This is a genomic window from Kitasatospora sp. MAA19, from assembly GCF_029894125.1.
Classification (GTDB): domain Bacteria; phylum Actinomycetota; class Actinomycetes; order Streptomycetales; family Streptomycetaceae; genus Kitasatospora.
In genome coordinates this window covers 1-56,254 of the sequence record NZ_JARXYZ010000040.1, presented here as the reverse complement: position 1 = coordinate 56,254, position 56,254 = coordinate 1, and the positions used below count along the sequence as shown (strand labels likewise).

Sequence of the window (56,254 nt, the reverse complement as noted above, 5' to 3'; positions counted from 1 at the left end):
GGTCGAAGGTGGTGGTGAGGACGTCCTCGGGCTCCTGCCAGAGGCCCGCGAATATCTCCTTGTAGGCGCGCGCGACCCGGGCCGGGGTCTCCAGCAGACCCTCGCGGTCCGGGTCCTCACCCACGGCGAGCAGCAGCTCGCGGATGGCGTTCTCGGCCCGCTTCTGGTCGAAGGTCCCGACGGCGGGCGGACCGTCGAGCGTCACCGGGTCGATCATGCGGGCCTCGCTTACTTGGGACGACTTTGCTGTACAGCACGGATGCCGCGCCTCCAGGGTACAAACCCCGGTGACGCGGCATCCATTCCGTACGGTGCGGCGGGCTCAGCCCTCCGCGGGCGGCTCCGCGGTCGGCAGCGGCGGGAGCTTCACGATGTCCACCGGGGCGGTGTCGACCGTGGCGGCGCCGTTGGTGAGCGCCAGCTCCTTCGGGGACTGCACCGGGGGCCGGGTGGACGGCGTGCGACGGGAGGAACCCGTCCAGGCCGGCCGGGCCGGGCGCTTGACGATCGGCTTGAAGATCTCGGCGATCTGCTCCTTGTTCAGGGTCTCCTTCTCCAGGAGCTCCAGAACCAGGTTGTCGAGCACGTCGCGGTTCTCGACCAGGATCTCCCAGGCCTCGTTGTGCGCGTTCTCGATGAGCTTCTTGACCTCTTCGTCGACCAGCCCGGCGACCTCTTCCGAGTAGTCGCGCTGGTGGCCCATCTCACGGCCCAGGAACGGCTCCGAGTTGTCCGAGCCGAACTTGATCGCACCGAGGCGCTCGGTCATGCCGTACTGGGTGACCATGGCCCGCGCCGTGGCGGTGGCCTTCTCGATGTCGTTCGAGGCGCCGGTGGTCGGGTCGTGGAAGACCAGCTCCTCCGCCGCGCGCCCGCCCAGCATGTAGGCCAGCTGGTCGAGCATCTCGTTGCGGGTGGTGGAGTACTTGTCCTCGTCCGGCAGCACCATGGTGTAGCCGAGGGCCCGGCCGCGGGACAGGATGGTGATCTTGTGCACCGGGTCGCTGTTGGGGCACGCCGCCGCCACCAGGGCGTGGCCGCCCTCGTGGTACGCGGTGATCTTCTTTTCCTTCTCCGACATGATCCGGGTCCGCTTCTGCGGACCGGCCACGACGCGGTCGATCGCCTCGTCCAGGATGCCGTTGTCGATCAGCTTCTTGTCCGAGCGGGCGGTCAGCAGCGCGGCCTCGTTGAGGACGTTCGACAGGTCCGCGCCGGTGAAGCCGGGGGTGCGCTTGGCGACGGCCGAGAGGTCGACGTCGGGCGCGATCGGCTTGCCCTTCTGGTGCACCTTGAGGATGTCCAGCCGGCCCTGGAGGTCGGGGCGCTCCACCGCGATCTGGCGGTCGAAGCGGCCCGGGCGCAGCAGCGCCGGGTCCAGGATGTCGGGGCGGTTGGTGGCCGCGATCAGGATCACGCCACCCTTGACGTCGAAGCCGTCCATCTCGACCAGCAGCTGGTTGAGGGTCTGCTCGCGCTCGTCGTGGCCGCCGCCCAGACCCGCACCGCGGTGCCGGCCGACGGCGTCGATCTCGTCGACGAAGACGATCGCCGGGGCGTTCGCCTTGGCCTGCTCGAAGAGGTCGCGGACGCGGCTGGCGCCGACACCCACGAACATCTCGACGAAGTCCGAGCCGGAGATCGAGTAGAACGGCACCCCGGCCTCACCCGCGACGGCACGCGCCAGCAGGGTCTTGCCGGTACCGGGCGGGCCGTAGAGCAGCACACCCTTGGGGATCTTGGCGCCGACGGCCTGGAACTTGGCCGGCTCCTGCAGGAACTCCTTGATCTCGTGGAGCTCCTCGACCGCCTCGTCGGCACCCGCGACGTCCGCGAAGGTCGTCTTCGGGGTGTCCTTGGTGAGCAGCTTGGCCTTGGACTTGCCGAACTGCATGACCCGGGAGCCGCCGCCCTGCATCTGATTCATCAGGAACAGGAAGACCAGGACGATGATGACGATCGGGAGCATCGACAGCAGCAGGCTGACGAAGGTGCTCTGCTTCTCGGGGCTGATGGTGTAGCCCTCGGCGAGCGTGCTCGAGTCGTTGTCGTTGATCTGGGCCTGGAGCTTGTCGGCGATCGCAACACCCTGGTCGCCGATGTACGAGGCCTGGAACTTGCTGCCGGACGGCTGCTTGCCGGTCCCGGCGTTGGACAGCGTGGCGCCGTCCTTCAGCTGGATCTTGATCGTGTTCGAGTCACCAGTGGTGATCTGCGCCGACTTGACCTGCTTGGCATCGATCGCTGCGACGACCTGCCCGGTGTCCACCGTCTTGTAGCCGTTCGAATCCGAAACGACCTGCATCAGCACGATGACAGCGAGGACGGCCAGCACGATCCACATGATCGGCGCACGGAAGTATCGCTTGACGTCCATCCATGCGGGGCGTTGCCGCCCCGTCCCTCCTGCCACTCAACGGCGCCGGGGGGCTGGGGGGCCGCGGCGCATCGGGTCGGTGCTCATGTGAAGAGCGGTTTTAATGGACCGTACCGCAGTCGCACCCGCCCGTGGCGGGAGCGCAGCGACACGGCTGTCGTTCTTTGTCCCCCCGGTCCAACGGGCGGGAACCGACTCCTGTTCCCACCCGTAGCCCGAACGGGCGCTCAGCCCCCGTAGACGTGCGGGGCGAGCGTCCCGATGAAGGGCAGGTTACGCAGCTTCTCCGCGTAGTCCAGCCCGTAGCCGACCACGAACTCGTTCGGAATGTCGAAACCGACGTACTTCACGTCGATCTCGACCTTGGCCGCGTCCGGCTTGCGCAGCAGGGTGCAGACCTCCAGCGAGGCCGGACCGCGCGAACCCAGGTTGCCCAGCAGCCAGGACAGGGTCAGACCGGAGTCGATGATGTCCTCGACGATCAGGACGTCCCGGCCGGCGATGTCGGTGTCCAGGTCCTTCAGGATGCGGACGACCCCGGAGGACTTGGTGCCCATGCCGTAGGAGGACACCGCCATCCAGTCCATGGTGACCTGCGAGTGCAGGGTACGGGCCAGGTCGGCCATGACCATCACGGCCCCCTTGAGGACGCCGACGATCAGCAGATCCTTGCCTGCGTAGTCCCGGTCGATGCGCTCGGCCAGCTCCAGGAGCTTGGCGTCGATCTCGTCCTTGCTGATGAGCACCTTCGCGAGGTCAGCGCCCATGTCGTTCTGGTCCACCGGGGATACGTCCTCAAACGTTCGGGGTCTGTGTGGCCGGCGGCCGGCTACCCCGGGACATGCCCGCCCGTCAGTCGCCCTGCCGCCGAAAGACCAGCGTGCCACACCTGCGGGTGGCCTCGACGCCCCCGGGTAGGTGCAGCGGCCCCTGACCGCGCCATCCGGTGACCAGCAGGTCGATCGTCTCCAGGTGCCGCGCGAACAGGTCCCCGGCCGGGCAGCCCGCCCGCAGCGCGGCCCGGCGCAGCACCCGGCGGCGGACCGCGGGGGGGAGTTCGGCGAGTTTCACGGCGTCCAGGGCCCCGTCGCCGGTCCGGAGGTCGCGTTCGGCCAAAGAGGCCCACTGGTCGAGGGCGTCGGCGTCGTCCCGGAACAGCCGGGCGGTCCGGGCCAGCGCCTCCACCACGCCGCCGCCCAGGTGCTTCTCCAGCACCGGCAGCACCTCGTGCCGGACCCGGGAGCGGGTGTAGGCAGGGTCACAGTTGTGCGGGTCGTCCCAGACCGGGATCGCCTGGGCGGAGCAGGCCTGCCGGGTGGCGGCCCGGTCCAGCTCCAGCAGCGGGCGGCGGTAACGGCCCTTCTGCGCAGGCATCCCGGCCAGCGAGCGGGAGCCGGAGCCGCGGGCCAGGCCCAGCAGCACCGTCTCGGCCTGGTCGTCCCGGGTGTGGCCGAGCAGCACGGCGACCGCGCCGAGCCGCTCGGCGGCCTCGTCCAGGGCCGCGTAGCGGGCGTCCCGGGCGGCGGCCTCCGGGCCGCCGGACCGGCCGACGTGCACCGGGATCGCCTCGACCGGGTCCAGGCCGAGCGAGCGCAGTCGTTCGGCCACCTGGGCGGCCCGGTCGGCGGAGCCGGGCTGCAGGCCGTGGTCCACGGTGACGGCGCCGACCCGCAGGCCGATCTTGGGGGCCTCGAAGGCGGCGGCGATGGCCAGCGCCATCGAATCGGCGCCGCCGCTGACGGCGACCAGCACCAGCGGCGAGCCGGGGGCGGCCGGGGTCCGGGGCAGCCCGGACGGGTGGCGCGCGGCGTTGCCGATCAGGGTGGTGCCGACGGCGGCACCCACCAGCGGCACCCCGGCCGGGCGCTCGCGGGGCTCGCGCACGGGCGCGGTGAAGGTGGTACCGGCCTCGGCGGCGAGGTCGGTGAGCGTGCGGCGAACGGCCAGACGTATCGCGGCGACGGCGGGGTGAGGGCCCACGGCGGACGACTCCTCGACGGAGGGGACAGGACTGCGGTTCGCGCGGCCGGGCCGCGCACCTCGCATGAGCGCCCTGTTACCGGGCGCTCACAGATGGTGGCAGAAAGCAGCGACCCGCTACGCCACCCGCGCCACCGGTACGACCACCGTCCCACGTTCGGGTGAATGGAGAAACGTATCTTCACCGTCGGTCTGCCCGATTGGACCACTCGTACGAGCGGGTTTGACCACCGCCGACCACCGCGCGTCCAGCGGCGGCCGGACGCCGTCAGCGGGCGACGCGGGCGACCCAGGCGGCCGGGTCGTGGATCTCCTCCTTGGTCGGCAGCGTGTTCGGGGAGGTCCACACCCGGTTGAAGCCCTCCATGCCGACCTGCTCCACCACCCCGCGCACGAACACCGCGCCGTCCTGGTACTGGCGCAGCTTGGCGTCCATGCCGAGCAGCCGGCGCAACAGCAGGTCCAGCCGGTTCGCGCCGCGGTCCCGGCGCTGCTGGAACTTCTCCCGGATCTCCGCCACCGTCGGCACCACCGCCGGGCCGACCCCGTCCATCACCACGTCCGCGTGGCCCTCCAGCAGCGACATCACCGCCGTCAGCCGGCTCAGGATCTCGCGCTGGGCGGGCGACTGGACGATCTCCATCAGCCCCGCCGAGGGCAGGCCCTCCCGGCCCCCGACACCCGGCAGCCCGCCGCCGAGCGAGCCCGCCGCGTCCCGCAGCCGGTCCAGCAGGGCGCCCGGATCCACGTCCGTCTCCGCCAGGAACGCCTGCACCTCGGACTGGATGTGATCCCGCAGCCACGGCACCGCGGTGAACTGCGTGCGGTGCGTCTCCTCGTGCAGGCACACCCAGAGCCGGAAGTCGGACGGGTCGACGTCCAGCTCCCGCTCGACGTGCACGATGTTCGGCGCCACCAGCAGCAGCCGGCCGGGGCCGGGCCCCTCCGGCCCCAGCCGCGGCTTGTCGAACAGCGCCGCCGGGCTGTCCGGGGCCTCCAGCGAAGGCTCCGCCGGGGCGAAGGTCTCGTACTGGCCGAGCACCTTGCCGGCGAGGAACGCCAGCAGCGCGCCCACCTCGATCCCGGTGGCCTTCTCCCCCACCGCGCCGAACACCCCCGCCGTCGGACTGCTCGCCCGGCGCGCCTGGAGCTTCTCCACCAGCGGCTGGACCACCGTACGGAAGCCGGCCACGTTCGCCCGCACCCAGCCCGGACGGTCCACCACCAGCACCGGCGTCGCGGCGGCCGCCGCCAGACTGCTCGACCGCATCCCCGTGAACGCCCGGACGTGCTCCTCGGCCTCCAGCGCGTGCCGGCGCAGTTCGGCGACCACCGCCGCCGCCTCCGCCCGGCTCACCTCCGGCCCCGGCCGCACCAACCTGGTCGCGGTTGCGACCGCGAGATTCCAGTCGACCATGCCAGCACCGCCACTCGCGCTCGTCATGCCCTCACCGTACGTGCTCCCACCCGCCGACGGCAGCCACCCGTCCCGAACACCCTCAGCCCGCACGTCCACCCCCCATGCCCCCGGCGGATGCCCCCACCCGGGCCGCACCCTGCACCGGCCGCCCGCGCGGCCGTCGTGGCCACCTGGCGAGGCTCGCCGGCAGGGCGAGGAAGCAGCCGGTGGGGCGGGGTGCAACGGAAGCGCAGCAAGGTCGGCGGCGCCAGGGCCTTCGGGGTCCCGATCCTTTCCGACGCCCGCTGACGGTGCGGGTGGGTCAGTGGCAGCCGCAGGTGGTGAGGCGGGCGGCGATGCGGTCCATGGCGGCGCGGGCGGTGTCGGCGGGGGCGGTGGTGCGGGTCATGACGGCGAAGGTGAGGAGGCGGCCGTCGGCGTCGACGACGGTGCCGGCGAGGGTGTTGACGCCTCTGAGGGTGCCGGTCTTGGCGCGGATCAGGCCGGCCGCGTCGGCGGCGCCCGAGCCGGAGCCGTAGCGCTTGCCGAGGGTGCCGGTGAAGCCGGCGATGGGCAGGCCGGTGAGGATCGGGCGCAGGGTCGGGTGCTGGTCGGAGGCGGCCAGGGCGAGGAGTCGGACCAGGACGGCCGGCGGTATCGCGTTGTCCGGGTTCAGGCCGCTGCCGTCGTTGAGGACCACGCCGGCCATCGGGACACCGAGCTTGGCGAGTTCCTGGGTGACGGCGGTGGCGGCGCCCTCGAAGCCGGCCGGTTGGTGGGCGGCGAGGGCGACTTGGCGGGCCATCGCCTCGGCGAGCTGGTTGTCGGAGGTGGTGAGCAGGCGCTCGACCAGCCGGGCGACGGTCGGCGAGTCCACCCGGCCGAGGACGGCGGCGCCGGGTGCGGCCGGGGCGGCGGCGGGCTTGGCCTTGCCGTCGACGGTGACCCCCTGGGCCCTGAGCAGGGCGGCGAAGCTCTCGGCGGCGCTCCCGGCCGGGTCGGCGACCCGGGCCGGCGCCTCGTCGCGGCTCTTGGGGTCGACCTTGCCCTCGTCGATCATCAGCGGGACGACCAGGGCGATGTTCTGCGCGTCGTGGTTCTTGTGCTGCGGGTTGCCCGCGTACATCGACAGGTCGTAGTCGAGCTTGACGGTGGTGGTGCCGGCGGCCTTGAGGGCGGCGGCGGTCTGCCGGGCCAGGGCGTCGAGCGAGGCGGGGGCGGTGTCGGCGTCGGCGGCCTGCCCGCCGATCTGCACCTGGTCGGCGGGCAGCGCGGTGAGCGTCGGGTCACCGCCACCGACCAGGGTGATCGTGCCGGGCTCCGCCCCCTGGACCACCCGGGTGGTCAGCCGGGTGTCGCCGGGGATCAGCGCCAGGGCCGCGATCGAGGTGGCCAGTTTGGTGGTGGAGGCGGGCGTGGCCGGGGTGTTCTCGCCGGAGCCGTACAGGAGTTGGCCGTCGACGGCGTCCGCGACGGCGAAGGTGACGGTGCCGAGGCTCTTGTCGGCGAGGATGGTCGCGAGCGCCTGCTGGAGGCCCTGGGCGGTGGGTGCGGCGGCGGCGCCACCGGCCTCGACGGTGGCCAGGACGGCGCCGGGGGCGGGGGCCGGGCGGGCGCTGCCGCTCGGGGCGGGGGCGGAGCCCGTAGGGCCCGGGGCGGTGGGGGTGGATCCGGCGGCGGTACCGGGCCCGGCGGGCTGTTCGGCCGGGCGGGTGGTCACGGTGTCGCCCGCCTTGGGCTTGCCGTCGCCCTTCCCGGGCTCGCCCTTCCGGTCGTCCCGGCCGTCCCGGTCGTCGCCCTCGCCGTGCTCGGTGCTGTGGCCGCTCGGGTTCGGGGAGGGCTGTGCGTACGCTCCGCCCGAGGTCAGGACCGTTCCGGCGACCAGCAGCGCCGCCCCGAACAGTCCGGCGGTCGTCCCCCTGCGGCGGCGCGCCGCCCCGACCCCTGCTCCCACCGACCGGCCCCTTTCCTGAGCACTCACTCCCGTAGGAGACACTTGGATTCTGTCAGTCCCTACCTTGGAGGAACCGTTGGAGTTCGACGTCCTTATCGAAATCCCGAAGGGCTCTCGTAACAAGTACGAGGTCGACCACGAGACCGGCCGTCTGCGGCTCGACCGGATGCTCTTCACCTCGACTCGCTACCCGGCCGACTACGGCTACGTCGAGGGCACGCTCGGCGAGGACGGCGACCCGCTGGACGCGCTGGTGATCCTGGACGAGCCGACCTTCCCGGGTTGCCTCATCAAGTGCCGCGCCATCGGCATGTTCCAGATGACCGACGAGGCCGGCGGCGACGACAAGCTGCTGTGCGTCCCGGCGACCGACCCGCGCTGGGAGCACCTGCGGGACATCCACCACGTGTCGGAGTTCGACCGCCTGGAGATCCAGCACTTCTTCGAGGTCTACAAGGACCTGGAGCCGGGCAAGTCCGTCGAGGGCGCCAACTGGGTCGGCCGCGCCGAGGCCGAGGCCGAGGTCACCGCTTCGATCAAGCGTCTGGCGGAGCAGGGCGGCCACTGAGCCGTCGTTCCGATCTCGTTCGACCAGGAAGTTCGAGGTAGGTCGGGGCAGCCGAAGGCCGGGGTTCGCGGATTCGTCCGCGGGCCCCGGCCTTTGCCGTATCCCGGGGCCGGTGCGACCGTTTTACCGACAGGCTGTCGGCATGACGCCTGATTAGGTTAGGCTAACCATAACTGTCGGGGGCGGATCCGATCCCTGGAGGCCACACATGCCCACGCCCGAGCCCGTCCCGTTCTCCACCGCGCTCCGCACCGCCAGCAGCCAGGAACACGAGGCCGCGGAGCAGTCCTCGTTCATGAGCCACCTGCTGGGTGGACGGCTCGGAATCGAGGCGTACGCCGACCTCACCGGCCAGCTCTGGTACGTCTACCAAGCCCTGGAGAGCCGAGCCGGACAACTGGCGCGGCACCCGCTCGCCGGGCCCTTCATCGACCGGGCACTGCTGCGCACCGCCGCCATCGAGCGCGACCTGGCGCACCTGCGCGGGCCGCACTGGCGGGACGGGCTGGAGCCGCTGCCGGCCACCGCCGCGTACGTCGCACGGGTGGAGGAACTGGCCGAGACGTGGCCGGCCGGGTACATCGCGCACCACTACACCCGCTACCTGGGCGACCTGTCCGGCGGCCAGATCATCCGCGGGGTGGCCGAGAAGACCTGGGGCTTCGAGCGCAAGGGCGACGGCGTGCGGTTCTACGTCTTCGAGGAGGTCGACAACCCGGCCGCCTTCAAGCGTGAGTACCGGGCCCGGCTGGACGCGGCCGGGCTGGCGATGGACGAGGTCGAGCGCCGCCGGGTGGTCGAGGAGTGCAAGCGGGCCTTCGTGCTCAACGGCGCCGTCTTCCGGGACCTGGACGCGCGCTACCCGCTGAGTGCCTGAACGTTTCTCCCCGTCACGCCAAGGGATCGGCGGCACGAACGGATCGGCCCCGGCGAGCAGTTGCTCGCCGGGGCCGTCGCGCGCCCCGGGGGTGCGTCAGGAGCGCGCGCCGCGCCGGTTGCGCACCAGAACGGTGGCGCTGCCGCCGACCAGCAGCAGACCGGCCGCGGTGGCCAGCAGCGGGACCACCGGGGTGTCCGAGCCGGTGGCGGCCAGCACGCCGCCCGCGCCGCCCGTACCGCTCAGGCCGCTGCCGGTCGTCAGCGAGGCGCCGCCGACCGTGCCGGTGCCCGAACCCTGGCCTCCGGCCACCTGGTTGGCGCCGGTGCCGGACCCGCCGGCCGACGGGGCGGCCGGGCGCTTGGCGTCCTTGTCGAACGCCAGGGTGGCGCTGACCGGGTCCAGGGCCGTGCCCGCCGGGTAGTTGGAGAACACCGGGACGCCCTCGGCGGTGAGCGTGGCCGGGACGCCGGAGAGCGTCACCACGCCGTTGACCGGCTGCAGGGCGGCGGCGGGCACCTCCAGCTTGGCGATCCGCGCGCCGCTCAGCGACGTCGCCTTGCCGTCGGGGGACTTGCCGTTCACGTCGGCGGTCAGGAAGGCGCCGCCCTGGTCGATCGTCAGGCCCAGCTTGGAGAGCGTGGTGTCGAGCGCCCAGCCGTCCTTGCCGGGGTGGCCGAGGAAGCGCACCGAGCCGTTGAACGCGGCGGTCAGCGAGTGGTCGGCGGTGTTGTAGCCGCCGGTGGCGCCGCCGAAGCGGTAGTCGGCCGCGCCGCCGCCGAACTCGACCTTGCCGCTCGCCATCGGGGTGGCCAGGTACGCGCGGAAGCTCTCCTTGACCGTCCAGTCGAGGGTGCCGTTCACCACGGGCAGCCGGCCCGGCGCGGTGGTGGGCGCGGGGCTCCCGGTCGCGGGCGGGGTGGCGCTCGTGGACGGGGTGGCGCTCGCGGGCGGGGTGGCGCTCGTGGACGGGGTCGCGCTCGTGGACGGGGTCGCGCTCGTGGACGGGGTCGCGCTCGTGGACGGGGTCGTGCTCGCGGACGGCGAGGAGGTGCCGCTCGGCGACTGCGTCGCGGACGGCGAGGAGGTGGCCGTGGCGGTCGGCGACGGCGTCGCCGGGCTCTGCTTCAGCAGCAGCGACAGCGGGTCCATGTCCGCCCCGGCCGCATAGAAGCCCGCGAAGGCCTTGGCACCCTGCTCGCTCAGTTTGGCCGCGGCCGGCACCCCGGTGGTGGTGTCCCGCACGACGGTGAACGTCACCAGCGGCACGTCCTCCCGCCGGGTGATCTCGGTGGCACCCATCGCCTCCTTGGACGCGGTGTCGGCGGTGAGCGTGCCGGTCGTCCCGGCGGTGGTGATCTTGAGATCGCTGATCGCGACGTCCAGTGCGCCGTGGTGGGCGGTGAAGTGGACCCCGCCGGTGAAGGAGGAGCTGAGCGCGTGGGTGGCGAGGTCGTACGTGGCGTTCGCCAGGCCGAAGTGGAAGGTGCCGTCGGCGTTGGTGGTGGCGCCGCCGGTCAGTTCGATCGCACCGCCCTGGGAGGCCGGACCGCCGATGTAGGTGCGGAAGCTGGCCTTCACGCCCCAGTCCAGCGCGCCGGTGTCGTACGTGACGCTGCCGGGGCCGCCCGCGCCGAACGCCAGCGCGGGGGCGCCGAGGGCGGTCAGGCCGAGGCCGACGGTGGCAGCCGCGAGGGCGGCCAGCCGGGTGCGGTTGCGGGACATGGTGGTTACTCCGTTCGGGTGGGGCGGGGGGAGGGAACGCGGGGGGAGACGCTCCGGAGGGGATCAGGCCACGCTGTCGGGGCCCGGCGCGGCACCGGGGCCGGAGCCGGTGCCGGTGCCGGTGCCGGCCTCGGCGCCCGCGACCGGCGCGGCGGCCGCGCGGCGGCGCCGGACGAGCAGGCCACTGGTCGCGGCGAGCACGGCCACCAGCACCGCGCCACCGACCACGGCCGCCACCGGGAAGCCGTCCGAGGAGGACGCGGCGACGGGCCCGGTGGCGGGGCTCGCGGCGGGGCTCGCGGTGGCGCTCGGCGCGGTGGCCGGGGCACTGCCGAGATCGGGCAGCGGGGGCAGCGCGGCCGCCGGGTCGAGCGCGACGGCGAAGCTCAGCGGGTCCATCTCGGTGCCGGCCGGGTAGAGGCCGCCGAAGGCCTTGGCGCCGCCCTCGGTGAGCTTCAGCGGCACCTCGACGGCCTTCAGCAGGCCGCCCTCGGGCTTGAGCCCGGCCGGGTCGAAGGCCGCCAGCTCGACGCCGGTGAGCTGCTGGGTGGCACCGTCCGGGGTGCGGCCGGAGACGTCCGCGACCAGTCGGCCCTGACCGCCGGACACGGTGACACCCGGGTTGGCGAGGGTGAGGTCCAGGCCGTAGGTGTCGCCGCTGCGCAGGCCGGTGAAGCGCACGGTGCCGGCGAAGGCGGCGGTGAGGTCGCCGTTCGCGGGGTCGTACCGGCCCTTGGCCGGGGTCCAGCGGAAGAAGGCGCCGCCGTCCGCCGCACCGGCGCCGAGTTCCCAACGGCCGTGGGCGATCGCGCCGGTGACGTAGTCGCGGAAGGTACGGCGCACGCCCCAGTCGAGGGCGCCGCCGGCGAACTCGGTCCGGGCCGGGGCCCGGGTGCCGGGCGTACCGGCCGGTGCGGCCGGAGCAGAGGACGCGGCCGGGGGCTCGGCGGCCGCCGAGGGCGACGGCACGGCGGTCGGCGACGGAGCGGACGGGGCGGAGGACGTGGCCTGCGCGGCGGGCAGGTTGACCGACAGGGTGAGCGGGTCGAGGGCCGTCCCGGCGGGGTAGAAGTCGCCGAAGGCCTTCGCCCCCGCGTCGGTGAGGGTGCCCGGCACGTTGCTGAGCGTCAGGGTCCCGGCCGCGCCCCGCAGGTCGACGCCGGCCAGCGAGAGGTCGGCCAGCTTGGCCTGGCTCGCGCTGCTGACCTGCCCGGTGTCCTTGGACTTGCTGCTGACGTCGGCGTACAGCCCGGCCGCGCCGCCCTGGACGGCCCGGAAGCCGAGCCGGCTGACGCTCAGATCGAGCGCGTTGGCGCCGTTCTCCTGGTGCCCGGTGAACCGGACGCCGCCGGAGAAGGAGGCGGTCAGTGCGCCGGTCGCCGGGTCGTAGCCACCGGTCGCGGAGTGGAACCGGAAGGTGCTGCCGCCGACCGTGGCGGCGCCGCCGGTGAGCGTCCAACTTCCCTTGGCGATGGGCCCGGTGATGTACGTCAGGAAGGACTGCTTGATCCCCCAGTCCAGCCGTCCGCCGGCGACCTTGCCCTCCGCCGCCACCGCCTGGCCGGGTGACAGGCCCACCACCAGCAGGGCGGCGAGGGCGGCCACCAGGGTGGCGGCCAGACGGCGGAGCCGGCTGGGCAGGGGCACGGCGGATCACTCCTCGGCAGGGTGCGGGGGCGCGGCAAGGGAAGGGTCCGGTGTGCTGCCGACCCCCTTGCGGAACTCAGGTAAGGCTAACCTAATATATGAGTCAAGAGTCCCGCCGCGACCCCCCGACCAGGACCGAAGCGGCGACAACTCCCGGCGAAGGGAAGCACGTTGAGCAGCAGTACGATCCGACCCCGGGTGGCCCGCGGGCCCGCCCTCCTGCTGCTCGCCCTCGGCCTCCTGCTCGCCCTCACCGCCTGCGGCCCGTCCGGCACGGCCGCCAAGGCGACCGCGGCGGGCTCCTCCCGGGCCCCCGACGCGGTCGAGCCGCTGCCCGTGGAGCCCGTCCCGCAGCTCCCGGCCACCACCGCCTCCGTCGACGGCCGCCAGGTCACCGTCACCAGCGCCGAGCGGATCATCCCGCTCAACGGCAGCCTCGCCGAGCTGGTGTTCAGCCTCGGCCTCGGCCCCAAGGTCGTCGCCCGGGACGTTTCCACCACCTTCCAGCAGGCCGCCGCCCTGCCGGTGATCACCCAGGCCCACGACGTCTCGGCCGAGGGCGTGCTCTCGTTGCACCCCACCGTCGTCCTCGCCGACCGCTCCACCGGTCCGGCCGAGGCCATCGCGCAGATCCGCGCGGCCGGCGTCCCGCTGCTCGTCCTGGACGACGCCAAGCGGCTCGCCGACGTCGGTCCGCGCATCGACACCGTCGCCGCCGCCCTCGGGGTCCCGGACGCCGGCCGGCAGTTGACGGAGCGCACCGGACAGCGGATCGATGAGGCCAAGGCCGCCGTCCCGACCGCGGGCCGCCGCCCCAAGGTCGCCTTCCTCTACCTGCGCGGCAGCGCCTCCGTCTACCTGCTCGGCGGGCCCGCCTCCGGCGCCGGCTCGCTGATCGAGGCGGTCGGCGGCGAGGACGCCGGCACCGCCGCCGGCCTCAGCGGCGACTTCACCCCGCTGACCAGCGAGGCCCTGGTCAAGGCCGCGCCCGACGTGATCCTGGTGATGAGCAAGGGCCTGGATTCGGTCGGCGGCGTCGACGGCCTGCTCAAACTGCCCGGCGTCGCCCAGACCCCGGCCGGCCTCGACCGCCGGATCGTCTCGATCGAGGACGGCCAACTGCTCAGCTACGGCCCGCGCACCCCCCAGGTGCTGCGCGAGATCGCCGCCCAGCTCTACCCGGCGGACGCCAAGTGACCACCGCCGTACGGTCGAAGGCCGCACCCACCGTCAGCAGGACCACCCTGATCACCGCCGTGCTCGCCGCCGCCCTGGTGCTCTGCGCCCTGCTCGCGGCCGGCGTCGGCGCCTACCGCATCCCGCTCGGCGACATCCTGGCCTCCGCCGCCCACCGGCTCGGCCTCGGCGGGCACGCCCTGGACCGGGTGCCCGAGTCCGTGCTGTGGAACGTCCGGCTGCCCCGGGTGGTGCTCGCCCTGCTGGTCGGCGGCTCGCTCGGCTGCGCCGGGGCGCTGATGCAGGGCGTGTTCGGCAACCCGCTGGCCGAGCCCGCCGTGATCGGCGTCTCCTCGGGCGGCGCGGTCGGCGCGGTGGCCTGCATCGTGCTCGGCCTGGACGCCCTCGGCAGCTGGACGGTCACCGCCTTCGCCTTCGCCAGCGGCCTGCTGACGGTCTTCGCGGTGTACCTGATGGCCCGCTCCGGCGGGCGCACCGAGGTGGTCACGCTGATCCTCACCGGGGTCGCCGTGAACGCCTTCTGCGGCGCGCTGATCGGGATCTTCCTGTTCACCGCCGACTCCGCCGCGATCAGCCAGGTCACCTTCTGGCAGCTCGGCTCGCTCTCCCAGGCCACCTGGGGCAAGGTGCTCGCCGTCCTGCCGTTCGCCCTCGTCGGCCTGGCCGTCGCCCCGCTGTACGCCCGCAAGCTGGACCTGCTGGCCCTCGGCGAGCGCCCGGCCCGCCACCTCGGGGTGGACGTCGAGCGGATGCGGCTGGTGCTGATCACCGTCGTCGCGCTGCTGACCGCCGCGGCCGTCGCGGTCAGCGGCATCATCGGCTTCGTCGGACTGGTCGTCCCGCACCTGCTGCGGATGCTGGCCGGGCCCGGCCACCGCTTCCTGCTGCCCGCCTCGGCGCTCGGCGGCGCGCTGGTCCTGGTGGCCGCCGACCTCGCCGCCCGGACCGTCGCCGAGCCGGCCGAGCTGCCGCTCGGGGTGCTCACCGCGTTGATCGGCAGCCCGTTCTTCTTCTGGCTGCTGCGCCGGACCAGGACCAGGCAGGGAGGCTGGGCATGAGACTGCGGACCCCTCGGGAGGTGCCCGAACGGCCGTCCCCCGGCACGGAGTTGCTGACGGCCGAGGCCGTCCGGCTGGCCGTCGGCGGGCGTGCCCTGCTGGACGGCGCGTCGGTACGGGTCGCCGCCGGCGAGGTGGTCGCGCTGCTCGGGCCGAACGGCGCCGGCAAGTCCACCCTGCTGTCCGTGCTGGCCGGCGACGTCCGGCCGGACGGCGGCGAGGTCCGGCTGCGCGGCCGCCCGCTGGCCGGCTACGGCGCCGCCGAGCTCGCCCTGCACCGCGCGCTGCTGCCGCAGTCCGCCGCGCTGTCCTTTCCGTTCCCGGCCGACGAGGTGGTCCGGATGGGCCGCGCCCCCTGGGCCGGCACCGCCGCCGCCACCGAGGACGAGGCCGTGGTCGCCGAGGCGATGGCCGCCACCGAGTCCGCCGCCTTCGCCGGGCGCCCGTTCACCGCCCTGTCCGGCGGCGAGCGGGCCCGGGTGGCGCTGGCCCGGGTGCTGGCCCAGCGCGCCCCGCTGCTGCTCCTGGACGAGCCGACCGCCGCCCTCGACCTGCGCCACCAGGAGTTGGTGCTGCGGGTCGCCCGGGCGCGCGCCGCCGCCGGGGACGGCGTGGTCGTGGTGCTGCACGACCTGTCCCTGGCGGCGGCGTACGCGGACCGCGTGGTGCTGCTGACGGCCGGGGCGACGGTCGCGGACGGGCCGGTCGCCGAGGTGCTGCGCGCCCCGCTGCTCAGCGAGGTGTACGGCCACCCGGTCGAGGTGCTGCCGCACCCGCGCACCGGGGTGCCGCTGGTGCTGCCCGAGCGGGGCTGAGCGGGGCTGAGCGGGCTCAGTCCTCCAGCCGGAAGCCGAGCTTCAGGCCGACCTGGTAGTGCTTCACCTGCCCGTCCTCCAGGTGGCCCCGGACCTGCGTCACCTCGAACCAGTCGAGGTTGCGCAGCGTCCGGGAGGCCCGCTCCACCGCGTTGCGGATCGCGGCGTCGACACTCTCGGTCGAGGATCCGACGATCTCGGTCACCCGGTACACGTGGTCAGTCATGACGGACTCCCTCAGCTGTGCGACGGCCCCAGGTCCACCGTGCACCGCCGCCGGTCCGCCCGCACGCCGACGGGAGGTCCCAGCGCTTGTCCGGCAAGCGCTAGAACGCCGCCCGCACCTGTCCGACGGGCGCGCCGCCGCCCAGCAGCGGGGCCGCGCCGATCCGCTCGACGGTGTCGTCCGCACCGGTCACCCCGAGTCGACGCAGCGCGGCCGCCAGCACCGGGCCGCGGGCCCGCTCGCCGCCGTCGTCGATCTTGAAGGCGAGCGCCCGCCCGTCCGGCAGCGCCACCACCTGGACGGCCTCGGCGCCCATCTTGGACAGCGCGCCCGGGACGGCCCGCATCAGCCAGGTGTCGGCCCGGCGGGTGCCGGCCACGTACTCGGGGTGGGCGCGCATCGCGTCGGCCACCCGGCGCGGCGCGGTGCCCTCGGCGGCCAGCAGCAGGCCGCGGTAGCCGCGGGCCAGGCCGGTCAGCGTGACGGCCAGCAGCGGCGCGCCGCAGCCGTCCACCCCGACGTGCGCGGCGGTCTCGCCGGTGCCCTCCTCCAGGGCCTCGTGGGCCAGCCGCTGGATCGGGTGCTCCGGGTCCAGGTAGCCCTCGGTGTCCCAGCCGTTGGCGACGCAGGCGGCCAGCCAGCCGGCGTGCTTGCCGGAGCAGTCCATCAGGATGGGGGTGCGACGGCCGCCGGAGCCGAGCAGCAGTTCCGCCTCGGTCTCGTCCAGTGGCAGGTCGGCCGGGGTGCGCAGGGCGGACTCGTCGAGCCCGGCGGAGCTCAGGATCGTCCGGACGCCGTCGAGGTGAAACGATTCCGCAGAGTGACTGGAGGCGGCCAGCGCCAGCAGCTCGCCCCCGATCGCCAGTCCGGCCCGCAGCGTGGCCACCGCCTGGAACGGCTTGGCGGTCGACCGGGGGAAGACCGGCGCGTCGGGGTCACCGAGCGCGAAGTCGACCGAGCCGTCGGCGGCGAGCAGCACCAGCGAGCCGTGGTGCCGGCCCTCGGTGAAACCCGAGCGTATGACCTCGGCCAGGACGGACGGGGTGACGGACTGGGACATGGCGAGGCCTTCCGGGGTGAGGGTGGACCGGGGAGAGCCGGGCGCACCCGCCCATGGTGCCTCACCCGGTCAGAGCGGCCCCCCTGCGAGCAGGTCGTCGACCCGTGCTTCCCCATCACGGTACCTGCGGGTGATCTCGGCATTGCAACCGTCGGCCGTCCGCAGCAGCCGCTGCCGCCGCCCGGACACCTCGCGCTCGTGCGCGCGCAGCCGCTCCAGCGCGGCCAGCAGTTCCTCGGCCGGGTGCGCGGCCAGGTCGGCGAGCTGGACGTCCCCCATCAGCGTGTCCGCCTCCAGCTGGGACTCGTGGCCGCGCGGCGGCCCGAGCGTGACGTGCCGAGCCGAGCGCCGCACGCTGGAGGGCGCGTCGGTCAGGATGGCCGGGAGGCGGTCCAGCAGGTCGCCGGGGAGCCCGTCGGTGCCGCCCGCCCCGGCCGCGCGGACCGGGCCGCCGGGCCTGCGGTCGAGTTCGGCGCGCAGGATGTCCATCCGCCCGTGCAGCAGCCGCCGCAGGTAGGAGAGGTCGGCCTCCTGCTCCAAGGTCTCCCGGCGCAGGATCCGCAGCTGGTCCAGGCCCAGCCGCTCCAGATCGGGCTCTATCGCCGTTCCCAGGGCCTCGGCGCCCTCGGCGACCTCCGCCACGTGCCCGGACCGGTCCCACGCCGCGCTGCTCGCGTCCATCAACCAACCACCTGCCGTCGTCCGATCCCGCCCGCTCGCGGCACTCCGTCCCTGCCGCCGGTCCCGCCCGTCCCCCGACGGGCTCACACGTCCCGTCCGTTGGCACGCCCGGCCGCCCCCGGTGGTTCCGGTTCCCGGCCGGAACCACCCCTCGGGGCGACACCGCGGGAACGTCTGACCTACCGGCTCGACCGCCCGGCCGAACCCGGCCCGGTGCGGCGGACCCCATGGCGCCCCGAGCCCTTCGTACGGTCCACCAGCGTGCCACCCCGCCCGGCGCGTGCGCACGGCCCGTGCACCCGAACGGCCCCCTGGCGAACGGGGGTGGCTGATATGACCGGGTCTTTCCGCAGGAAGAGCGGCGCCCGACTCCGCGCAGGCGCGCAATACACGGCGTGCGACACCAACGTACGCGCCCCTTGTGTGCGCACCGGGTACCGTCGGACGGCCCGGCGGGCTCCGGCACAATGGCGGCATGCGAGCAGTGGTGCAGCGAGTGACCGAGGCCAGGGTGACCGTGGCCGGCGAGACCGTCGGCGCGATCGAGGGACCGGGGCTCTGCGTCCTGGTCGGCGCCACCCACGACGACACCCCGGCCAAGGCCGCGCAGCTGGCCCGCAAGCTGTGGACGCTGCGGCTGCTGCCCGCCGACGACGCGGGCGTGGAGCAGTCCTGCTCCGACCTCGGCGCCCCGCTGCTGGTGATCAGCCAGTTCACCCTCTACGGCGACGCCCGCAAGGGCCGCCGCCCCACCTGGAACGCCGCTGCCCCCGGCCCGGTCGCCGAGCCGCTGGTGGACGAGGTGGTCGCCCGGCTGCGCGAGCTCGGCGCCAAGGTGGAGACGGGCCGGTTCGGCGCCGACATGCAGGTGGCGCTGGTGAACGACGGCCCGTTCACCGTCCTCGTCGAGGTCTGACCCCAGGGCTTGTCCGGCCGGCAGGCCCTCGGCGAAGGCCCTACTGAGGGACGATCACGTCCTGGGTGCCCGGCACCGTCCCGGCCAGCAGCACCGCGTCCACCGGGACGTTCCGCTTGACGATCGCCAGCGCGATCGGCCCCAGCTCGTGGTGGCGGGCGGAGGACGTGACGAAGCCGAGCGGGCGCCCGTCCGGCTCGGCGGCCAGCCGCACCTCCGTCCCGTGCGGGGGCAGCGTCTCCTCGGTGCCGTCCAGGTGCAGGAAGACCAGCCGGCGCGGCGGGCGGCCCAGGTTGTGCACCCGGGCGACGGTCTCCTGCCCGCGGTAGCAGCCCTTCTGCAGGTGGACGGCGGTGCGCAGCCAGTCCACCTCGTGCGGGATGGTCCGGTGATCGGTCTCGAAGCCCAGCCGCGGCCGGTGGCCCTCGATCCGCAGCGCCTCGTACGCCCAGACCCCCGCCGCCGGGCCGTAGCCGGCGGTCAGCTCCTCCAGCCCGGCGCGCGGCACGAACAGGTCCCGCCCGTACGGGAGTTCGCGCACCGCGGCGACGCCCTCGACGGAGACGACGGAGCCCGCTGGCAGGTGCACCACGGCGTACTCGGCGGTCGCGTCGGCGACCTCCACCCGGTAGAAGAACTTCATGCTCTCCAGGTAGCCCAGCAGCGCCTCCTGGGTGCCCGGCTCGACGTGCGCCCAGGTGGTGGTGCCGTCGTCGACCAGGTAGAGCGCGTGCTCGACGTGCCCGTGCGGGGAGAGCACCAGCGCCTCGGTGGCCTCCTGCGGCTCCAGCGAGCTGACGTGCTGGGTGAGCAGCAGGTGCAGCCAGGCGAGGCGGTCCTGGCCGGTGACGGTGATCACGCCGCGGTGCGAGAGGTCGACGAAGCCCGTGCCCTGCGCGAGGTTGCGTTGCTCGCGGAAGATGTCGCCGTAGTGGGCGGCGACGCCCTCGTCGGCACCTTCGGCGGGAACGGCTCCGGGCAGGCTCAGCAGCGGGCTCTTCATACCGGCCAGCTTAGACCGGCCGGCAACGGGGCCCGCGGCGTCGTGCGACAGGCCCTACGACCCGCCGTCCGCGAGCTTGGCGGCGCAGTCGGCGCAGCGGCCGAAGATGGCGAAGTGCTTGAGGTCGGTGTCGAAACCGTGCTGCTCGCGCAGGCTCCGGATCAGCGGCTCGGCGATCTCGGTGCCGGTCTCGGCGACCTTGTCGCAGTCCCGGCAGACCAGGTGCAGGTGGTGATGGCGGCCGGCCAGGTGGTAGGTCGGGGCGCCGTGGCCGAGGTGGGCGTGCGAGACCAGGCCGAGCTCCTCCAGCAGCTCCAGCGTCCGGTAGACGGTGGAGATGTTGACGCCGCTGGCGGTCTGCCGGACGTGGCAGAGGATGTCGTCGGGGGTGGCGTGGTCCAGGACGTCGACGGCCTCGAGCACGAGCTGCCGCTGCGGGGTCAGCCGGTAGCCGCGTTCGCGCAGGTCGGTCTTCCAGTCGCCGGAGAGCTGCCAGTCGGTGGTGCCGGTGTCCGCCACGGTGCTGTCCCTGCCAAAGTCGGGGGTCCTGAAGCAAGTGTAGGGACCGGCCCGGGGGCCGGTCCCTACCTCTCGTGAAAGCAGTACCGCTCAGCGGAAGGCCGGGCTCACTTGAAGAAGGCGATGCCGTCGTCCGGCAGGTCGTTGATGTCCTTGATCAACTGCGCCGGGCTGAGCACCTTCTTCAGCTGGGCCGACATGTACGGACGCAGCGGCACGTTCGGAGCGGCCTTCTCGCCGACCCAGAGCAGCTCGTCGTTGACGAAGCCGTACAGCCGCTTGCCGCCCGAGTACTCCGGCGAGCCCTCGATCCGGGCCACCGCGTCCGTGGAGACGTCGATCTGCGGCTTGCCGTCGGCCAGTTCGCCGTACCAGATCTCCACCGTGCCGTCGTCACGGACGGAGGAGATCTCGATCCCGCGGGCACCGCTGGTGCCGTCCTGGTTGCTGGTGATGCGCCAGAACGCGTGCTCGTTCTCCAGCGGACGGACCTTCTCGCCCTCGTTGTTCAGCACCCAGGTGCGGGAGCGGAACTCCAGGAAGGGCCGGCCGTCGTGCCGGATCACGATCTCCTGGCCGAAGTTGCACTTCTCCGTGCCCGGGAAGTCGTAGACGCCCGCGCCCTCCCAGGTGCCGAGGAGGAAGGCGAGCGGGACGACGTCCTTGTGGAGGTCAGAGGGGATCTCGATCATGTTCCTGGTCGCTGTCGTCGTCGGTGTGGGGCTGCCTCAACCGTACGGCAGGATCAGCGCTGGCCCTGGTAGAGCTTCATCACCGAGAAGATGGCGAACCAGGTGATCAGCACGGCCATGAGGGCCAGCAGACCGTCGAAGAACATTTCCAGACCGGACACGGGGGGCTCCCAGGCGGCGACAGTGTGGTGGATTTTGCTGTCGCTCACTCTATCCGCCGGTCATCGGCCGGTCGCGGTGAGCCCCACCACGTCGCCGATCGCGCCGATGTTCCCACGCCGCCCAAGGTTTCCCCAAGGGATCCCGGGATGACGGCGAGCGGGGGCCGCGGGCGCTCTAAGGTGGCGCCATGTCGAAGAAACTCGTCATCAAGGTCACCGCCGGGGCCGACGCGCCGGAACGGTGTGCGCAGGCGTTCACGGTCGCGGCGGTGGCCGTCGCCAGCGGGATCGAGGTCTCGCTCTGGCTGACCGGGGAGTCCTCCTGGTTCGCCCTGCCGGGGCGGGCGGCGGAGTTCGAGCTGCCGCACGCCGCGCCGCTGCCGGACCTGCTGGAGGCGATCCTCGCCAGCGGCGCGGTGACGCTGTGCACCCAGTGCGCGGCGCGGCGGGGGATCGTGCAGAAGGACACCGTCGAGGGCGTCCGGATCGCGGGCGCGCAGGTCTTCGTCAGCGAGATCATGGCCGACGGCGTCCAGGCCCTCGTCTACTAGCTCGTCCACCGGCCCTCGTCCCCTGGCGCTCCTCTACTGACGCTCCTCGTGGTCGGGGCGGTCCCGGTCGTGGCCGGGATCGTCCCACTTCGGGTCGTCCCAGCGCGGGTCGTTCCACCAGTCGTCGTCCGGGTCCCGCTTGTTGGCGAACACCGCGGCGGCCGGCGGGATCACCATCGCGACCACGCACATGCCGATCGCGGCGGGCACGGAGAAGAACCTCACCACGCCCCAGGCCAGCACGAACAGGCCCAGACACACGCCCATCATGGCGAAGTAGAAGCGACGCCGCCGCCTTGCCTGCACCACTCCACGGTACGACCGAGGGCCCCGCCATGGCAGGGCCCTCGGTGAGGTTCGTCCGCGGATCAGACCGCGATCGCGACCTCGACGGCGGTGCCCTGGGAGGCCACCACCTGACGGTCCACGGTCTGGCCCGGCACCAGCGCGCGCAGGGTCCACTTGCCCGGGCGGGCGAAGAACCGGAACTGGCCGGTCGCCGAGGTGGGCACCTCGGCCGTGAACTCGCCGCCCTCGTCGAGCAACCGCACGTAGCCGTTGACCGGCTCACCGTCGCGGGTCACCGAACCCTGGATGATCGTCTCGTTCGCCACGTCAACTCCTGCCAGGTCCGGGCCGCCGGCCTTCGCACCGCACATGTCTTGTCTTCCCTTCTGACGACGGTCGAGCCGCGGGCTCAGTTGCCGAGCTCGATCGGCACGCCGACCAGGCTGCCGTACTCGGTCCACGAACCGTCGTAGTTCTTGACGTTCTCCTGGCCGAGCAGCTCGTGCAGGACGAACCAGGTGAGCGCGGAGCGCTCGCCGATGCGGCAGTAGGCGATGGTGTCCTTCGCCAGGTCGATGCCCTCGGCCTCGTACAGGGCCTTGAGCTCGTCGTCGCTCTTGAAGGTGCCGTCGTCGTTGGCGTTCTTGGCCCACGGGATGTTGCGGGCGCTCGGCACGTGGCCGGGGCGCTGCGACTGCTCCTGCGGGAGGTGGGCCGGGGCGAGCAGCTTGCCGGAGAACTCGTCGGGCGAGCGGACGTCGACCAGGTTGAGGCTGCCGATGGCCGCGATCACGTCGTCGCGGAAGGCACGGATCGAGGAGTCGGCGGCCTGCGCCCGGTACGCGGTGGCCTCGCGGGCCGGCACCTCGGAGACCAGGTCGCGCGAGTCCAGCTCCCACTTCTTGCGGCCGCCGTCCAGCAGGCGGACGTCGCCGTGGCCGTACAGCTTGAAGTACCAGTAGGCGTACGAGGCGAACCAGTTGTTGTTGCCGCCGTAGAGCACGACGGTGTCGTCGTTGGCGATGCCCTTGGCGCTGAGCAGCGCCTCGAAGCCGGCCTGGTCGATGAAGTCGCGGCGGACCGGGTCCTGGAGGTCCTTCTTCCAGTCGATCCGGACGGCGTTGCGGATGTGGTTCTTGTCGTACGCGGAGGTGTCCTCGTCGACCTCGACGATGACGACCTTCGGGTCGTCCAGGCGGGCCTGGACCCAGTCGGCGTCGACCAGGACGTCGCTGCGGCTCATGGTGGTGTTCTCCATCCGAGGGCGGTTTGCGGAAGGTTCTGCTCAGGAGGTGCTGCGCGGCGCCCGGACGACTGCCGTCCGAATTCCTGTCCGAATACTGGGACGGGACGGTGGCCCGGGCCTGCCGGCCAGGAGACTGCGGGGTGCGGCGACGACGGCCGGCCGAGAGGGCCTGGCATGGTCACCGGGAGGATCGGCGGGCGGGCGTCAACTGCCCAGCCAAGACGCCGAGTCAGCGCATTCGACACAGACAGGCGGCCACGCGGCACAGGTCGACCGCCCGCCGCTTCGTGAGATCCGTCTGTCGCTTCATGTCGACGATGCTAGGGACACCGAAGCCCCGCTGTCATCAGCGTACCGAATATTGAGACCAAATGGCCCGAATGCCGAGATTTGAGCTTTTCACGGCCGACCGGGCGACAGGCCGGGGCAGGTCCGGCGGCCCCGGGCGGCACACAACCGGTGGAAACGGAACCGCTCCGCGACCCGCGCTGGACGGCGCGTCTCGCGGAGCGGAACAGGACGGGAGTGACGGGGCGGCCATCAGCCCAGCAGCTTGACGCCCTTGCCCTCGAAGGTCAGCTGCAGGCCCTCAGGCAGCGGCGTCGCCCCGTCCTTGTCGGCCAGCTTCAGCCCGGCCGGGAGCGAGTCGAGCGTGAAGCTCATCGGCTCCAGCCTCTGGTTGGTGATCCCGGCGACCACGCCGGCCAGCCCGCTGAGCTGGAAGCCGTCCGCGGTCACGGTGTTCCCGTTGTTGTGCACCGAGCCCTCACCGACCGCGACCGGCCCCAGCGCGGCCTTGATCTTGCCCGGCCCGGCGTACGACAGGGTCAGCCGGGAGTTGCCGCCCACCGGCAGCTTGCCCGCCCCCGACATCAGCTGGGAGGCCGGTGGCAGCAGCTGCGCGAGGTCCGCGTACGAGATCAGGCCGCTGCCGGTGCCGTCGTCCACCGTGGCGCTCTTCAAGCTGTCGCTCACGGTGACGCCGGAGAGCTTGGCCTTGAACGAGTGCAGCGCCACCTGGTGACCGCCGTCACCGACGGTCAGGCCGTCGGAGGAGATCCGGACGTCGTCCAGCTTCATCGACAGCGCCTGGGTGAGGAACGGGAAGCCCTCGATCGAGACGTCCGGCCGCTGGCTCATCCGGCCGCTGCTCACCATCCGGTCGGCGGCCTGGTCCTCGGCCACGCCGACCGCGATCCGGTCGGCGCCGACCAGCAGGCCGGACACCACCACCAGGCCGATCGTCGCCTTCAGCCATCCGCGCATCGCTCTCCCCCGCCGTCGCCGGTCGCTGTCGTCGTTCGGTGTCGCTGTTCGTCGTAGTCGTCGTTCGTGGTCGTCGTTCGTGGCCGTCGTTCGTCGTGGTCGTTCGCGGCCGTCGTCCGGTGTCCCGTGGAGGCCGCCCGGCCGAGGCCGCTCCCGCACGACCGTACGACGTCCCGCCCCGGAGCGTGGTTCCGAGGCGGGACGTCACGGTCGACGGCCGGGGTCAGCCGGCCAGCAGGTCGGTGGCGAGCCAGATCAGCGGCGCGGCCACCGCCAGCGGCAGCGCCACGCCCGCCGTCATGTGCACGAACCGGGACGGGAAGTCGTACGCCGCGACCCGGCGGCCGACCAGCGCCCCCAGCCCCGCCAGCGCGCCCAGCGCCAGCGGCGCACCCACCAGCAGACCCAGCAGCACCGCCGCCAGCAGGCCCAGCACCGGGCCCAGCTGCTTCGGGCCGGGCAGCGGCGCCGCGGCCAGCACGGTGGCCAGCGCGACCGCGCCCACCCCGGCCGGCACCCAGTCGGCCACCAGCAGCGTGGTGCACAGCACCGTCACCACCGTGGCCGAGCCGAGCACCGTCAACGCGTAGAACCGCTCCTTCGGGTCCGAGGGGCGGAACGTCTGCAGCACCAGGACCAGCAGGAAGAACCCGCCCAGCGTGCCGACCACCGCCGCCACACTGCCGTCGGAGTCCGCCAGCAGCACCGCCGCGTCCGCGGTGAGCCCGGCCAGCGCGGCGAGCGCGATGCCCTGGCGGGCCGGCCACATCCCGTTCAGCCGGAACCAGCCGGCCGCCGTCAGCACCTGGAGCAGCGCCACCACCAGTGCCAGCGCCACCTGCCCGAGCGCGGCGCCGCCGGCCAGCAGCGCGGCCACGCCGGCGGTGATCAGCGCGGGCTGCAGGCCCGGGTCGATGATCGGCGAGCCGGTCCGGCCGCGCGGGCCGGCGGGCGGTGCCACCGGCGCGGGCTGCGCCGGGACGGCCCCGTACGGCGGCGCGGCCGGGGTACCCGCCGGGGCGCCCGGGGCGACCGGGCGCTTGAGCGTCATGGTCGGCGGGTCGAAGGCTGGGGTCCCCGCGTACGGCGCCGGGGCCGGTGCAGGAGCGGCGGGGGCGGCGTGCCCGGCCGGCGGCTGGGCGGGCGTCCGGGCCGGTGGGGCGACCGGCATCGTGCCGGACACGACCACCGGCGGCAGCAGCGTGGTCGCGGCCGCGTCCTCCATCGGAGGGACCGGCGGCAGCAGGGTGGTGGCCGCGTCGTCCATCGCCGGCACGGGCGGCAGCAGCGTGGTGGCCGCGTCGTCCATCGCCGGCACGGGCGGCAGCAGCGTCGTCGCGGCGTCCTCCATCGGCGGCTGCCCGTGGCCGGGGTAGCCGTACGGCGGCTGCTGCCCCTGCTGCGGGTACTGCCCCTGCTGAGCCTGCGGGTGCTGCGGGTACTGCCCCTGTTGCGGCTGCGGGTACTGCTGCTGCGGCTGCGCGTGCTGCCCCTGCTGCGGATACTGCTGCTGGGGCTGTTGCGGCCATTCGCCGTAGCCGCCCTGGTTCGCGTTGTTCATGTCCGTCACGCCGCTCAGCCTCCCGCGAACGGCGGCAGTACCTCGACCGTTCCGCCCTCGGTGAGGGCGACGGTCGCGTGGTCCCGGCCGCCGACCTGGGCGCCGTCGACCAGGTAGGAGCAGTGCCCGAACAACTGGACGAGCTTCGGCCGGTCCGCGTGCCGCCGCTTGGCCGCCGCGAGCGCCTCCGCCAGGGTCACCGCCTCGTACGGCTCCTCGGCCAGCCCGGCCTCGGACTTCGCGGCCGCCCAGTAGCGGATCGTCCCGCGCACCCGGGCGCCGCTCGCGGGCTCCGTGGTCGCACCCATCGGGCCACCCCTTCTCGTCGTCCTCGCCCGGCCCCGGTACCCCGGTCCGGCTCGCCACCGGAGTGCCCGCCAGACCACCCGAAAGATGGACTCGCACGGCGCCGCCGATGTGCGTCCCATGATGGCGTGTCCGCCGCCACGACCGGCAATCGCCCTGGCCCAGGGCGCCCGGAGGACCGGTCGAAGCTGTGTCCAGGCTCACCCGGCGCACGCCCGGATTGGGCGAACCGCCGGATTCGAGCCCTCCCGGTGCGCAGGCCGGTCGGCTATCCTCGACGTCCAAGAGGGATCCGGGCAGAGTCGCCCCCGGGTCCTTTTGTGCTTTCAGGACGCCAGTACGGACGTTCTTGCGATTCGTCGGCCCACCCCCGGCGCGTCGTGGGAACCGCTCCCCGCCTCACGCGGCACAACGACGTGCCGCGGCCGGCCGGGGTGTCGCCACCCGGCGACCGGGCCGCCGCCCGGGGCCGGACCAGACCGGAGGGTTCGCGGGATGAGCAGGGCAGAAACGGTGCGCCAGGGGTTGCGGGACCCTCGGCGCGTGCGCCGCCGCGTCCTGCGCGCCGGCCGATCCTCCGGTACTCCTCAGGCGCCCGCCGTCCTCCCCCTCACCTCAGCACGTGCGCCATCCGGCTGTGGCGGCAGCCGTAACGCGACCGCGACGACCCGGAAAGGGGACTACCGGGTATGAGTTCTCTCCTCCTCCTCACCAACGCGCTGCAACCCTCCGCGGAGGTGCTGCCGGCCCTCGGCCTGCTGCTGCACAACGTCCGGGTGGCTCCCGCCGAGGGATCCGCCCTGGTGGACACCCCCAGCGCGGACGTCATCCTGGTCGACGGCCGCCGCGACCTGCCGCAGATCCGCAGCCTCTGCCAGCTGCTGCGCTCCACCGGCATCGGCTGCCCGCTGATCCTGGTCGTCACCGAGGGCGGCCTCGCCGCCGTCACCGCCGAGTGGGGCATCGACGACGTCCTGCTGGACACCGCCGGCCCGGCCGAGGTCGAGGCCCGGCTGCGGCTCGCACTCGGGCGACTCCAGGTCGCCACCGACGACAGCCCGATGGAGATCCGCAACGGCGACCTCTCGGTCGACGAGGCCACCTACTCCGCCAAGCTCAAGGGCCGGGCGCTCGACCTCACCTTCAAGGAGTTCGAGCTGATCAAGTACCTCGCCCAGCACCCCGGCCGGGTCTTCACCCGGGCGCAGCTGCTGCAGGAGGTCTGGGGCTACGACTACTTCGGCGGCACCCGGACGGTCGACGTGCACGTCCGACGGCTGCGCGCCAAGCTCGGCGTCGAGCACGAGCAGCTGATCGGCACCGTGCGCAACGTCGGCTACCGCTTCGTCGTCCCGGAGAAGCCCGAGAAGGGCGAGCGCCCGGAGCTCGCCCAGCGCCCCTCGGCACCGTTGGAGGCCTGACGGAGGCCGGGCGGGGTCGGCCCCGCCCGGCTTGTCCGGTTCGCCCCCTCGGCACCCGCAGTGCACCCGCCGGCAGCCCCCAGGACCCACTGCCGACGCGGACGCCACACGCGTAGACTCCCCCCGTGGCCAAAGTGACGCGCGACGATGTAGCCCGGCTGGCTGGTACCTCGACCGCGGTCGTCAGCTACGTCATCAACAACGGGCCGCGCCCGGTCGCGCCCGCGACCCGGGAGAAGGTCCTCGCCGCGATCGAGCAGCTCGGCTACCGGCCGAACAGCGTCGCCCAGGCCATGGCCTCGCGCCGGACCAACCTGATCGGCATGGTCGTCCCGGACGCCCGCCAGCCCTTCTTCGCCGAGATGGCGCACGCCGTGGAACGGGCCGCCTCCGATCGCGGCAAGCTCGTACTGATCGGCAACTCCGACTACGTGGACGACCGCGAGGTGCACTACGTCCGGGCCTTCCTCGGCATGCGCGTCTCCGGCCTGATCCTGGTCAGCCAGGGCCCCTCGCAGCGCGCCGCCGAGGAGTTCGCCGCGATGGAGGGCGCGAAGGTCGTCCTGCTGCACCGCCGCCCCGAGGCCATAGACGACGTCGCGGTGGTCACCGACGACGTGGGCGGCGCCGAGGCCGTCGTCCGTCACCTGCTGGAGGTGCACGGGCACCCGTACGTGGCCTGCTTCGGCGGCCCGGTCGAGTCCCCCGCCCCCGGCGACCCGGTCATCGACCACGTCGAGGGCTGGCAGCGCGCCATGGACGCGCACGGCCTGCCCACCGAGCCCCACCTGATCGACGCGCCCTTCCACCGCTACGGCGCGTACGACGTCGCGCTCGACCTGCTGCGCTCGCCGGACCGGCCGTCGGCGATCTTCTGCTCCACCGACGACCAGGCGATCGGCGTGCTGCGGGCCGCCCGCGAGGTCGGCCTGAAGGTCCCGGAGGACCTCGCGGTGGCCGGCTTCGACGACGTGCCCGAGGCCGCGCTCGCCGACCCGCCGCTGACCACCGTCGCCTCCGACCGCGACGCGATGGCCCGGGCCGCCGTGGACCTGGTGCTCGACGACTCGCTGATGGTGCCCGGATCGGACACCGAGCGGGTCCGCAAGTTCCCGTCCCGCCTCGTCATCCGCCGCTCCTGCGGCTGCGACGGCGCCGCCCCGGCCCCGTCCGGGGAAGCGGAGTAGCAGCCTCCGCCAAACCGGCCGCCGCACACCGCCTGACCAGGCTTTATGAGAACCCAACGGGCTTCTCGGACCCTTCTGAGCCGGTTCTCATCCGATCCTCATGCCCCGGGCGGACGTTAGTCGGCATGAGCGAACAGCAGCAGCACCACGACGAGCAGTACGGTCCGTACGAGCCCCGCGTGGTCGAGGGCACCGTCCTCGGCAGCAGCGCCGCCACGACCGCCTACGGGTACCGCGAGGACCACTCCGACGGCGGCTTCGACGCCCCGCCCCCGCCGTCCATGCCCCCCGCACCGCCCACCGCCGGCCAGCCCGGCGGCCACGGCAACCGCGCCCGGCGCGGCCTGCTGCGCGGACGGCTGGCCCTGGTCACCGCCGTCGCCGCGGTCGCCGCTGTCCTCGGCGGTGTCACCGGCGGGTTCGTCGCCGCCGAGCAGCACTCCTCCGGCACCCGCACCAGCACCATCGCCAGCCCCGTCTCCGCCCGCTCCGACGGCGGCGCCGACGTGACCGCCATCGCCGCCGCCGTCTCGCCGAGTGTCGTGCAGATCACCGTCAAGAACGGCAAGGGCACCGCCACCGGCACCGGCGTCGTCCTCGACACCAGCGGGCGGATCCTGACCAACTACCACGTCATCGACACCGCGGCCGACGGCGGCCAGATCACCGTCACCTTCAAGGACGGCTCCACCGCCCCGGCCACCGTCACCGGCACCGACAAGTCCCTCGACGTCGCCGTGATCACCGCGAGCGGTGCCAAGAACCTCACCCCCGCCACCCTCGGCGACTCCTCCACCGTGGCCGTCGGCGACCCGGTCGTCGCCATCGGCAACCCCGACGGACTCACCGGCACCGTCACCTCCGGCATCATCAGCGCCGAGAACCGCGACGTCACCGTCCAGCTCGACGAGGGCAGCACCAGCAACAACGGCGGCTTCGGCTTCCCCAACCTGCCCGGCCTGCGCGGCAGCCTCCCGCAGCAGAACAGCGGCAGCACCACCACCTACAAGGCCTTCCAGACCGACGCCGCCCTCAACCCCGGCAACTCCGGCGGCCCGCTCATCAACGCCAACGGCCAGGTCATCGGCATCAACTCGGCGATGTACGCCCCCAGCGGCACCAGCTCCACCGCCGGCGGCGGTAGTGCCGGCAGCGTGGGCCTCGGCTTCGCCATCCCGATCAACGACATCAAGCAGGTTCTGCCGAAACTGCAGGCCGGCCAGAACCTGTAAGACGGACAATTACTCCCAGTAGGCCCTCCACCCGACGAGAAAGGGCAGCCGCCCATGACCCCGTCCGCCGACGACCGCACCCCCGCCGAGCCCGGCCACCTGTCCGCCCGGCTGCTCGTGGTCGACGACGAACCCGCCCTCCGGGACGCCCTGGAGAGCAGCCTCGCCTTCGAGGGCTACGAGGTCGCCACCGCCACCGACGGCTACGAGGCCCTGGAATCCGTCGAACGCGACCGGCCCGACCTCGTCCTGCTGGACATCATGATGCCCCGGATGGACGGCCTCACCGCCGTCCGCCGGATGCGCTCGCGCGGCGACACCGTCCCGGTCCTGATGCTCACCGCCCGCGACGCCGTCGGCGACCGCGTCACCGGCCTCGACGTCGGCGCCGACGACTACCTCGCCAAGCCCTTCGAGCTCGACGAACTGCTCGCCCGCGTCCGCGCCCTGCTGCGCCGCAACGCCCTCGCCACCGAGGCCGCCGCCCGCGCCGCCGCCGAGGACGAGAGCGAGGTGCTGGCCTTCGCCGACCTGCGGATGAACACCGCCACCCGCGAGGTCACCCGCGCCGGCAAGCCCGTCGAACTCACCCGCACCGAGTTCATGCTGCTGGAGATGTTCCTCTCCCACCCCCGCCAGGTCCTCACCCGCGAGCAGATCCTCAAGGCCGTCTGGGGCTTCGACTTCGAGCCCTCCTCCAACTCCCTGGACGTCTACGTGATGTACCTGCGCCGCAAGACCGAGCAGGGCGGCATGCCCCGCCTGATCCAGACCGTACGCGGCGTCGGCTACGCCCTGCGCCCGGCCGCCGGCGCCACCACGTGACCTCCGACGCCCCCATCCCACCCCCGCCGCTGGCACCCCCGCTCATCCCCCGCCGCCGGCGCCTCACCCAGTGGTTCCGCTCCCGCTCCCTCCGCAGCCGCCTCATCTTCCTGACCTCGGCGGCGGTGGCGGTGGCCATCGCCCTGTCCGCGCTGGCCTGCTGGTTCATCGTGGAACAGCGGATGTACGGGCTGGTCCGCAGCGACCTCCAGAGCATCCGGGTCCAACTCCCCCCGATCAGCCCCAACGACTGCGCCGCGACCCCGCAGTCCGCCCTCAAGAACCTCCAGAACAACTCCCGGCAGCCCCCGGTCGGGGCCTCGGTCCCCCGCGACACCCAGTACGTCCTGCTCAGCCCGTCCGGTCCTCCCCTGGTCTGCCTGCCCATGAGCTCCAACAAGGCGATCCTGGTCCAGACGGACGACAGCAAGGCCCTGAACCTCAAGCCCGGTCAGTCGATCATCCGGGACGGCCGTTACACCAACGGCAAGCCCGCCATGGTCCTGGTGACCAGTGCCCGCTCGGAGGTCCTCGGTTACCCGACCGCGCTGGTGCTGGTCGCCACCTCCACCCAGGCCGCCGAGGAGTCCCTCCGACAACTCGCCATCCTCCTCGGCGCCGTCGCCCTCGGCGGCATCGCCCTCGCCGCCATCGCCGGCCGCCTGGTCGCCCGGTCCGCGCTCAAGCCCGTCGACCAGCTCACCGAAGCCGTCGAGCACATCGCCCGCACCGAGGAGGTCGGCACCACCATCCCCGTCCACGGGGACGACGAGATCGCCCGCCTCTCCACCTCCTTCAACTCCATGAGCACCGCCCTCGCCAACTCCCGCGAGCGGCAGACCCGGCTGATCGCCGACGCCGGCCACGAGCTCCGCACCCCGCTGACCTCCCTGCGCACCAACGTCGACCTGCTGATCCGCAGCAACGAGACCGGCCGCCCGCTGCCCGCCGCGACCAAGACCAAGCTGCTGGGCAACATGAAGGCCCAGATGCAGGAGCTCACCGTCCTGATCGGCGACCTGCTCCAGCTGTCCCGCCCGGACTCCCCCAAGCCGGTCCGCAACCTCTCCGTGGTGGCGCTGCACGAGATCGCCGGGCGGGCGGTCGAGCGGGCGAAGCTGCGCGGCCCCGGGCTGGTCTTCGAGACCGCGACCGAGCCCTGGTTCGTGCAGGGCGACGCCGCCGCGCTCGAACGGGCGGTGATCAACCTGTTGGACAACGCGGTCAAGTACAGCCCACCCGGCGGCACCATCGACGTCCGCCTCCAGCAGGGGATGCTGACCGTCCGCGACCACGGCCCCGGCATTCCGCCGGACGAACTGCAGTACGTGTTCGACCGGTTCTGGCGTTCGCCGTCCTCGCGGCAGCTGCCCGGCTCCGGGCTCGGCCTGTCGATCGTCGCGCAGAGCGTCCGGGAGGCGGGCGGCGAGGTGTCGCTGGGCCCGGCCGGGGACGGCGGTCCGGGCACGCTGGCGACCGTCCGGCTGCCCGGCGGCCCAGCCCCCGAATGACGCAGGACGGGCGGGGCGCCCCGACAGCGCCCCGCCCGTCCTGTGCCGGCTCACGGTCAGTCGATGTCGCTGCCCGGGCCGATGACCTTGATCCGGTCCTGCGCCGGGGCCTTCAGCGGCGAGGCCGCCGAGCTGTGGGCGCCCAGGTAGGCGGTGAAGACGTCCAGGTCGGAGGCGCCGACGAGCTTGTCGGTGCCGGCCGCGAAGGCCGGGAAGCCGTCGCCGCCGCCGGCCAGGAACTCGTTGGCCGCGACCCGGTACTTGGCGGCCGGGTCGACCGGGGCGCCGTTCAGCCGGACCGAGTCGGCGATCAGCCGGTCCGCGCCGGTCTTGCGCATGTCCAGGGTGTAGTGGAGGTTCGAGGACGGCTGGAGGATCTTCGGCGCGGCCTCGTTGGAGCCGCTGACCTGCTGCTGGAGCAGCTGGATCAGCTGGGCGCCGGTCAGCGTCTTGACCTGCATCATGTTGGTGAACGGCTGGACGGTGAACGCCTCGCCGTAGGTCACCACGCCGTCGCCCTCACCGGCGGAGGCCTTGTAGACCAGGTCGGAGCGGATGCCGCCGGGGTTCATGAAGGCGACCTGCGCCCCGCCCTTGTCGGCCGCGGCGAGCCCCTCCTGCTGGGCGTCGGCGATCAGGTCGCCGAGCGGCTTCTCCAGGTCGCTGCTGCCACGGCCGTTGATGTCCGCGCCGATGTAGCCGATCGGACGGTTGGCGATCGGGGCGGCCAGCTTGGAGTAGTGGTCGATCAGCGCCGTCATGTCGGGCGCCTTCTCGACGGTGCGACGCACCACGTGGTTCTCGGCCTTGACCGACGGGCGGACGATCTCGCCGGTGGTCTTGTCCAGCTTCAGGTCGATCTCGGTGTAGAGCCGGCCGAAGGAGGCGGCGCTGGTCACCGAGCGCGGGACGCCGCTGGGGTCGGGGATGCTGCAGGCGTACGCGTTGTGGGTGTGGCCGGTGACGATGGCGCCGATCGACGGGTCGAGCTTCTTGGAGATGTCGACGATCGGGCCGGATATGCCCTGGCCCGCCGGGCCGCAGTCGTAGTTGTAGACGCCGCTGGCCGGGTAGCCGCCCTCGTGGATCAGCGCGACGATCGAGTTGACGCCCTTGGCCTTGAGCTCGGCGGCGTACTTGTTGATCGTGGTGACCTCGTTGGCGAACTTCAGGCCCTTGACGCCCTCGGCGGTCACGATGTTCGGCGTGCCCTCCAGGGTGACGCCGATGAAGCCGACCTTCACGCCCTGCGACTTGGTCACCCAGTACGGGGCCAGCAGCGGCTTGCCGGTCTTCTCGTCGGTGACGTTGGCCGACAGGTAGTTGAAGTTGGCGCCCTTGAACGTCCGGCCGGGCTCGTAGCAGCCGTCGACCGGGTGGCAGCCGCCGTCCTGCATGCGCAGCAGTTCCTGCGCGCCCTCGTCGAACTCGTGGTTGCCCACCGAGGTGACGTCCAGGCCGAGCTTGTCCATCGCCTCGATGGTCGGCTCGTCGTGGAAGAGCGCCGAGGTGAGCGGGCTGGCGCCGATGATGTCGCCGGCCGCGACGGTGATCGAGTCATCGGCCGGGATCCGGGCCTTGCGCAGCTCGGTGGCCAGGTACTCGATGCCGCCGGCCGGGGTCGAGACCTCCTTGCCGGTGGCCGGGTCGATCTCCTTGACGGTGCCGGACGAACCGGCCGGGGGCTCCAGGTTGCCGTGGAAGTCGTTGATCGCCAGCAATTGGAGGTTGACGGTCTTGTGACGCTTGGCGTTGGCGTCGGCGGCCTGCGCGGCCGTCGGCACGGCCACCGTGCCGAACAGACCTGCGGCGGCGACGACGGCGAGCGCCGCGCGTCGGGATCTGACGGAGAGCATGAGGGTCCCCTGCACCTTGGAGGAGCGCCCGCTGTGAACTGGACCGGGCGTCTGGGCGATGTGTTGCGCCTGTGAAGCCTAGGGTCAACGCGCGTAGCTGTCAGGACGTTGAACGTAACGAGAGGATTACCTGCTGACGAACCATCGCCGTCCGACGGGAGCCGCGACGGTTCCGGCGCGCACGCCCGCACCGCCGGAACGGCCGCCCGCCCATCCGCCCGACCCGGCCGCTCGAACCCACGACCCGGCCGCTCAGACCCCCGGCTCGGCCGCCAACTGCCGCTCGGCCCGGTCCCGTTCGGCCACCGCGTCCTCGGTCATCGCGCGGTCGGTGTACACCAGCGGCCGCTCGGCCTCGGTGATGATGTGCTTGACCACCTGCACGTTGCCGTTGACGTCCCAGACCGCGATACCCGGCGAGAGGGTGGGAATGATCTCCACCGCCCAGCGCGGCAGGCCCAGCACCCGGCCGGTGGCCCGCGCCTCCTCGGCCTTCTGCATGTAGATCGTCCGGGTGGAGGCCATCTTCAGGATCGCCGACGCCTCCTTGGCCGCCGCGCCGTCCACCACGTCCGACAGGTGGTGCACCACCGCGACGAAGGAGAGCCCGAGCCGACGGCCGAACTTCAGCAGCCGCTGGAACAGCTGGGCCACGAAGGGGCTGTTGATGATGTGCCAGGCCTCCTCGACCAGGAAGATGCGCTTCTTCCGGTCCGGCCGGATCCAGGTGTGCTCCAGCCACACGCCGACGATCGCCATCAGGATCGGCATCGCGATCGAGTTGCGGTCGATGTGCGAGAGGTCGAAGACGATCAGCGGCGCGTCCAGGTCGATGCCGTCGGTGGTCGACCCGTCGAACATGCCGCGCAGGTCGCCGTCGACCAGGCGGTCCAGCACCAGCGCCACGTCCAGGCCCCAGGACTGCACCTCGTCCACCGCCACGCCCAGCGACTCCACCGAGGACAGGTCGGGGTTGCGCAGGGTGTCGATGATGTCGTCGAGCACCGGCTGGCGGTCCGTCACCGTGCCCACCACGTGCGCGTGCGCGGCCTTCAGCGCGAACCCGGCCCGCTCCTCCAGACCGCGTCCCATCGCCACCTCGACGATGGTGCGCAGCAGCGACAGCTGACCGGTCTGGGTGATCGCCGGGTCCAGCGGGTTGAGCTTCACCCCACCGTCCCGGGCCGCCATCGGGTCGAGCCGGACCGGCTTTATCCCCAGCGCGTTGGCGATCAGGTTCCACTCGCCGACGCCGTCCTCGCCCTGCGCGTCGAGCACCACGACCTGGCGGTCGCGGAACCTCAACTGCCGCAGCACGTACGTCTTCTCCAGCGCCGACTTGCCGTTGCCGGACTCCCCGAGCACCAGCCAGTGCGGGGCCGGCAGCTGCTGCCCGTACAGCTGGAAGGGGTCGTAGACGTACCCCTTGCCGCTGTACACCTCACGGCCGATGATCACGCCCGAGTCGCCCAGCCCCGGCGCGGCGGTGGGCAGGTAGACCGCCTGCGCCTGGCCGGTGGACGTGCGCACCGGCAGCCGGGTGGTCTCCACCTTGCCGAACATCAGGCTGGTGAACGCCTCGGTGAGGTTGCCGAGCGCCATGTGCGGCCTCCTGGTCTGGTCGGCGGGCGGTGGTGAGGGCTGACGGTCCGGACGTCAGCGGCGGATGCCGGTGGCGAACGGCAGGGTGTTGACGAAGGCCCGGTGGTGCTCGCGGTCGCACCACTCCAGCTTGAGGTAGCTCTTGCCGGCCGAGGCCCGGATGGTCCGCTTGTCCCGGGCCAGCGCGTCGGGGTTGCGCGAGGACACCGTGATGTAGCCGACCAGGTTCACGCCGGCCGCGCCGGAGGCCAGGTCGTCGCCGCGCTGGTCCACCCGGCCGGTGTGCGCCAGGTCGCGCGGGTCGACCGTCCGGTTCATCTTGGCCGCGCGGCTGGCCTCCGCCTCGTCGTTGGTCTTCTCCGTCAGCATCCGCTCGATCGCGACGTCGGTGGGCTCCAGGTCCATCGTCACCGCGACCGTCCGGATCACGTCCGGGGTGTGCACCAGCAGCGGCGCCAGGAAGTTGACCCCCACCGGGGTCAGCGGCCACTCCTTGACCCAGGCGGTGGCGTGGCACCACGGCTCCCGGGTCGCCGACTCGCGGGTCTTCGCCTGCAGGTACTGCGGGTGGGTCGCGTCCAGCTCGGCCGGCCAGGCGTTGCGCCGGGACATCGCCTGGATGTGGTCGATCGGGTGGTCCGGGTCGTACATCGAGTGCAGCAGCGAGGACAGCCGGGCCTGGCCCAGCGGCTGGCGCACCCGGATGTCCGCCTCCGCCAGCCGGGCGCAGATGTCGGTCAGCTCGCGCGCCATCACGGCCGCCAGCCCCTCGTCGTCCCGGGCCCGCCGACCGGTCGCCGTACGGCCCATCGCGTGCGCCTCGGCCGCGAGGTCGCGGGTGTAGTGCATGCAGGCCACCAGGTACGCCCGGTGCTGCTCCGAGGAGGTCGACACCATCGACTGCAGCTGGTCGTACGACTCCTGCAGCCAGCGCGGCGCGTCGTGGTCACCGCGCCGCTCGACGTCCTTCGCGTGCGCGTCCGGGTCGGCCGGCAGCGTCCGGGCCAGGATCTGCAGCCGCGTCACGAAGCCGTCCCCGTTGGCGACGTGCTTCAGCAGGGTGCCGAACCGGTCGACCAGCGCCTCCTGGTCCTCCGAGTCGCGCAGGCCGACGCCCGGGCCCTCGATCTCGATCGCGGCCGTCACCGTCCGCCGCTCCAGGTGCATCAGCACCCCGACCTCGTCCGGCCCGAACGGCGCGGTCAGCCAGCGCAGCCGCCCCACCCCGGGCGGCGGACCGACCTCCACCTCCCGGCCGTCCATCCGGGTGCCGGCGTCCATCACGTCCGAGCGCCACACCGAGCGGCCGTTGCGGACCGTCCGGCGGTAGGTGCGGTTGATCTCCGCCCACTTGTAGAACGTCCGCTTGCGGTACGGCACGTACACCGCCGCGATGGCCACCAGGGGCAGGCCGATCAGACCGCCGATCCGCAACGGCAGGATCGGCATCAGCAGGCCCCAGAGCATGCCGAGGAACGCCCCGAAGATGATCAGCATGATCTCGCCGGACTCCCGGTTCCGGCCGATCGGCGCGTTCGGGCGGGCCTTGCCGATCAGGTAGGTGCGGCGCTGGTGCACGTACGGCTGGGCGTACTGGGCGCCGTACTGGCCGAGCGGTTCGCTGCTCACTTACCCGTCACCCTCCCTTCGCTGAGTTGCTGTCGCGGATCGGAACCGAGCCCTGCGGAGGCCCGGCCTGCGGCGGTGGGGCCGGCGTCCGGCCGGCGTGCGCGGCGATGCCGGGCGCGACGGAGCCGCCGCCCGCGCCCCCGCCGCCACCACTCGCACCGACCGGACCGCGGTCGCCGTGGGTGGTGATGCCCTGCTTCATCAGGTTCGCGGTGCCGTTGATCATCGCCGAACCGGCCGACACCGCGCTCGCCCGGGCGCTGCGCATGTTCAGCAGCTCGTCGCCGAAGCCCGGCACGAAGCGGTACACGGCGGCGCTCGCGAAGATCGACAGGAACAGGATCGCCAGACCGGACAGCACCCGCGCGAAGTCGTCGGTGGCCCCGGCGCCGGTCGCCACCGCGCCCGCCAGGCCCAGGATGACCACGATGATCGGCTTCGCCAGGTCCACCGCCACCATCACCCCCGCCCACCGGCGCACGTGCTTCCACAGCTGCTTGTCCACCAACCCCGCGTACACCGCCGTACCCAGCAGCGCGCCCACGTAGAGCATCGCCGCCCGGATCAGCAGCTCGATCCAGAGCACCGCCGCCGCCAGCACCGCCACCAGCGACACGATGATCAGGATCAGCGGGCCGCCGCCCATGTCCCCCTTCTCCAGGGTGTCGGCGAACCCGCCCAGGTACGTCCCGGTGTCGGACTTCGTCCCCACCGCGATCGCCTTGGTCAGCCCGTCCGTCACGCTCACCACGGTGTAGAGGATCAGCGGCGTGAACGCGGACGCCACGACGGTCAGCCACAGGAAGCCGATCGCCTCCGTGAACGCCGTCGTCAACGGCGCCCCCCGCACCGCCCGCTTCGTCACCGCCAGCAGCCACAGCACCAGCGTGATCACCGTCGACACGGCGAACACCACCGCGTACTGCTGCAGGAACGACACGTTGGTGAAGTCCACCTGCGTCGTCCCGTCGATCGCGCTCGACAGCTTCCGCACCACCCAGGCCGCCGCCTGGGCACAGCCCTTGGCCAACGACCCCAGCGGATCGGTCATGCTCCCGATGGTGCCGCCGGGGATGACCGTCGCGCCGTTCGGCGCACAACCGGCGTCGCTGCCGGGGATCGGCAGATCGACCTTCTGGCACGTGGGAGTGGCGGATGGCGTCGGCGACGGCTCGGCGAACACCCGCTGGGCCGCCAGCAGCGCCGCGACCTGCAGGCCGACGAGCGCGCCCGCCAGTGTGCCCGCTCGGCGTGCGGTGGAACGGTGCGAGGTCTGGTCAACGGGCATAGCGGAACCCCCCGAACTGCTGGACGGCGCCGGTGATCTCGTCGGCGGTGGCGGCCTGCTGGTCACCCGGCATCGGTGCGGGCCCCTGCTTGCTGGTGAAGTCGGTGAGCTTCCAGTCGCTGCCCGTCCAGTGGAGCGAGAGCGTGAGGGTGAACCAGGTCGTCGTCACGGGCTGGACGGAGTGTTCGCCGGCGAGGCCGGTGAGGCCGGTGGACCAGACCTCGACCTTGGTGTCGGCGTCGCTGTAGCCGGTCGACCTGGTACCGACCGGGACGGTACGGCTGACGAAGGTGAGGCCCTTGGGGGCGCGGCCCTGGGCGTCGAGGCCGTAACGGGAGGCGGTGTCGCCGCCGAACCCCTGGTCCAGCCGGCTCTGCAGCGCCGGGGCCGCGGCCGGGTCCGCGATGGTGGAGACGATGGTGTGCCGGCTGTCGGTGCGGAACATGTCCGCGGAGCCGATCGCCACCGCGTAGTTGGCGGCGGCGGACTGGGCGCCCTGGTCGGTGTGCGGGTAGCCGGACCCGATGCCGTTGGTGGTGGTGCCGACGGGCTGGTCGCCGCTGGGGGCGGGGCCGGCGCCGGTCGGCGCGGTCGGGGCGGCGCGGTCGGCGGAGGTACCGGTGCTGCCGGGGTCGGCCTTGCCGCGGTTGGCGATGGAGATGGCCACGACGAGCAGGGTGACGACGACGAGGACCGTCAGCAGGGTGCGGAGCGGGCGCGACTGACGCTGGGTCGGCTGGGAGGAGGGCTGTTCGCCGACCGGCAGCCGCGTGCGGGTGTGCGGCTGGTCGTCGGACAACGGCACGGCGGCCCTCCTGGTGCGGGGAGCCGGGGCGGCTCCGGGGGCCCTCCGCCCGTGGGCGGGCGCGGACGGAGGGTGGGAACGGGGGTGGACTGCTGGCGGGCGGGCTCGGGGCGGTCCGGGACGGGGACCCGATCTCGGGCCCGCCGGCCTACTGCTGTCCGATCGTCAGACCGCCATGCCGTAGACAATGGTGAACAGAGTGCCGAGCGATCCAATGATGAACACGCCGGTCAGGCCGGCGACGATCAGCCCCTTGCCCTGCTCGGCGCCGAAGCTGTCGCGCATCGCGGTCGCACCGATCCGCTGTTTGGCCGCCCCCCAGACGGCGATGCCGAGGCAGATGAGGATGGCGACGGCCATGACGACCTCGACCATCACCCGGGCCTCCGAGCCGAGGCTCGCGAACGGACCCCAGTCCGGGGCGATCCCGCCGATGATGGTGTCGATATTCGGCTTCTTTGGAGGGTCCTCGGCCAGGTGGCCGATCGCGTTCGTGTGCACGCTGCTCAGGTTCATTTCCATCTCACCGCCCGATCAGGCAAATTCAAGGGCCCTGACCCCGCCCGCGCGAAGGGTCGGTACCTATTCTTGGCCAGATCTGATGTCGACTTGGCTACTTCTCGCGGATTGGTCGTGAGGACTCGGCCACGTACGCGAGGATGTCCACCGTACGAAGGATAGCGCTCACTCTTTGTATCTCTGATGATTGCGGTGAGCAACGCCTTCCGGAACACTTCGACTGACGATTCGTCGGGATGGTGCTGATGGTACTCCGGAAGGCCGGTACGGCCGCCGCCGCTGCGGGAGTTGTGACGTTCGGATTCCTCGGTCTGGTGTCAGTGGGGACGTTTGCGGCGAGTGGGGCGCCGCAGCAGTCCGCGAATCGCGTGGCGCTCTCACCGGGGACGGTCCCGGCGGCCTACCAGGCCCCGATCCAGCAGTGGGGAACGCTCTGCCCGGAGATCTCCCCGCCGATGCTCGCGGCGCAGCTGTACCAGGAAAGCGGTTTCGATCCGAAGGCCCAATCCGGCGTCGGGGCCCAGGGAATGGCGCAGTTCATGCCCGACACCTGGGCGGCGTACGGCACGGACGCCAATGGGGACGGCAAGAAGGACGTCTGGGACCCGCTGGACGCGATCGCCTCGGCGGCGACCTTCGACTGCGCGCTCGCGAAGGACGTCGCCAAGGTCCCGGGCGACCGGCAGGCCAACGTGCTGGCCGCCTACAACGCCGGCCCGTACGCGGTGACCAAGTACAGCGGGGTGCCGCCGTACAAGGAGACCCAGGGGTATGTGAGGAACATTCAGGCGATGGCCCGCAGCTTCACCGCGCCCACGGCGCCGGTGGAGGTGTCCGGGCAGTCGGCCGGGGCGATCTACTTCGCGCAGAGCAAGCTGGGGACGCCGTACCTGTGGGGCGGGGACGGACTGGCCTGGCAGAACGGCCGGTTCGACTGCTCGGGCCTGACCGTGGCCGCGTTCGCCAGCGTGGGCATCACCCTGCCCCGGGTGGCGAACGACCAGTGGTACGCCGGGCCGCACCCGTCGCGCGACCAGCTGCGGCCGGGCGACCTGGTGTTCTGGGCGACGGACCTGAACGATCCGCGCAGCATCCACCACGTCGGGATCTACGTCGGCGGCGGGTACATGATCAACGCGCCGCACACCGGCGCGGTGATCCGCTACGACAAGATCGACACCAAGGAGTACATCGGCGCGACCCGGGTCACCTCGGACGGCGCCCAGGCGCTGCCGAACCGCAACGCGGACGGCTCCGTCAGCGCCCCGAGCCGCCCAGGCACGACGGCACCGACCACCCCGGCGGACCCGAACACCCTCGCGGCCCCGAACCCTCCCGCCACTGCCCCGGCGACCGCCGCCGCCCCACCCACGGCCGCCGCGCCGCCCGCCCCGGCCGGTCCTGGCCCCGCCGGGACGGGTCAGCCGGCGGCCAAGGGCTGAGCCGCCCGAAGCCCGAGGTGTGAGTGCCCTGTGGACGCTGAGTCAAGTTTCCATAACCGCGCGTTTCCGTGGAACGCTGTGCCCCGGCGATGACGTTGGTCCCGATGGCCCACCGTCAGATTCCCGCGCCGGGAGGGGCCCGGCCGGAACGAACAGGTGCAGCGGACCAGAAGGAGGTGCGGCGTGTCGACGCCGCTTGCCGACACGACCAATCCCGACCTCGGCCTGCTCTACGCCGTCAACGGCCTGGCCAAGCGCTCCCCGCAGTGGCTGGACCACCTCGTCTCGTGGATCGGCGAGTACGGCATCCTGATCGGCCTGGCGATGCTCGGCCTGGTGGCCTGGCTGCAGGCCAGACGCCGGCCGGACGCGCCGGTGGCCGTCGCCGGGCTGCTCTGGGTGCCGCTCTCGGTCGCCATCGCCGAGCTGGCCAACCTGCCGATCGCCGCGATCGTGAACCGCCCGCGCCCGTTCGTCGACCACAGCGGGCTGCTGGTGCTGGTGGACGGCAAGGCCGGCACCCACTCCTTCGTCAGCGACCACTCGACCATGACGATGGGCGTGGCGGTGGCGCTGTTCCTGGTGAACCGGCGGCTCGGCTGGATCGCCGGGGGACTGGCCCTGCTGCAGGGCTTCTGCCGGATGTTCATGGGCGTCCACTACCCGACCGACGTGATCGGCGGCTTCGCGCTCGCCGCCGCGGTCGTCCTGCTGCTGGCGCCGATCGCGATGGCGGTGCTGGTCCCGCTCTGCCACGCGCTGAGCCGGACCGCCGTCGCCCCGCTGATCCGGGCGCCGGAGCGCGGCGGCGCCGGCCCGCGCGGCCGACGCCGCGGGCGTGAGCGGCGGGCGGTGCGCTCCGAGGAGCAGCCGCCGGAGTCCGATCTGGCGGCGTGAGTCGCACGGCTACCCCGGCCGGTCTCCGCCCTCGGCGAGGACGAGGTGGTCGTCCGCCTCCCTCCGGGCCAGGTCGCGCGAGCGGCGGGCCGGTGAGTACCAGCCACAGCTACAGGTCGCGAAGGCGAAGGAACCGCGCTCGCTGATCGCGACACGGTGCTCGGGCATCCGGACGGTGCCGGGGGAGGCCGGCAGCTCACTGTGCACGTGGTTCACCGTAGCGCGCCGGACGCCCGGCGTGCGAAGCCGTCCGTGGGCCCCGTTCCGCGTAACCCTTCGCGCCTCAACTCGTTTGCCCGGAAAGAGCTCTGCCCACCTGGTGGTGTCGGCAGGGCAGTCGGGCCCGAGGGGGTTGTCGCGAGGATGAAGATGACCGACCAGCAGCGCACCGGGCGGCCGGAGCGCCGTCCGATGCCGCACCTGCGTTCGGCGGCCGGGGCCGCCCTGCTCGCCGCCGCCCTGGCGGGCCTGTCCGCCGGCTGCGCGGCCGGCTCCGGCGGCGGCTCCTCGGACCAGCGGTCGGGAGCCCCCGACCAGCTCGCCGCCGACCCGCTGACGGCGGTGCGCAACGCCGCCGACATCACCGGCCGCACCGGCTCCGCGCACACCGCCACCGAGCTGGTCACCGAGTCGTCCGAGAAGAAGGCCGCCTTCACCGGGACGGGCGGCTACGACTACGTGAAGCGGATCGGCCGGCTGGAGGTCCAGGTGCCCCCGGGCGCGGCGACCACCGGGAAGATCGTCGAGGTGGTCCTGCCGGGCACCGTCTACCTGCAGAACAGCGGCGCCAAGGTGCCCGAGGGCAAGTGGGTCAAGCTGGACGTGCGTCAGCTGCCGGACGGCAACCTGGTCAGCGGCGGCGCCACCGATCCGGCCACCGCGGCGGGCGCGCTGCGCGGGGCGCAGAAGGCGGACGCGGTCGGCACCGAGACCGTCGACGGGGTACCGCTGCACCACTACCGCGGCACCCTGGACCTGGCCAAGGCGGCCGACGCGACCGGTGGCCGGGGCGGGGACGGCCTGCGGGTGGGGGCCCAGACCTTCACCGCGAAGGAGGTCCCGTACGACGCCTGGCTGGACGACCAGGGCCGGCTGCACAAGGTGGTCGAGGTGTTCACCTTCGCCGGGGTGGCCGGCTCGAAGGAGGCCAAGGACCAGGTGAAGGTGACGTCGACCACCTCACTGACGGACTTCGGCAAGCCGGTGGAGGCGGCCGAGCCGCCGGCCTCGGACATCTACGCGATGAAGCCCACGGAGAGCCCCAAGTAGGCCGCCGGGGCAGGGCTCCGGCGCCGGGGCGAAACGGGGCGCCGCCGGAGCGGGTGGCCTCCCGGGGAGCGGCGGTCACCCGTTTCGGCGGCGCCGAGATGGCCCGTCCGTGCCATGTGGACGGGCCCCGAAGTGCCTAGGCTGGACGTCGGGTGGCTGCCGCCCGGGCTGGCGAGGCGCTGAAGGGGTGGTGCAGGTGGTGTCGTCCACGGGTGGCCGCAGCGGCGGCCACGACGACGCGGCCCTCGACGAGATCGAGCTGGCCGGCGAGCTGATGATCGCCGCGACGGCCAGCACCGGCGACCGGCTGCCGACCGAGCGGATCGACGAGGTCCTGCTCGACCGGGCCGAACCGGGGCAGGCCGAGGGGGAGACCGGGCGGGCCGCCGACGACTGAGGCGCGCCCCGGGGCGTGTCTCAGCTGCGCAGCAGTCGGGCGATCGCGGCCGTGGCCTCCGCCACCTTGGCGTCGAGCTCCGCGCCACCCTCCTCGGCGGCGGCCGCGACGCAGTGCCGCAGGTGCTCCTCCAGCAGGGAGAGCGCGAAGGACTGCAGCGCCTTGGTACCGGCCGACACCTGGGTGAGCACGTCGATGCAGTAGACGTCCTCGTCGACCATCCGCTGGAGGCCGCGGATCTGGCCCTCGATCCGGCGCAGCCGCTTGAGGTGGGCGTCCTTCTGCGCGCTGTAGCCGTGCGGGCCGTGGTGCCCGGCGGCCGCGAGGGCGGGGGGCGCGTCGGCGGACGGCTCGGTCCCGTGCACGTGGTCCGGCTCGGTGCGCGCTTGCGTCGTGGTCATCGGCCCGCCTTCGTCTGGATGCCTGGTGGCTGCGTCGGCCACCAGTGTCCAACACCAGGGCCGTCCGTGGTGTTCCGATGGCCGACGCGGCATGTGCCGAAGGGCCTCGGACCGGCCCCCGCGCGGTTGAGCCGTCTGAGCGGCGCCCCCGTCTTCCGCAGGCCCGACGAGGACAATCCGGGCGAGGTTCCGTCAGACTGGGGGCTCCCGTCCGCACATGGGTGTGCGGTCCGGGTCAGCTGGTGCGGCAGCCGAACGGAAGGGGAGGTTCCGCCTCCACCGTCAGCACCCCGTTTGCGTGATTGAGCTTGGTTGCACCTAGCATCGTTCAGTCCCTACCCCGCACATCGGAGATTTCCGTGCGTTTTAGCCTGACCCCGAAGGAGACGAGCTTCTACGACATGTTCGCCGCCGCTGCGGACAACCTCGTCGTCGGTTCGAAACTCCTGCTGGAACTACTGGGATCAGACGTGTCGGCCCGCGCGGAGATCGTCGAGCGCATGCGCGCCGCCGAGCACGCTGGGGACGACACCACCCATGCCGTCTTCCACCAGCTGAACTCGTCCTTCATCACGCCCTTCGACCGTGAGGACATCTACAACCTCGCCTCGTCGCTGGACGACATCATGGACTTCATGGAGGAAGCCGTCGACCTGGTCGTCCTCTACGACATCCAGACGCTGCCGAAGGGGATCGAGCAGCAGATCGAGGTACTGGCACGGGCCGCCGAGCTCACCGCCGAGGCGATGCCGAACCTGCGCAGCATGTCGAACCTCACCGAGTACTGGATCGAGGTCAACCGGCTGGAGAACCAGGCCGACCAGATCCACCGCAAGCTGCTCGCCCACCTGTTCTCCGGCCAGTACGACGCCATCGAGGTGCTCAAGCTCAAGCAGGTCGTGGACGTCCTTGAGGAGGCGGCGGACGCGTTCGAGCACGTCGCCAACACGGTGGAGACCATCGCCGTCAAGGAGTCCTGACCCTCGTGGACATGGCAGCACTCATCGCCGTCGTCGGCGTTGCGTTCTTCTTCACCTACACCAACGGCTTCCACGACTCGGCGAACGCGATCGCCACCTCGGTCTCCACCCGGGCGCTGACCCCCAGGGCCGCACTCGCGATGGCCGCGGTGATGAACCTGGCCGGCGCCTTCCTCGGCAGCGGCGTGGCGCACACCGTCTCCCAGGGGATCATCGAGACCCCCAGCGGCAACCAGGGGATGGCGATCCTGTTCGCCGCCCTGATCGGCGCGATCGCCTGGAACCTGGTCACCTGGTACTTCGGCCTGCCGTCCTCCTCCTCGCACGCGCTGTTCGGCGGCATGGTGGGCGCGGGCCTGGCCGGCGGCATCGAGGTGTTCTGGAACGGGGTCCTCGACAAGATCGTCATTCCGATGATCGTCTCGCCGGTGGTCGGCCTGGTCGGCGGCTTCCTGGTGATGCTGGCGATCCTGTGGATCTTCCGCCGGGCCAACCCGCACCGCGCCAAGCGCAACTTCCGGGTCGCCCAGACCGCCTCGGCCGCCGCGATGGCGCTGGCGCACGGTCTGCAGGACGCGCAGAAGACCATGGGCATCGTGGTGATGGCGCTCACCATCTCCGGCCACCACACCGGTGAGGGCATCCCGGTGTGGGTGAAGATCTCCTGCGCCACCATGCTCTCGCTGGGCACCTACGCGGGCGGCTGGCGGATCATGCGGACGCTCGGCCGCAAGATCATCGAGCTGGACCCGCCGCAGGGCTTCGCGGCCGAGGCCACCGCCGCGACGGTCATGTACGTCACGTCGTTCGTCTTCAAGGCGCCGATCTCCACCACCCACGTGATCACCGCGGCGATCATGGGCGCGGGGGCCACCAAGCGGATCCGCGCGGTGCGCTGGGGCGTCGCGAAGAACATCGTGCTCGGCTGGTTCATCACGATGCCGGCGGCCGCCGTCGTCGCAGCGCTGGTGTACTGGTTCGTCCACCTGTTCTGGGGCTGACCGCCCCCGGACGTGAAACAGGGCCCGCCCCCACATCTCGGGGGCGGGCCCTTCTTCATGCCCCACGGCGGCACCGCCATGCAGCACCGCGGAGCAGTCTGTGTCGCGCCGTTCGCCTCCGGACGCTCCGGTCCGGGGCTCGTGACGGGGCCGGCCTAGCCGAAGCGGCCGGAGATGTAGTCCTCGGTCGCCTGGACCGACGGGTTGGAGAAGATCCGCTGGGTGTCGTCCAGCTCGACCAGCTTGCCCGGCTGGCCGACACCGGCCAGATTGAAGAAGGCGGTGCGGTCGCTGACGCGGGCCGCCTGCTGCATGTTGTGGGTCACGATGACGATGGTGAACTGCGACTTCAGCTCGCCGATCAGGTCCTCGATCGCGAGGGTCGAGATCGGGTCGAGCGCGGAGCAGGGCTCGTCCATCAGCAGGACCTGCGGCTCGACCGCGATGGCGCGGGCGATGCACAGTCGCTGCTGCTGCCCGCCGGAGAGGCCGGCGCCCGGCTTGTTCAGCCGGTCCTTGACCTCGTTCCACAGGTTGGCGCCCTGGAGGGACTTCTCCACCACGCCGTCCAGGAGGGACTTCTTGCGCACACCCGCGAGCTTCAGCCCGGCGACCACGTTGTCGTAGATCGACATGGTCGGGAACGGGTTCGGGCGCTGGAAGACCATGCCGACCGAACGGCGGACGGCGACCGGGTCGACGCTGGCGCCGTACAGGTTCTCGTCGTCCAGGAGCACCTTGCCCTCGACGCGGGCGCCGGGGATCACCTCGTGCATCCGGTTGAGGGTGCGCAGGAAGGTCGACTTGCCGCAGCCGGAGGGGCCGATGAAGGCCGTCACCGAGCGGGGCTCGATGCTCATCGAGATGTCCTCGATGGCCTTGGTGGTGCCGTAGAAGGCGGACAGTCCGCTGACGTCGATGCGCTTGGCCATGATCGTTCTTCTCTCGCCTGCGGCGGAGCCGCTAATGAATTCTGGTTCGTACGTCAGTCGGGCGCTCAGTGTCCGCCCTTGGGCGAGCGCCAGCGTGCGATGCCCCGGGCGATGAGGTTGAGCCCCATCACGAAGGCGATCAGCACCAGCGCGGCGCCCCAGGCGCGGGCGTAGCCGAAGTCGTTGTTGACCATCGAGTACTGCTGCCAGATGTACATCGGCAGGGACTGCTGCGGTCCGTCGAACGGGTTGGTGTTGATGTAGTCGGCACCGAACACCAGCATCATCACCGGGGCGGTCTCGCCCGTGATGCGGGCGACCGAGAGCATCACACCGGTGGTGATGCCGCCGATAGCGGTGGGGATGACGATCCGCAGGATGGTCTTCCACTTCGGCACGCCGAGCGCGTACGAAGCCTCGCGCAGCTCGTTCGGGACGAGCTTGAGCATCTCCTCGGTCGAGCGGACCACGACCGGCATCATCAGGATCGCCAGCGCGAGGCTGCCCGAGAAGCCGGAGTAGTTGAAGCCGAGGACGAGGTTCCAGAGCGAGAGGATGAACAGACCGGCGACGATCGACGGGACACCCGTCATGACGTCGACGAAGAAGGTGACCACCTTGGCGAGCGTGCCGCGGCCGTACTCGACCAGGTAGACGGCGGTCAGCAGACCGATCGGGGCGGCCATCGCGGTGGCCAGGCCGACCTGCTCCAGCGTGCCGATCAGCGCGTGGTAGATGCCGCCGCCGGGGCCGGAGGTGCGGATGCCCTTCATGGAGTGGGTCAGGAAGTTCCCGTCCACCACGCTGGCGCCCTGCTGGACGGTGTAGAAGGTCAGCGCCGCGAGCGGCACCACGGCCAGGATGAAGGCGACCCAGACCACCGAGGTGGCGAGCCGGTCCTTGGCCTGGCGGCGGCCCTCGACCTGGGCCGAGAGCACGTAGCTGATCACCACGAACAGGGCGGCGGAGATCAGGCCCCACTGCAGGTGGCTGGCCAGGCCGCCGATCGCGCCGATCGCGCAGCCGAGCGCGATGGAGCCGCCGGCGACGGCGGCCGGGGCCCACTTGGGCAGCCGGTTCGCGGTGAGCGGACGGTTGACCAGGCGGGTGTCCGCCGGAACCGAGGTCGTAGCAGTGCTCATGCGTTGGCCCCCGAGTACTCCTTGCGGCGGGCGACGATCAGCCGCGCGGCACCGTTCACCAGCAGGGTGATCACGAACAGGACGAGGCCGGAGGCCATCAACGCGTCCCGGCCGAAGGGCTGGGCCTCGTTGAACTTCAGCGCGATGTTCTGCGCGAAGGTGCCGCCGCCCGGGTCGAGCAGGTGCAGCGACAGGACGTTGTTGGACGAGAGCACGATCGCCACCGCGATGGTCTCGCCGAGCGCGCGGCCGAGGCCGAGCATCGAGGCCGAGATGATGCCGGGGCGGCCGAACGGCAGCACCGCGGTGCGGATCATCTCCCAGCGGGTCGCGCCGAGCGCGAGCGCCGCCTCCTCGTGCATCCGCGGCACCTGCCGGAAGACCTCGCGGCTGACCGCGGTGATGATCGGCAGGATCATGATGGCCAGCAGGATGCCGACGGTGAACAGGTTGCGCGGCGTGGTGCCGGCCCGGGACTGGTCGAAGATGTACGTCCAGCCGAGGTAGTCGTTCAGCCAGCTGGTCAGCCCGTCCAGGTGCGGCACCAGGAACAGCGCGCCCCAGAGGCCGTACACGACGCTGGGGACGGCCGCGAGCAGGTCCACCAGGTAGGCGAACGGCTGGGCGATCTTGCGCGGCGCGTAGTGCGAGATGAACAGCGCGATCCCGATGGCCACCGGGACGGCGATCGCCATCGCGATCAACGCGCTGACGATGGTGCCGAACGCGAGGACCGCGATGCCGAAGACCGGCTTCGGGGCGTCCGGCGTCCACTCGAAGGTGGTGAGGAAGTTGCCCTCGTTCTTGCTCAGGGCGATGCCCGAACGCCAGGTCAGGAAGCCCGCGATGGCGGCCATGATGACCAGCAGCAGGATGCCCGACCCACGAGCGGCGTTCATGAAGATCTTGTCGCCGACCCGGCTGTCACGCTTGCGGCGTTCCCTGCCTCGCGGGGCGGCAGGGGAGGATGAAGTCATTGGTCTACTCCGGTCTGGTGGTGCTGCCCCGAGGGGGCGGCACCCTGGCGGCGGTGCCCCGGACGTGCTTTTTCGTCACTGCTTCCCGGTGGGGGCGGCCCCGGCCCCCCTCGTTCACGGGGCCGCCCCACCGGGAGGTCCTACTGGATCAGGCCAGCGTCGGGATGATGGCGTTGACCTTGTCCGTCAGCTCCTTGGGGAGCGGGACGTAGCCCGTGTCGCCGATGGCCTTCTGGCCGGCGTCGCTGGCGGCGTAGGTCAGGAAGGCCTTCACGGTGTCGAGGGTGTCGGCCTTGTTGCCCTTGTCGCAGACGATCTCGTAGGTGACCAGGACCAGCGGGTACGAGCCCTCGTCCTTGGTCGCGTAGTCGAGGGTCAGCGCCAGGTCGCTGCCGGTGCCGGCGACCTTCGCCTTGGCGAAGGTGTTGGCGGCGTTGACGGCGGTGGCCTCGATCGGCTTGGCGGCGCCGGTGTTGATGGCGGCGCTCTTCAGGTTGTTGGTCTGCGCGTAGGAGAGCTCGGCGTAGCTGATCGAGTTCTTGACCTGCTTCACCTGGGCCGAGACACCGGCGGACTCCTTGGCCGACTGGCCACCCTTGCCCGCCCAGGCCTTGGCGGCCGGGTAGCTCCAGGCGCCGCCGGAGGTCTTGGCGAAGTACTTGGTCAGGTTCTCCGTGGTGCCGGAGTCGTCCGAGCGGTGGAAGGCCTGGATGTCGGCGTCCGGCAGCTTGGCGCCCGGGTTCAGGGCGACGATCGCCGGGTCGTTCCACTTGGTGATCTGCGAGTCGAAGATCTTGGCGGCGGTCGGGCCGTCCAGGACCAGGTTGTCGACACCCTCGATGTTGTAGATCAGCGAGATCAGGCCGCCGACCATCGGCAGGTCGATGCCCTGGCCGCCGGTGCAGACCTTCTTGCTGTCCTCGACCTCGGCCGGCTTCAGGGCCGAGTCCGAACCCGCGAACTGGACCTTGCCCTGGTTGAACTGCTGGACACCCGTGCCGGAGCCGCCGCCACCGTAGTTGATCGTGCTGCCGGAGCAGGCGGCGCCGAAGTTGGTCTTCCAGACGTCCATCGCGTTGCCCTGGGCGGTGGAGCCCGAGGCGAGCAGCGTGCCCGACTTGCCACAGTTGATCGCCGCGGCCGACGAGCCGCCGCTGGAGCCACCGGACGCCTTGGTGTCGTTGTTGTTGTCCGAGCCGCAGGCGGCGAGCGACAGCGAGCTGACGAGCGCCATGGCACCGATGGCGAGGGCCTTGGAGCGGCCGTTCCGCTGGAGCTTCACTGGGGTGTCCCTTTCTGTGGCATTGCCCGGCGCGCGGGCCGTACGAGGACGGCGGAGCGCGGGTTTTGCTGTGGTCCGGGGCCCGTTCGGCCCTCCGGTAAACCCGAAGTTAGGCCGGGTAGGTGACACGACAGCCGGTCGCAAGTGAACGGAGAGTGAACCTCGAACGGATGACAGGAAACTACGTCAGGTAGTAACGGTTGCGTCACGGCAAGGGCGCGACGTGATCACTTCCACCGTCCCTTCGCCGATGGCAGGTCGTCCGCCCGTACGGGCTTCGCACCCAGCATCACCAGCAGGGCGTCGACCAGCAACCGGTCGCGGTCGTGCGTCAGCCGGGCGCGGGCCTTTCCGGCGGGCAACCACTCCAACCGGTCCACCTCGCGGTTCGGCCGGAACGCCCCGCTCGACGGCACCGCCGCCCAGTAGCGCACCTCCTTCGGCCGGCCCTGCGCCAGGTAGTGCTGGGTCGGCAGCTCCGGACCGAGCAGGCAGGAGAACCCGGTCTCCTCGTGCACCTCGCGCAGCGCCGCCGCGACCACGCCCTCCCCCGGATCGAGCTTGCCCTTCGGCAGGCTCCAGTCGTCGTACTTGGGCCGGTGGATCACCGCGATCCGCGGCCGCCCCAGTCGGCCGCTCTTCTTCGGCCGGCCCGGCAGCCACAGCACCGCGCCGGCCGCCAGGACCACCGGGGCGCGCCCCGCCCCGGTCGCGGTTGCCCCCACTCCCGGCCCGGTGCTCAGACGATCGCGCAACTCAGGCCGTCCGTGGTGCGGGGGAATGCCCCCAGCCCTCGGCAGGGGGGAGGTCCAGCCAGCCGTCCAGGCCGGGCGGGAGGTCTGGCCACCGGTGGCCGAAGGCGTACCGCGCCGCCTCCACCTCCAGTCGCTGATCAGCGTGCACCACGCCCAGCACGTACGCGGTCGCCGGGGTGATCCGCGGAGTCCGCGCCGCGGTGGCCACCGTGACCGCGGCGTCCGCCGCCTCCTGGTGCCGGCCCAGCACCCCGTCCAGCTCGTCCAGCTCGGCGGAGGTACGGCCGCAGACCTCCAGCGCGTACCGGGCCCGCTTCACCAGGATCCGCATCCGGGCCCACGGCGCGTCGTCGGCCGCCAGCGCCGCGTCCGCGTCCACCGCGCCGCGCGCCGCCGGGACGACGCCCAGCCGGCGCAGCCCGTCCCCGCCATACGGGGTGGCGGCCCGCCGCAGCGGCAGCTGCTGGGCGCTCGCGGACAGCACCGCGACCGCGGCGGCCGCCTGCGGCAGCAGCACCGCCGGCGCCCGGCCGCCCGCCGCCTCCAGCAGCGGCGCCTCGCCGACCAGCAGCGTCATCCGGTCCGCCAGCGCGTGCAGCCGGGCCGACCGGAGCTCCTGGAGCACCGAGGAGTGCGCCCTGGTCCGGGCCAGGGTCAGCTGCCGGTCCAGCAGCGCCCGCGCCTTGGGCGCCCCGGCGTGCCCGGCCAGCATGCCCGCCCCGTCCGGGTCGCTGCCGCTCAGCGAGTCCAGCGCGCCCAGCAGCCGGGCCGAGCGGCGGACGTACCCGGGCTCCAGCGCCAACAGGTTGAGCAGCCAGCGCAGTTCGGTGCGCGACTCCTGCGCCCAGGCCTGCTCGAAGACGGAACCGAAGGTGTGCAGCAGCCCGCCGATCCGCCGGACCGTCCGCAGCAGGTCGGCGGTACCGGCCGCCGGAACGACCGCGGCCGTCCCCGGTCTGGCGCCGACCTCGCCCACCGCCAGCGGCAGGGCACGAAGGAACGCGCCGGCCTGGGCGGTGAGATGGCTGGAGAGGATGTCCCCGGCGGTCGCTGTGGCAGCCGCCTGGGCCGTCATCGGCGCATCGGTCATGGCGTGGTAGATCCCCGTTCCCCCGGGTTCGTCCCCCCGGGGCTGGTGGCCGACCGCTGGAACCGGTCCCCTGCGGTTCCAGCGGCTCGCATCAGTGGTCGTGTCAGCGCGAGGTGGCGGCCCGGCGGCGCTGGCGCGAGTCGATCAGCAGATCCTGGACGTGCCGCAACGGCCTGCCCTCGGCGTCCTGCGGGTGGCGGGCCCACGCACCGTCCGGCCCCAGGTGCCAGGACTCGCTCTCGTCCGACATCCCGAGGTCGATCAGCCCGGACAGCTCGGCCCGGTGCGCCGGATCGGTGATCCGCAGCAGCGCCTCTATCCGGCGGTCCAGGTTGCGGTGCATCATGTCGGCGCTGCCGATCCAGACCTCCGGATCGCCGTTGTTGCCGAACACGAAGATCCGGGAGTGCTCCAGGAAGCGGCCCAGGATGCTGCGGACCCGGATGTTCTCGCTCAGCCCCGGCACACCCGGCCGGATCGCGCAGATCCCGCGCACCCAGACGTCCACCGGCACGCCGGCCTGCGACGCCCGGTACAGCGCGTCGATCACGGCCTCGTCGACGATCGAGTTGACCTTGAGCTTCACGTACGCCGGCCGGCCGGCCCGGTGGTGGGCGATCTCGTTGTGGATCCGGGAGATCAGCCCGTCGCGCAGACCGCGCGGGGCGGTCAGCAGGCGGCGGTAGGACTCGCGGCGCGAGTAACCGGACAGCCGGTTGAACAGGTCCGAGAGGTCGGCCCCGACCTGCGGGTCCGAGGTCAGCAGCCCCAGGTCCTCGTACAGCCGGGCGGTCTTCGGGTGGTAGTTGCCGGTGCCCACGTGCGAGTAGCGGCGCAGGGTGTCGCCCTCCTGGCGGACCACCAGCGACAGCTTGCAGTGCGTCTTCAGCCCGACCAGGCCGTAGACCACGTGGCAGCCGGCCTCCTCCAGCTTGCGGGCCCACTTGATGTTGGCCTGCTCGTCGAAGCGCGCCTTGATCTCCACCAGGACCAGCACCTGCTTGCCCGACTCCGCCGCGTCGATCAGCGCGTCCACGATCGGCGAGTCGCCCGAGGTGCGGTACAGCGTCTGCTTGATCGCCAGGACGTCCGGGTCGGCGGCGGCCTGTTCCAGGAAGGCCTGCACCGAGGTGGAGAAGCTGTCGTACGGGTGGTGCAGCAGGACGTCCCGCTCGCGCATCGCGGCGAAGATGTCCGGCTGGGACGCCGACTCGACGTCGGTCAGCCCGCGGGCGGTGCCGGCCACGAACTTCGGGTACTTCAGCTCCGGGCGGTCCAGCTCGGCGATCCCGAACAGGCCGGTCAGGTCGAGCGGCCCGGGCAGCGGGAAGACCTCCGCCTCGGTGATGTTCAGCTCCCGCACCAGCAGGTCCAGGATGTAGGGGTCGATCGACTCCTCGACCTCCAGCCGCACCGGCGGGCCGAAGCGCCGCCGCATCAGCTCCTTCTCCAGGGCCTTGAGGATGTTCTCGGTGTCGTCCTCCTCCACCTCCAGGTCCTCGTTGCGGGTCACCCGGAAGGCGTGGTGGGCGAGCACCTCCATGCCCGGGAACAGCTCCTCCAGGTGCGCGCCCATCACGTCCTCCAGCGGGACGTAACGCTGCGGCGAGGCCTCCAGGAAGCGGGCCAGCGACTGCGGCACCTTCACCCGGGCGAAGTGCTTGTGGCCCGACACCGGGTTGCGCACCACGACGGCCAGGTTGAGCGAGAGTCCCGATATGTACGGGAAGGGGTGCGCCGGGTCGACCGCCAGCGGGGTGAGGACCGGGAAGATCTTCTGCCGGAACAGGGTGTGCAGCCGGGCCTGCTCCTTCTCGGCCAGCTCCGGCCAGCGGACCACCTCGATGCCCTCGGTCGCGAGGTCCGGCAGCACCTCCTGCTGGAAGGCGGCGGCGTGCCGCGCCATCAGCTCGCGCGAGCGGGTCCAGATCAGGTCCAGCACCTCGCGCGGCTGCAGGCCGGACGCGCTGCGCTGGGCGACGCCCGTGGCAATCCGGCGCTTCAGGCCGGCTACCCGGACCATGAAGAACTCGTCCAGGTTGCTCGCGAAGATCGCGAGGAACTTGGCCCGCTCCAGCAGCGGGATGCCCGAGTCCTCGGCCAGCTCCAGGACCCGCTCGTTGAAGGCGAGCCAACTGCGCTCGCGATCGAGGAAGCGGCCCTGCGGCAGCGCGTCGAACTCCTGCTCGTCCTCGGCCGGCAGCTCTGGCGGTATCCCCAGCGCACTGGACATCCGGGCCGGCGGGGAAAGCGGGGCAGAGACGGGGCGGGGGATGCTCATGGGCTCCAGCTCCTCCAGCAGCAGGACGGCGTCCGGACGCGAATGGCTCTGCGAGCCGTCGTCCTCGCCCAGGACCAGCGCCCACCCGCCGGGCGCGGTCCTTACAGGGTCGACCGGCACGTGGCGGTCGACTCTGCACGAGCGAGACACTACGGACTTCATCCTGTGATCTTCGCGGCAGCAATTGAATCCACGGTAAACACCGCATGGCCAGGAGGAAAGCTGAGTCGGTCGGGGCAAGGGACGGGGCCGTCCGACCCCTTGCCCCGGACCACCCGGTGCGGCTAAGCCGTCCGGTCCGTTCGGCCCGTTCGGCCTGTCCGACTCGTCTAGCCCGCTTGGCCCGTCCAGCCCGCTTGGCCCGGCCGGCCTTCGCGGTACTGGACTCGGTACATGAGGTCCACCTCGTGGATGGTGAACCCCAGTCGTTCATATACCCGCACAGCGGCCGGATTGTCGGCGTCGACGTAGAGCAGGACCGTCTCCAGTCCGCGCTCGCCCGCGTCCGAACCGGTCAGATGGCGCAGACCCGCGGCGGTCAGCGCGCGGCCGAGGCCGCTGCCCTGCTCCGCCGGGTCCACCCCGACGACGTACACCTCTCCGAGGGCCGGCTGGGTGGCGTCGGCCGGGTGCACCTTGGTCCAGTGGAAACCGACCACCTTGCCGTTCCGGGTGGCGAGGAAGAAGCCGGCCGGGTCGAACCACGGCTCCGCCAGCCGTTCGGCCAGGTCACGCTCCGTCCAGGCGCCCTGCTCCGGGTGGTGGGCGAAGGCCAGCGCGTTCAGCCGCAGCCACTCGGCGTCGTCCTCGCCGGGACGGAAGGTGCGGAGCTCGACGCCCTCCGGGACGGCGACGGCCTCGGTCTGCGGCCCGGTGCGACGCATCTGCCGCAGCTCGCGGACCAGCTCGGCACCGTACCGCCCGGCCAGGTGCCGGGCCGCCGGGTGACCGCCGTGTACCCAGAAGTCCACCGCATCGCGGCCCGCCCGGTGGGCCTCCGCGAGCACCGCGTCCACCAGCGGCCGGGCCAGGCCGCGCCCGCGGGCGGCCGGGTCGACCACCAGCTCGACGGCGGGGTTGGCGGACGGCGCCTCCGGGACTTCGAGCTGGCCGTAGCCGACGACGGAGGCGCCGGCCTGCTCGCTCTCGATGAGATGGCTGACACCCGGGCGCGACGTCTCCGAGGAACGCAGCCGGAGCCGGCCCTGCTCGGACACGGCAGCCCGACCGTCCACCGCCTGGGCATCCGCCAGAACGCGCAGGGCGCCGTCGCGCTGCTCGGGGCGGAGCACACTGTTCGCAATGACCGCTGTCTGATCGTCCATGCCCCGACGATACGTCACCGGAAATGCGAAAAACCCCCACCCGGTTTCCCGGATGGGGGTTCTTCTGAATGATTGTTCGGCGGCGTCCTACTCTCCCACAGGGTCCCCCCTGCAGTACCATCGGCGCTGTAAGGC

At 72.3% G+C, this 56,254-nt stretch carries 54 protein-coding genes (1 of these 54 cut by a window edge); 18 read left to right on the top strand and 36 right to left on the bottom strand.

The genetic code is table 11. The annotated features are described in order from the left end of the window. From folE to dacB, 6 genes are all read right to left on the bottom strand, one after another. Positions 1–217: the start of a GTP cyclohydrolase I FolE gene (gene folE, locus P3T27_RS35720; protein ID WP_280685465.1), read on the bottom strand. The gene continues 389 nt to the left of window position 1, outside the view; the window shows 217 of its 606 coding nt (coding positions 1–217); its start codon is at positions 215–217; the stop codon falls past the left edge of the window. 105 nt (positions 218–322) lie between these two features. After that, the gene (gene ftsH, locus P3T27_RS35715) at positions 323–2,377 is read right to left on the bottom strand and encodes an ATP-dependent zinc metalloprotease FtsH (RefSeq protein ID WP_280685464.1); all 2,055 of its coding nucleotides are present in this window, start codon (positions 2,375–2,377) and stop codon (positions 323–325) included. A gap of 227 nt (positions 2,378–2,604) precedes the next feature. Further along, positions 2,605–3,159, bottom strand: coding sequence for a hypoxanthine phosphoribosyltransferase (hpt, locus tag P3T27_RS35710; RefSeq protein WP_280685463.1), 555 nt, complete (start codon positions 3,157–3,159; stop codon positions 2,605–2,607). A gap of 70 nt (positions 3,160–3,229) precedes the next feature. Further along, the gene (tilS, locus tag P3T27_RS35705) at positions 3,230–4,357 is read right to left on the bottom strand and encodes a tRNA lysidine(34) synthetase TilS (protein ID WP_280685462.1); all 1,128 of its coding nucleotides are present in this window, start codon (positions 4,355–4,357) and stop codon (positions 3,230–3,232) included. 268 nt (positions 4,358–4,625) lie between these two features. Then, positions 4,626–5,801: a zinc-dependent metalloprotease gene (locus P3T27_RS35700; protein ID WP_280685461.1), complete on the bottom strand. Its 1,176-nt coding sequence runs from the start codon at positions 5,799–5,801 to the stop codon at positions 4,626–4,628. Between the two features lie 277 nt (positions 5,802–6,078). Next, entirely contained in the window at positions 6,079–7,710 is a 1,632-nt protein-coding gene (gene dacB / locus P3T27_RS35695) for a D-alanyl-D-alanine carboxypeptidase/D-alanyl-D-alanine-endopeptidase (RefSeq protein WP_280685460.1), read from the bottom strand. A gap of 76 nt (positions 7,711–7,786) precedes the next feature. Here dacB and P3T27_RS35690 point away from each other — a divergent pair, with 76 nt between their 5' ends. Both P3T27_RS35690 and P3T27_RS35685 read left to right on the top strand, forming a co-directional pair. After that, the gene (locus P3T27_RS35690) at positions 7,787–8,278 is read left to right on the top strand and encodes an inorganic diphosphatase (protein WP_030244505.1); all 492 of its coding nucleotides are present in this window, start codon (positions 7,787–7,789) and stop codon (positions 8,276–8,278) included. A gap of 208 nt (positions 8,279–8,486) precedes the next feature. Then, positions 8,487–9,155, top strand: a complete 669-nt coding sequence (locus P3T27_RS35685; protein WP_280685459.1) for a biliverdin-producing heme oxygenase — start codon at positions 8,487–8,489, stop codon at positions 9,153–9,155. A 96-nt stretch (positions 9,156–9,251) separates the two neighbouring features. Here the strand turns inward: P3T27_RS35685 and P3T27_RS35680 are convergent, their stop codons facing one another. Together P3T27_RS35680 and P3T27_RS35675 are read right to left on the bottom strand one after the other, a co-directional pair. Next, positions 9,252–10,880, bottom strand: a complete 1,629-nt coding sequence (locus P3T27_RS35680) for an HtaA domain-containing protein (protein WP_280685458.1) — start codon at positions 10,878–10,880, stop codon at positions 9,252–9,254. A gap of 63 nt (positions 10,881–10,943) precedes the next feature. Next, positions 10,944–12,527, bottom strand: coding sequence for an HtaA domain-containing protein (locus P3T27_RS35675; RefSeq protein WP_280685457.1), 1,584 nt, complete (start codon positions 12,525–12,527; stop codon positions 10,944–10,946). 171 nt (positions 12,528–12,698) lie between these two features. Between P3T27_RS35675 and P3T27_RS35670 the strand changes: the two genes are divergently transcribed. The 3 genes from P3T27_RS35670 to P3T27_RS35660 are packed head-to-tail and all read left to right on the top strand — an operon-like array spanning position 12,699 to position 15,597. Then, a complete protein-coding gene (locus tag P3T27_RS35670; RefSeq protein ID WP_280685456.1) occupies positions 12,699–13,724 on the top strand; it encodes an ABC transporter substrate-binding protein in 1,026 nt (341 codons plus the stop codon). Further along, positions 13,721–14,782, top strand: coding sequence for an iron ABC transporter permease (locus P3T27_RS35665; protein WP_280685455.1), 1,062 nt, complete (start codon positions 13,721–13,723; stop codon positions 14,780–14,782). The genes P3T27_RS35670 and P3T27_RS35665 overlap by 4 nt, the downstream gene beginning before the upstream one ends. Next, positions 14,779–15,597, top strand: coding sequence for a heme ABC transporter ATP-binding protein (locus tag P3T27_RS35660; protein WP_280685454.1), 819 nt, complete (start codon positions 14,779–14,781; stop codon positions 15,595–15,597). The genes P3T27_RS35665 and P3T27_RS35660 overlap by 4 nt, the downstream gene beginning before the upstream one ends. 16 nt (positions 15,598–15,613) lie before the next feature. Here P3T27_RS35660 and P3T27_RS35655 read toward each other — a convergent pair whose 3' ends face one another. The 3 genes from P3T27_RS35655 to P3T27_RS35645 form a co-directional block, all read right to left on the bottom strand. After that, entirely contained in the window at positions 15,614–15,823 is a 210-nt protein-coding gene (locus P3T27_RS35655; RefSeq protein ID WP_280685453.1) for a dodecin, read from the bottom strand. Between the two features lie 100 nt (positions 15,824–15,923). Then, on the bottom strand, positions 15,924–16,883 hold the full coding sequence (locus tag P3T27_RS35650) for an asparaginase (RefSeq protein WP_280685452.1): 960 nt from the start codon (positions 16,881–16,883) through the stop codon (positions 15,924–15,926). A gap of 69 nt (positions 16,884–16,952) precedes the next feature. Continuing rightward, positions 16,953–17,564 (bottom strand): ABC transporter substrate-binding protein, encoded by a 612-nt coding sequence (locus P3T27_RS35645; RefSeq protein ID WP_280685451.1) that lies wholly within the window; start codon positions 17,562–17,564, stop codon positions 16,953–16,955. Between the two features lie 475 nt (positions 17,565–18,039). On the opposite strand from P3T27_RS35645, the gene dtd reads away from it, so the two are divergent. After that, positions 18,040–18,480, top strand: coding sequence for a D-aminoacyl-tRNA deacylase (dtd, locus tag P3T27_RS35640; RefSeq protein WP_280685450.1), 441 nt, complete (start codon positions 18,040–18,042; stop codon positions 18,478–18,480). Between the two features lie 40 nt (positions 18,481–18,520). Here the strand turns inward: dtd and P3T27_RS35635 are convergent, their stop codons facing one another. From P3T27_RS35635 to P3T27_RS35625, 3 genes are all read right to left on the bottom strand, one after another. Further along, positions 18,521–19,483: a glycine cleavage T C-terminal barrel domain-containing protein gene (locus tag P3T27_RS35635; RefSeq protein WP_280685449.1), complete on the bottom strand. Its 963-nt coding sequence runs from the start codon at positions 19,481–19,483 to the stop codon at positions 18,521–18,523. Between the two features lie 54 nt (positions 19,484–19,537). Next, complete coding sequence (locus P3T27_RS35630) at positions 19,538–20,002, bottom strand: Fur family transcriptional regulator (protein ID WP_280685448.1); 465 nt, start codon at positions 20,000–20,002, stop codon at positions 19,538–19,540. A 107-nt stretch (positions 20,003–20,109) separates the two neighbouring features. Further along, positions 20,110–20,694, bottom strand: a complete 585-nt coding sequence (locus P3T27_RS35625) for an FABP family protein (RefSeq protein WP_280685447.1) — start codon at positions 20,692–20,694, stop codon at positions 20,110–20,112. A 349-nt stretch (positions 20,695–21,043) separates the two neighbouring features. Between P3T27_RS35625 and P3T27_RS35620 the strand changes: the two genes are divergently transcribed. Next, positions 21,044–21,406, top strand: a complete 363-nt coding sequence (locus tag P3T27_RS35620; RefSeq protein ID WP_280685446.1) for a DsrE family protein — start codon at positions 21,044–21,046, stop codon at positions 21,404–21,406. 33 nt (positions 21,407–21,439) lie between these two features. Here the strand turns inward: P3T27_RS35620 and P3T27_RS35615 are convergent, their stop codons facing one another. The 6 genes from P3T27_RS35615 to P3T27_RS35590 form a co-directional block, all read right to left on the bottom strand. Next, complete coding sequence (locus tag P3T27_RS35615) at positions 21,440–21,712, bottom strand: DUF3099 domain-containing protein (protein ID WP_280685445.1); 273 nt, start codon at positions 21,710–21,712, stop codon at positions 21,440–21,442. A gap of 62 nt (positions 21,713–21,774) precedes the next feature. Further along, positions 21,775–22,065, bottom strand: coding sequence for a DUF1416 domain-containing protein (locus P3T27_RS35610; RefSeq protein ID WP_030059605.1), 291 nt, complete (start codon positions 22,063–22,065; stop codon positions 21,775–21,777). Between the two features lie 38 nt (positions 22,066–22,103). Continuing rightward, positions 22,104–22,937, bottom strand: a complete 834-nt coding sequence (locus P3T27_RS35605) for a sulfurtransferase (protein WP_280685444.1) — start codon at positions 22,935–22,937, stop codon at positions 22,104–22,106. A gap of 543 nt (positions 22,938–23,480) precedes the next feature. Further along, complete coding sequence (locus P3T27_RS35600) at positions 23,481–24,206, bottom strand: DUF2993 domain-containing protein (protein WP_280685443.1); 726 nt, start codon at positions 24,204–24,206, stop codon at positions 23,481–23,483. Positions 24,207–24,429: 223 nt separating this feature from the next. Then, entirely contained in the window at positions 24,430–25,767 is a 1,338-nt protein-coding gene (locus tag P3T27_RS35595) for a hypothetical protein (protein ID WP_280685485.1), read from the bottom strand. Between the two features lie 14 nt (positions 25,768–25,781). After that, a complete protein-coding gene (locus tag P3T27_RS35590) occupies positions 25,782–26,075 on the bottom strand; it encodes a MoaD/ThiS family protein (protein WP_280685442.1) in 294 nt (97 codons plus the stop codon). Positions 26,076–26,762: 687 nt separating this feature from the next. Here P3T27_RS35590 and P3T27_RS35585 point away from each other — a divergent pair. The 5 genes from P3T27_RS35585 to P3T27_RS35565 all read left to right on the top strand — a co-directional run bounded on the left by P3T27_RS35585 (position 26,763) and on the right by P3T27_RS35565 (position 32,249). Beyond that, positions 26,763–27,494 carry a response regulator transcription factor gene (locus tag P3T27_RS35585; protein WP_280685441.1) on the top strand — a complete coding sequence of 244 codons (732 nt, stop codon included), beginning with the start codon at positions 26,763–26,765 and terminating at the stop codon, positions 27,492–27,494. 125 nt (positions 27,495–27,619) lie between these two features. Beyond that, positions 27,620–28,681, top strand: a complete 1,062-nt coding sequence (locus tag P3T27_RS35580) for a LacI family DNA-binding transcriptional regulator (protein WP_280685440.1) — start codon at positions 27,620–27,622, stop codon at positions 28,679–28,681. A gap of 125 nt (positions 28,682–28,806) precedes the next feature. After that, the gene (locus tag P3T27_RS35575) at positions 28,807–29,913 is read left to right on the top strand and encodes a trypsin-like peptidase domain-containing protein (RefSeq protein WP_280685439.1); all 1,107 of its coding nucleotides are present in this window, start codon (positions 28,807–28,809) and stop codon (positions 29,911–29,913) included. 54 nt (positions 29,914–29,967) lie between these two features. Then, on the top strand, positions 29,968–30,738 hold the full coding sequence (locus tag P3T27_RS35570) for a response regulator transcription factor (protein ID WP_280685438.1): 771 nt from the start codon (positions 29,968–29,970) through the stop codon (positions 30,736–30,738). Beyond that, positions 30,735–32,249 (top strand): HAMP domain-containing sensor histidine kinase, encoded by a 1,515-nt coding sequence (locus P3T27_RS35565; RefSeq protein ID WP_280685437.1) that lies wholly within the window; start codon positions 30,735–30,737, stop codon positions 32,247–32,249. Before P3T27_RS35570 ends, P3T27_RS35565 begins: the two co-directional genes overlap by 4 nt. A gap of 56 nt (positions 32,250–32,305) precedes the next feature. On the opposite strand, the gene P3T27_RS35560 is transcribed toward P3T27_RS35565, so the two are convergent. From P3T27_RS35560 to P3T27_RS35535, 6 genes are all read right to left on the bottom strand, one after another. Next, entirely contained in the window at positions 32,306–34,105 is a 1,800-nt protein-coding gene (locus P3T27_RS35560; protein ID WP_280685436.1) for a bifunctional metallophosphatase/5'-nucleotidase, read from the bottom strand. Positions 34,106–34,357: 252 nt separating this feature from the next. Continuing rightward, the gene (locus P3T27_RS35555) at positions 34,358–35,707 is read right to left on the bottom strand and encodes an ATP-binding protein (protein ID WP_280685435.1); all 1,350 of its coding nucleotides are present in this window, start codon (positions 35,705–35,707) and stop codon (positions 34,358–34,360) included. A gap of 54 nt (positions 35,708–35,761) precedes the next feature. Then, on the bottom strand, positions 35,762–37,336 hold the full coding sequence (locus tag P3T27_RS35550; RefSeq protein ID WP_280685434.1) for an SCO6880 family protein: 1,575 nt from the start codon (positions 37,334–37,336) through the stop codon (positions 35,762–35,764). Positions 37,337–37,343: 7 nt separating this feature from the next. Then, complete coding sequence (locus tag P3T27_RS35545) at positions 37,344–38,624, bottom strand: hypothetical protein (RefSeq protein WP_280685433.1); 1,281 nt, start codon at positions 38,622–38,624, stop codon at positions 37,344–37,346. Next, entirely contained in the window at positions 38,614–39,429 is an 816-nt protein-coding gene (locus P3T27_RS35540; RefSeq protein ID WP_280685432.1) for a hypothetical protein, read from the bottom strand. The genes P3T27_RS35545 and P3T27_RS35540 overlap by 11 nt, the downstream gene beginning before the upstream one ends. Before the next feature lie 165 nt (positions 39,430–39,594). Continuing rightward, complete coding sequence (locus P3T27_RS35535; RefSeq protein WP_280685431.1) at positions 39,595–39,945, bottom strand: hypothetical protein; 351 nt, start codon at positions 39,943–39,945, stop codon at positions 39,595–39,597. Positions 39,946–40,193: 248 nt separating this feature from the next. Between P3T27_RS35535 and P3T27_RS35530 the strand changes: the two genes are divergently transcribed. Further along, positions 40,194–41,390, top strand: a complete 1,197-nt coding sequence (locus P3T27_RS35530; RefSeq protein ID WP_280685484.1) for a bifunctional lytic transglycosylase/C40 family peptidase — start codon at positions 40,194–40,196, stop codon at positions 41,388–41,390. A 183-nt stretch (positions 41,391–41,573) separates the two neighbouring features. Then, a complete protein-coding gene (locus P3T27_RS35525) occupies positions 41,574–42,287 on the top strand; it encodes a phosphatase PAP2 family protein (RefSeq protein ID WP_280685430.1) in 714 nt (237 codons plus the stop codon). A 9-nt stretch (positions 42,288–42,296) separates the two neighbouring features. On the opposite strand, the gene P3T27_RS35520 is transcribed toward P3T27_RS35525, so the two are convergent. Further along, positions 42,297–42,494 carry a hypothetical protein gene (locus tag P3T27_RS35520; RefSeq protein ID WP_280685429.1) on the bottom strand — a complete coding sequence of 66 codons (198 nt, stop codon included), beginning with the start codon at positions 42,492–42,494 and terminating at the stop codon, positions 42,297–42,299. 162 nt (positions 42,495–42,656) lie between these two features. On the opposite strand from P3T27_RS35520, the gene P3T27_RS35515 reads away from it, so the two are divergent. Next, the gene (locus P3T27_RS35515) at positions 42,657–43,556 is read left to right on the top strand and encodes a hypothetical protein (protein WP_280685428.1); all 900 of its coding nucleotides are present in this window, start codon (positions 42,657–42,659) and stop codon (positions 43,554–43,556) included. A 199-nt stretch (positions 43,557–43,755) separates the two neighbouring features. Beyond that, the gene (locus P3T27_RS35510) at positions 43,756–43,953 is read left to right on the top strand and encodes a hypothetical protein (RefSeq protein WP_280685483.1); all 198 of its coding nucleotides are present in this window, start codon (positions 43,756–43,758) and stop codon (positions 43,951–43,953) included. Positions 43,954–43,973: 20 nt separating this feature from the next. Here P3T27_RS35510 and P3T27_RS35505 read toward each other — a convergent pair whose 3' ends face one another. Next, positions 43,974–44,354, bottom strand: coding sequence for a metal-sensitive transcriptional regulator (locus tag P3T27_RS35505; protein WP_280685427.1), 381 nt, complete (start codon positions 44,352–44,354; stop codon positions 43,974–43,976). A 359-nt stretch (positions 44,355–44,713) separates the two neighbouring features. Between P3T27_RS35505 and P3T27_RS35500 the strand changes: the two genes are divergently transcribed. Both P3T27_RS35500 and P3T27_RS35495 read left to right on the top strand, forming a co-directional pair. Continuing rightward, on the top strand, positions 44,714–45,334 hold the full coding sequence (locus tag P3T27_RS35500) for a DUF47 family protein (RefSeq protein WP_280685426.1): 621 nt from the start codon (positions 44,714–44,716) through the stop codon (positions 45,332–45,334). 5 nt (positions 45,335–45,339) lie between these two features. Then, positions 45,340–46,335: an inorganic phosphate transporter gene (locus P3T27_RS35495; RefSeq protein ID WP_280685425.1), complete on the top strand. Its 996-nt coding sequence runs from the start codon at positions 45,340–45,342 to the stop codon at positions 46,333–46,335. 155 nt (positions 46,336–46,490) lie between these two features. Here P3T27_RS35495 and pstB read toward each other — a convergent pair whose 3' ends face one another. The 8 genes from pstB to mshD form a co-directional block, all read right to left on the bottom strand. Beyond that, positions 46,491–47,267 carry a phosphate ABC transporter ATP-binding protein PstB gene (pstB, locus tag P3T27_RS35490; RefSeq protein ID WP_280685424.1) on the bottom strand — a complete coding sequence of 259 codons (777 nt, stop codon included), beginning with the start codon at positions 47,265–47,267 and terminating at the stop codon, positions 46,491–46,493. A gap of 65 nt (positions 47,268–47,332) precedes the next feature. Then, positions 47,333–48,409: a phosphate ABC transporter permease PstA gene (gene pstA, locus P3T27_RS35485; protein ID WP_280685423.1), complete on the bottom strand. Its 1,077-nt coding sequence runs from the start codon at positions 48,407–48,409 to the stop codon at positions 47,333–47,335. Next, positions 48,406–49,386 carry a phosphate ABC transporter permease subunit PstC gene (gene pstC / locus P3T27_RS35480; RefSeq protein ID WP_280685422.1) on the bottom strand — a complete coding sequence of 327 codons (981 nt, stop codon included), beginning with the start codon at positions 49,384–49,386 and terminating at the stop codon, positions 48,406–48,408. Before pstC ends, pstA begins: the two co-directional genes overlap by 4 nt. 148 nt (positions 49,387–49,534) lie before the next feature. Next, a complete protein-coding gene (gene pstS, locus P3T27_RS35475; RefSeq protein WP_280685421.1) occupies positions 49,535–50,668 on the bottom strand; it encodes a phosphate ABC transporter substrate-binding protein PstS in 1,134 nt (377 codons plus the stop codon). A gap of 227 nt (positions 50,669–50,895) precedes the next feature. Further along, the gene (locus P3T27_RS35470; protein WP_280685482.1) at positions 50,896–51,336 is read right to left on the bottom strand and encodes an NUDIX hydrolase; all 441 of its coding nucleotides are present in this window, start codon (positions 51,334–51,336) and stop codon (positions 50,896–50,898) included. 88 nt (positions 51,337–51,424) lie between these two features. Continuing rightward, positions 51,425–52,513, bottom strand: coding sequence for a CHAD domain-containing protein (locus P3T27_RS35465; protein ID WP_280685420.1), 1,089 nt, complete (start codon positions 52,511–52,513; stop codon positions 51,425–51,427). A 103-nt stretch (positions 52,514–52,616) separates the two neighbouring features. Next, on the bottom strand, positions 52,617–54,794 hold the full coding sequence (locus tag P3T27_RS35460; RefSeq protein WP_280685481.1) for an RNA degradosome polyphosphate kinase: 2,178 nt from the start codon (positions 54,792–54,794) through the stop codon (positions 52,617–52,619). Positions 54,795–55,123: 329 nt separating this feature from the next. Continuing rightward, entirely contained in the window at positions 55,124–56,119 is a 996-nt protein-coding gene (mshD, locus tag P3T27_RS35455; RefSeq protein ID WP_280685419.1) for a mycothiol synthase, read from the bottom strand. Positions 56,120–56,254: the final 135 nt, after the last annotated feature.

Bases quoted from the DNA above. Each gene is read 5' to 3' on its own strand.
- P3T27_RS35570 (WP_280685438.1), top strand. From the start codon at position 29,968: ATGACCCCGTCCGCCGACGACCGCACCCCCGCCGAGCCCGGCCACCTG.
- P3T27_RS35555 (WP_280685435.1), bottom strand. From the start codon at position 35,707: ATGGCGCTCGGCAACCTCACCGAGGCGTTCACCAGCCTGATGTTCGGC.
- P3T27_RS35530 (WP_280685484.1), top strand. From the start codon at position 40,194: ATGGTACTCCGGAAGGCCGGTACGGCCGCCGCCGCTGCGGGAGTTGTG.
- P3T27_RS35650 (WP_280685452.1), bottom strand. From the start codon at position 16,883: ATGTCCCAGTCCGTCACCCCGTCCGTCCTGGCCGAGGTCATACGCTCG.
- P3T27_RS35465 (WP_280685420.1), bottom strand. From the start codon at position 52,513: ATGACCGATGCGCCGATGACGGCCCAGGCGGCTGCCACAGCGACCGCC.
- P3T27_RS35595 (WP_280685485.1), bottom strand. From the start codon at position 25,767: ATGAACAACGCGAACCAGGGCGGCTACGGCGAATGGCCGCAACAGCCC.
- P3T27_RS35660 (WP_280685454.1), top strand. From the start codon at position 14,779: ATGAGACTGCGGACCCCTCGGGAGGTGCCCGAACGGCCGTCCCCCGGC.
- P3T27_RS35575 (WP_280685439.1), top strand. From the start codon at position 28,807: ATGAGCGAACAGCAGCAGCACCACGACGAGCAGTACGGTCCGTACGAG.
- P3T27_RS35700 (WP_280685461.1), bottom strand. From the start codon at position 5,801: ATGACGAGCGCGAGTGGCGGTGCTGGCATGGTCGACTGGAATCTCGCG.
- P3T27_RS35635 (WP_280685449.1), bottom strand. From the start codon at position 19,483: ATGAAGAGCCCGCTGCTGAGCCTGCCCGGAGCCGTTCCCGCCGAAGGT.
- P3T27_RS35600 (WP_280685443.1), bottom strand. From the start codon at position 24,206: ATGCGCGGATGGCTGAAGGCGACGATCGGCCTGGTGGTGGTGTCCGGC.
- P3T27_RS35590 (WP_280685442.1), bottom strand. From the start codon at position 26,075: ATGGGTGCGACCACGGAGCCCGCGAGCGGCGCCCGGGTGCGCGGGACG.
- dtd (WP_280685450.1), top strand. From the start codon at position 18,040: ATGCGAGCAGTGGTGCAGCGAGTGACCGAGGCCAGGGTGACCGTGGCC.
- P3T27_RS35655 (WP_280685453.1), bottom strand. From the start codon at position 15,823: ATGACTGACCACGTGTACCGGGTGACCGAGATCGTCGGATCCTCGACC.
- pstB (WP_280685424.1), bottom strand. From the start codon at position 47,267: ATGGCCAAGCGCATCGACGTCAGCGGACTGTCCGCCTTCTACGGCACC.
- P3T27_RS35605 (WP_280685444.1), bottom strand. From the start codon at position 22,937: ATGAGCCGCAGCGACGTCCTGGTCGACGCCGACTGGGTCCAGGCCCGC.
- pstA (WP_280685423.1), bottom strand. From the start codon at position 48,409: ATGAGCACTGCTACGACCTCGGTTCCGGCGGACACCCGCCTGGTCAAC.
- P3T27_RS35515 (WP_280685428.1), top strand. From the start codon at position 42,657: ATGACCGACCAGCAGCGCACCGGGCGGCCGGAGCGCCGTCCGATGCCG.
- P3T27_RS35460 (WP_280685481.1), bottom strand. From the start codon at position 54,794: ATGAGCATCCCCCGCCCCGTCTCTGCCCCGCTTTCCCCGCCGGCCCGG.
- P3T27_RS35560 (WP_280685436.1), bottom strand. From the start codon at position 34,105: ATGCTCTCCGTCAGATCCCGACGCGCGGCGCTCGCCGTCGTCGCCGCC.
- P3T27_RS35585 (WP_280685441.1), top strand. From the start codon at position 26,763: ATGAGTTCTCTCCTCCTCCTCACCAACGCGCTGCAACCCTCCGCGGAG.
- pstC (WP_280685422.1), bottom strand. From the start codon at position 49,386: ATGACTTCATCCTCCCCTGCCGCCCCGCGAGGCAGGGAACGCCGCAAG.
- P3T27_RS35645 (WP_280685451.1), bottom strand. From the start codon at position 17,564: ATGGACGCGAGCAGCGCGGCGTGGGACCGGTCCGGGCACGTGGCGGAG.
- P3T27_RS35625 (WP_280685447.1), bottom strand. From the start codon at position 20,694: ATGATCGAGATCCCCTCTGACCTCCACAAGGACGTCGTCCCGCTCGCC.
- P3T27_RS35680 (WP_280685458.1), bottom strand. From the start codon at position 10,880: ATGTCCCGCAACCGCACCCGGCTGGCCGCCCTCGCGGCTGCCACCGTC.
- P3T27_RS35685 (WP_280685459.1), top strand. From the start codon at position 8,487: ATGCCCACGCCCGAGCCCGTCCCGTTCTCCACCGCGCTCCGCACCGCC.
- P3T27_RS35610 (WP_030059605.1), bottom strand. From the start codon at position 22,065: ATGTGCGGTGCGAAGGCCGGCGGCCCGGACCTGGCAGGAGTTGACGTG.
- ftsH (WP_280685464.1), bottom strand. From the start codon at position 2,377: ATGGACGTCAAGCGATACTTCCGTGCGCCGATCATGTGGATCGTGCTG.
- P3T27_RS35620 (WP_280685446.1), top strand. From the start codon at position 21,044: ATGTCGAAGAAACTCGTCATCAAGGTCACCGCCGGGGCCGACGCGCCG.
- P3T27_RS35545 (WP_280685433.1), bottom strand. From the start codon at position 38,624: ATGCCCGTTGACCAGACCTCGCACCGTTCCACCGCACGCCGAGCGGGC.
- P3T27_RS35505 (WP_280685427.1), bottom strand. From the start codon at position 44,354: ATGACCACGACGCAAGCGCGCACCGAGCCGGACCACGTGCACGGGACC.
- P3T27_RS35535 (WP_280685431.1), bottom strand. From the start codon at position 39,945: ATGAACCTGAGCAGCGTGCACACGAACGCGATCGGCCACCTGGCCGAG.
- mshD (WP_280685419.1), bottom strand. From the start codon at position 56,119: ATGGACGATCAGACAGCGGTCATTGCGAACAGTGTGCTCCGCCCCGAG.